Annotated in this window: 59 protein-coding genes (1 of these 59 cut by a window edge); 42 read left to right on the top strand and 17 right to left on the bottom strand. The window is 67.7% G+C overall.

Annotated features, from left to right (window positions below):
• Positions 1-1,441, bottom strand: partial view of a type IV pilus assembly protein FimV gene (locus ACO2TI_RS10665; protein ID WP_423284174.1) — the 5' portion only. The gene continues 521 nt to the left of window position 1, outside the view; only the first 1,441 of its 1,962 coding nucleotides appear in the window; it begins with the start codon at positions 1,439-1,441; its stop codon lies beyond the left edge, outside the window.
• A gap of 163 nt (positions 1,442-1,604) precedes the next feature.
• On the opposite strand from ACO2TI_RS10665, the gene ACO2TI_RS10660 reads away from it, so the two are divergent.
• Both ACO2TI_RS10660 and ACO2TI_RS10655 read left to right on the top strand, forming a co-directional pair.
• Positions 1,605-2,384: an oxepin-CoA hydrolase, alternative type gene (locus ACO2TI_RS10660; RefSeq protein ID WP_423284172.1), complete on the top strand. Its 780-nt coding sequence runs from the start codon at positions 1,605-1,607 to the stop codon at positions 2,382-2,384.
• A gap of 32 nt (positions 2,385-2,416) precedes the next feature.
• A complete protein-coding gene (locus tag ACO2TI_RS10655; protein WP_423284170.1) occupies positions 2,417-3,130 on the top strand; it encodes a histidine phosphatase family protein in 714 nt (237 codons plus the stop codon).
• Here the strand turns inward: ACO2TI_RS10655 and ACO2TI_RS10650 are convergent.
• Positions 3,118-3,894 (bottom strand): class II aldolase/adducin family protein, encoded by a 777-nt coding sequence (locus ACO2TI_RS10650; protein ID WP_423284168.1) that lies wholly within the window; start codon positions 3,892-3,894, stop codon positions 3,118-3,120. The genes ACO2TI_RS10655 and ACO2TI_RS10650 overlap by 13 nt on opposite strands.
• 113 nt (positions 3,895-4,007) lie before the next feature.
• On the opposite strand from ACO2TI_RS10650, the gene ACO2TI_RS10645 reads away from it, so the two are divergent.
• The 3 genes from ACO2TI_RS10645 to ACO2TI_RS10635 are packed head-to-tail and all read left to right on the top strand — an operon-like array spanning position 4,008 to position 7,117.
• A complete protein-coding gene (locus ACO2TI_RS10645) occupies positions 4,008-4,712 on the top strand; it encodes a Crp/Fnr family transcriptional regulator (protein ID WP_423284166.1) in 705 nt (234 codons plus the stop codon).
• 47 nt (positions 4,713-4,759) lie between these two features.
• Entirely contained in the window at positions 4,760-5,860 is a 1,101-nt protein-coding gene (locus ACO2TI_RS10640) for a phosphotransferase (RefSeq protein WP_423284165.1), read from the top strand.
• A 15-nt stretch (positions 5,861-5,875) separates the two neighbouring features.
• Positions 5,876-7,117 (top strand): acyl-CoA dehydrogenase family protein, encoded by a 1,242-nt coding sequence (locus ACO2TI_RS10635; protein ID WP_423284163.1) that lies wholly within the window; start codon positions 5,876-5,878, stop codon positions 7,115-7,117.
• A gap of 61 nt (positions 7,118-7,178) precedes the next feature.
• Here ACO2TI_RS10635 and ACO2TI_RS10630 read toward each other — a convergent pair whose 3' ends face one another.
• Positions 7,179-7,931 (bottom strand): hypothetical protein, encoded by a 753-nt coding sequence (locus ACO2TI_RS10630; protein WP_423284162.1) that lies wholly within the window; start codon positions 7,929-7,931, stop codon positions 7,179-7,181.
• An 85-nt stretch (positions 7,932-8,016) separates the two neighbouring features.
• Between ACO2TI_RS10630 and ACO2TI_RS10625 the strand changes: the two genes are divergently transcribed.
• The 3 genes from ACO2TI_RS10625 (at position 8,017) to ACO2TI_RS10615 (ending at position 11,244) form a co-directional block, all read left to right on the top strand.
• Entirely contained in the window at positions 8,017-8,709 is a 693-nt protein-coding gene (locus ACO2TI_RS10625; protein ID WP_423284161.1) for a glutathione binding-like protein, read from the top strand.
• Between the two features lie 191 nt (positions 8,710-8,900).
• A complete protein-coding gene (locus ACO2TI_RS10620) occupies positions 8,901-9,851 on the top strand; it encodes a helix-turn-helix domain-containing protein (protein WP_423284159.1) in 951 nt (316 codons plus the stop codon).
• A gap of 343 nt (positions 9,852-10,194) precedes the next feature.
• Positions 10,195-11,244 (top strand): helix-turn-helix domain-containing protein, encoded by a 1,050-nt coding sequence (locus ACO2TI_RS10615; RefSeq protein WP_423284158.1) that lies wholly within the window; start codon positions 10,195-10,197, stop codon positions 11,242-11,244.
• Positions 11,245-11,358: 114 nt separating this feature from the next.
• Here the strand turns inward: ACO2TI_RS10615 and ACO2TI_RS10610 are convergent, their stop codons facing one another.
• From ACO2TI_RS10610 to ACO2TI_RS10575, 8 genes are all read right to left on the bottom strand, one after another.
• A complete protein-coding gene (locus tag ACO2TI_RS10610) occupies positions 11,359-12,258 on the bottom strand; it encodes a heme o synthase (protein WP_423284156.1) in 900 nt (299 codons plus the stop codon).
• A gap of 10 nt (positions 12,259-12,268) precedes the next feature.
• Positions 12,269-12,580: a cytochrome C oxidase subunit IV family protein gene (locus ACO2TI_RS10605; protein WP_423284154.1), complete on the bottom strand. Its 312-nt coding sequence runs from the start codon at positions 12,578-12,580 to the stop codon at positions 12,269-12,271.
• 8 nt (positions 12,581-12,588) lie between these two features.
• On the bottom strand, positions 12,589-13,290 hold the full coding sequence (locus tag ACO2TI_RS10600; RefSeq protein ID WP_423284153.1) for a heme-copper oxidase subunit III family protein: 702 nt from the start codon (positions 13,288-13,290) through the stop codon (positions 12,589-12,591).
• A 23-nt stretch (positions 13,291-13,313) separates the two neighbouring features.
• Positions 13,314-13,961 carry a cytochrome c oxidase subunit 3 gene (locus ACO2TI_RS10595; RefSeq protein WP_423284152.1) on the bottom strand — a complete coding sequence of 216 codons (648 nt, stop codon included), beginning with the start codon at positions 13,959-13,961 and terminating at the stop codon, positions 13,314-13,316.
• A gap of 37 nt (positions 13,962-13,998) precedes the next feature.
• The gene (gene ctaD, locus ACO2TI_RS10590; protein ID WP_423284151.1) at positions 13,999-15,762 is read right to left on the bottom strand and encodes a cytochrome c oxidase subunit I; all 1,764 of its coding nucleotides are present in this window, start codon (positions 15,760-15,762) and stop codon (positions 13,999-14,001) included.
• 91 nt (positions 15,763-15,853) lie between these two features.
• Complete coding sequence (locus tag ACO2TI_RS10585; protein WP_423284150.1) at positions 15,854-16,975, bottom strand: c-type cytochrome; 1,122 nt, start codon at positions 16,973-16,975, stop codon at positions 15,854-15,856.
• Positions 16,976-17,092: 117 nt separating this feature from the next.
• Positions 17,093-17,602, bottom strand: coding sequence for a hypothetical protein (locus ACO2TI_RS10580; protein ID WP_423284149.1), 510 nt, complete (start codon positions 17,600-17,602; stop codon positions 17,093-17,095).
• A 63-nt stretch (positions 17,603-17,665) separates the two neighbouring features.
• The gene (locus ACO2TI_RS10575) at positions 17,666-18,202 is read right to left on the bottom strand and encodes a DUF1269 domain-containing protein (protein ID WP_423284148.1); all 537 of its coding nucleotides are present in this window, start codon (positions 18,200-18,202) and stop codon (positions 17,666-17,668) included.
• A 227-nt stretch (positions 18,203-18,429) separates the two neighbouring features.
• Between ACO2TI_RS10575 and ACO2TI_RS10570 the strand changes: the two genes are divergently transcribed.
• The gene (locus ACO2TI_RS10570; protein WP_423284146.1) at positions 18,430-19,329 is read left to right on the top strand and encodes a recombination-associated protein RdgC; all 900 of its coding nucleotides are present in this window, start codon (positions 18,430-18,432) and stop codon (positions 19,327-19,329) included.
• Positions 19,330-19,369: 40 nt separating this feature from the next.
• Here ACO2TI_RS10570 and ACO2TI_RS10565 read toward each other — a convergent pair whose 3' ends face one another.
• Positions 19,370-19,750: a hypothetical protein gene (locus tag ACO2TI_RS10565; RefSeq protein ID WP_423284145.1), complete on the bottom strand. Its 381-nt coding sequence runs from the start codon at positions 19,748-19,750 to the stop codon at positions 19,370-19,372.
• A complete protein-coding gene (locus tag ACO2TI_RS10560) occupies positions 19,747-20,748 on the bottom strand; it encodes a LysR substrate-binding domain-containing protein (protein ID WP_423284144.1) in 1,002 nt (333 codons plus the stop codon). The genes ACO2TI_RS10565 and ACO2TI_RS10560 overlap by 4 nt, the downstream gene beginning before the upstream one ends.
• Positions 20,749-20,885: 137 nt before the next feature.
• On the opposite strand from ACO2TI_RS10560, the gene ACO2TI_RS10555 reads away from it, so the two are divergent.
• The 4 genes from ACO2TI_RS10555 (at position 20,886) to ACO2TI_RS10540 (ending at position 27,705) form a co-directional block, all read left to right on the top strand.
• Positions 20,886-21,707, top strand: a complete 822-nt coding sequence (locus ACO2TI_RS10555; RefSeq protein WP_423284142.1) for an alpha/beta hydrolase — start codon at positions 20,886-20,888, stop codon at positions 21,705-21,707.
• A 4-nt stretch (positions 21,708-21,711) separates the two neighbouring features.
• Positions 21,712-22,971, top strand: a complete 1,260-nt coding sequence (locus tag ACO2TI_RS10550; RefSeq protein WP_423284140.1) for an efflux RND transporter periplasmic adaptor subunit — start codon at positions 21,712-21,714, stop codon at positions 22,969-22,971.
• A gap of 76 nt (positions 22,972-23,047) precedes the next feature.
• Complete coding sequence (locus ACO2TI_RS10545) at positions 23,048-26,278, top strand: efflux RND transporter permease subunit (protein ID WP_423284138.1); 3,231 nt, start codon at positions 23,048-23,050, stop codon at positions 26,276-26,278.
• A 23-nt stretch (positions 26,279-26,301) separates the two neighbouring features.
• Positions 26,302-27,705: an efflux transporter outer membrane subunit gene (locus ACO2TI_RS10540; protein ID WP_423284136.1), complete on the top strand. Its 1,404-nt coding sequence runs from the start codon at positions 26,302-26,304 to the stop codon at positions 27,703-27,705.
• A gap of 387 nt (positions 27,706-28,092) precedes the next feature.
• Here ACO2TI_RS10540 and ACO2TI_RS10535 read toward each other — a convergent pair whose 3' ends face one another.
• A complete protein-coding gene (locus ACO2TI_RS10535; RefSeq protein WP_423284134.1) occupies positions 28,093-29,229 on the bottom strand; it encodes a YeeE/YedE family protein in 1,137 nt (378 codons plus the stop codon).
• A 156-nt stretch (positions 29,230-29,385) separates the two neighbouring features.
• Between ACO2TI_RS10535 and soxC the strand changes: the two genes are divergently transcribed.
• From soxC to ACO2TI_RS10455, 16 genes are all read left to right on the top strand, one after another.
• The gene (gene soxC, locus ACO2TI_RS10530) at positions 29,386-30,759 is read left to right on the top strand and encodes a sulfite dehydrogenase (protein WP_423284132.1); all 1,374 of its coding nucleotides are present in this window, start codon (positions 29,386-29,388) and stop codon (positions 30,757-30,759) included.
• Positions 30,743-31,816: a c-type cytochrome gene (locus ACO2TI_RS10525; RefSeq protein WP_423284131.1), complete on the top strand. Its 1,074-nt coding sequence runs from the start codon at positions 30,743-30,745 to the stop codon at positions 31,814-31,816. The genes soxC and ACO2TI_RS10525 overlap by 17 nt, the downstream gene beginning before the upstream one ends.
• A gap of 65 nt (positions 31,817-31,881) precedes the next feature.
• Positions 31,882-32,349 carry a thiosulfate oxidation carrier protein SoxY gene (soxY, locus tag ACO2TI_RS10520; RefSeq protein ID WP_423284130.1) on the top strand — a complete coding sequence of 156 codons (468 nt, stop codon included), beginning with the start codon at positions 31,882-31,884 and terminating at the stop codon, positions 32,347-32,349.
• Between the two features lie 43 nt (positions 32,350-32,392).
• A complete protein-coding gene (soxZ, locus tag ACO2TI_RS10515) occupies positions 32,393-32,704 on the top strand; it encodes a thiosulfate oxidation carrier complex protein SoxZ (RefSeq protein WP_423284129.1) in 312 nt (103 codons plus the stop codon).
• Positions 32,705-32,766: 62 nt separating this feature from the next.
• Entirely contained in the window at positions 32,767-33,594 is an 828-nt protein-coding gene (gene soxA / locus ACO2TI_RS10510; RefSeq protein WP_423284127.1) for a sulfur oxidation c-type cytochrome SoxA, read from the top strand.
• A gap of 16 nt (positions 33,595-33,610) precedes the next feature.
• Complete coding sequence (soxX, locus tag ACO2TI_RS10505) at positions 33,611-34,252, top strand: sulfur oxidation c-type cytochrome SoxX (RefSeq protein WP_423284126.1); 642 nt, start codon at positions 33,611-33,613, stop codon at positions 34,250-34,252.
• Between the two features lie 112 nt (positions 34,253-34,364).
• A complete protein-coding gene (gene soxB, locus ACO2TI_RS10500; RefSeq protein WP_423284124.1) occupies positions 34,365-36,104 on the top strand; it encodes a thiosulfohydrolase SoxB in 1,740 nt (579 codons plus the stop codon).
• 28 nt (positions 36,105-36,132) lie between these two features.
• Positions 36,133-36,546 carry a DsrE family protein gene (locus tag ACO2TI_RS10495; RefSeq protein ID WP_423284123.1) on the top strand — a complete coding sequence of 138 codons (414 nt, stop codon included), beginning with the start codon at positions 36,133-36,135 and terminating at the stop codon, positions 36,544-36,546.
• 5 nt (positions 36,547-36,551) lie between these two features.
• The gene (locus ACO2TI_RS10490; RefSeq protein WP_423284121.1) at positions 36,552-37,049 is read left to right on the top strand and encodes a GlcG/HbpS family heme-binding protein; all 498 of its coding nucleotides are present in this window, start codon (positions 36,552-36,554) and stop codon (positions 37,047-37,049) included.
• 4 nt (positions 37,050-37,053) lie between these two features.
• Entirely contained in the window at positions 37,054-38,004 is a 951-nt protein-coding gene (locus ACO2TI_RS10485; RefSeq protein ID WP_423284120.1) for an MBL fold metallo-hydrolase, read from the top strand.
• On the top strand, positions 37,997-38,506 hold the full coding sequence (locus ACO2TI_RS10480; protein ID WP_423284119.1) for a TlpA disulfide reductase family protein: 510 nt from the start codon (positions 37,997-37,999) through the stop codon (positions 38,504-38,506). Before ACO2TI_RS10485 ends, ACO2TI_RS10480 begins: the two co-directional genes overlap by 8 nt.
• A 28-nt stretch (positions 38,507-38,534) precedes the next feature.
• Positions 38,535-38,882 (top strand): hypothetical protein, encoded by a 348-nt coding sequence (locus ACO2TI_RS10475; protein ID WP_423284117.1) that lies wholly within the window; start codon positions 38,535-38,537, stop codon positions 38,880-38,882.
• Between the two features lie 117 nt (positions 38,883-38,999).
• Positions 39,000-39,359 (top strand): ArsR/SmtB family transcription factor, encoded by a 360-nt coding sequence (locus ACO2TI_RS10470; RefSeq protein WP_423284116.1) that lies wholly within the window; start codon positions 39,000-39,002, stop codon positions 39,357-39,359.
• Positions 39,360-39,449: 90 nt separating this feature from the next.
• Positions 39,450-39,767 (top strand): hypothetical protein, encoded by a 318-nt coding sequence (locus ACO2TI_RS10465; protein ID WP_423284114.1) that lies wholly within the window; start codon positions 39,450-39,452, stop codon positions 39,765-39,767.
• A 71-nt stretch (positions 39,768-39,838) separates the two neighbouring features.
• Positions 39,839-41,224, top strand: a complete 1,386-nt coding sequence (locus ACO2TI_RS10460) for an FAD-containing oxidoreductase (protein ID WP_423284112.1) — start codon at positions 39,839-39,841, stop codon at positions 41,222-41,224.
• A 232-nt stretch (positions 41,225-41,456) separates the two neighbouring features.
• Positions 41,457-42,941 (top strand): DUF6538 domain-containing protein, encoded by a 1,485-nt coding sequence (locus ACO2TI_RS10455; protein ID WP_423284111.1) that lies wholly within the window; start codon positions 41,457-41,459, stop codon positions 42,939-42,941.
• Here ACO2TI_RS10455 and ACO2TI_RS10450 read toward each other — a convergent pair.
• Positions 42,915-44,168, bottom strand: coding sequence for an FRG domain-containing protein (locus tag ACO2TI_RS10450; RefSeq protein WP_423284109.1), 1,254 nt, complete (start codon positions 44,166-44,168; stop codon positions 42,915-42,917). The two genes, ACO2TI_RS10455 and ACO2TI_RS10450, sit on opposite strands and share 27 nt — an antisense overlap.
• A 302-nt stretch (positions 44,169-44,470) precedes the next feature.
• On the opposite strand from ACO2TI_RS10450, the gene ACO2TI_RS10445 reads away from it, so the two are divergent.
• From ACO2TI_RS10445 to ACO2TI_RS10420, 6 genes are all read left to right on the top strand, one after another.
• Positions 44,471-44,785 carry a hypothetical protein gene (locus ACO2TI_RS10445; protein WP_423284107.1) on the top strand — a complete coding sequence of 105 codons (315 nt, stop codon included), beginning with the start codon at positions 44,471-44,473 and terminating at the stop codon, positions 44,783-44,785.
• 84 nt (positions 44,786-44,869) lie between these two features.
• Entirely contained in the window at positions 44,870-45,829 is a 960-nt protein-coding gene (locus ACO2TI_RS10440; RefSeq protein ID WP_423284105.1) for a putative phage abortive infection protein, read from the top strand.
• Positions 45,830-46,027: 198 nt separating this feature from the next.
• Positions 46,028-47,199 (top strand): IS3 family transposase gene (locus tag ACO2TI_RS10435; RefSeq protein ID WP_336966179.1). Its coding sequence is split into 2 segments (ribosomal slippage): positions 46,028-46,283 and positions 46,283-47,199, totalling 1,173 coding nucleotides; the frame shifts between segments, so codons are not numbered across the junction.
• 100 nt (positions 47,200-47,299) lie between these two features.
• Positions 47,300-47,521 (top strand): hypothetical protein, encoded by a 222-nt coding sequence (locus ACO2TI_RS10430; protein ID WP_423284103.1) that lies wholly within the window; start codon positions 47,300-47,302, stop codon positions 47,519-47,521.
• A 92-nt stretch (positions 47,522-47,613) separates the two neighbouring features.
• Positions 47,614-47,907 carry a hypothetical protein gene (locus ACO2TI_RS10425; RefSeq protein WP_423284101.1) on the top strand — a complete coding sequence of 98 codons (294 nt, stop codon included), beginning with the start codon at positions 47,614-47,616 and terminating at the stop codon, positions 47,905-47,907.
• 82 nt (positions 47,908-47,989) lie between these two features.
• On the top strand, positions 47,990-48,481 hold the full coding sequence (locus ACO2TI_RS10420; protein ID WP_423284099.1) for a BRO-N domain-containing protein: 492 nt from the start codon (positions 47,990-47,992) through the stop codon (positions 48,479-48,481).
• 166 nt (positions 48,482-48,647) lie between these two features.
• Here the strand turns inward: ACO2TI_RS10420 and ACO2TI_RS10415 are convergent, their stop codons facing one another.
• Positions 48,648-49,262 (bottom strand): recombinase family protein, encoded by a 615-nt coding sequence (locus ACO2TI_RS10415; RefSeq protein WP_423284097.1) that lies wholly within the window; start codon positions 49,260-49,262, stop codon positions 48,648-48,650.
• A gap of 402 nt (positions 49,263-49,664) precedes the next feature.
• Here ACO2TI_RS10415 and ACO2TI_RS10410 point away from each other — a divergent pair, with 402 nt between their 5' ends.
• The 7 genes from ACO2TI_RS10410 to ACO2TI_RS10380 all read left to right on the top strand — a co-directional run bounded on the left by ACO2TI_RS10410 (position 49,665) and on the right by ACO2TI_RS10380 (position 54,482).
• Positions 49,665-50,156, top strand: a complete 492-nt coding sequence (locus tag ACO2TI_RS10410; RefSeq protein ID WP_423284095.1) for a hypothetical protein — start codon at positions 49,665-49,667, stop codon at positions 50,154-50,156.
• Positions 50,153-50,530: a hypothetical protein gene (locus ACO2TI_RS10405; protein WP_423284093.1), complete on the top strand. Its 378-nt coding sequence runs from the start codon at positions 50,153-50,155 to the stop codon at positions 50,528-50,530. The genes ACO2TI_RS10410 and ACO2TI_RS10405 overlap by 4 nt, the downstream gene beginning before the upstream one ends.
• Positions 50,527-51,006, top strand: coding sequence for a hypothetical protein (locus tag ACO2TI_RS10400; RefSeq protein WP_423284092.1), 480 nt, complete (start codon positions 50,527-50,529; stop codon positions 51,004-51,006). Before ACO2TI_RS10405 ends, ACO2TI_RS10400 begins: the two co-directional genes overlap by 4 nt.
• A 649-nt stretch (positions 51,007-51,655) precedes the next feature.
• Positions 51,656-52,123, top strand: coding sequence for a hypothetical protein (locus ACO2TI_RS10395; RefSeq protein ID WP_423284090.1), 468 nt, complete (start codon positions 51,656-51,658; stop codon positions 52,121-52,123).
• 172 nt (positions 52,124-52,295) lie between these two features.
• Complete coding sequence (locus tag ACO2TI_RS10390) at positions 52,296-53,267, top strand: hypothetical protein (RefSeq protein ID WP_423284089.1); 972 nt, start codon at positions 52,296-52,298, stop codon at positions 53,265-53,267.
• Entirely contained in the window at positions 53,264-53,491 is a 228-nt protein-coding gene (locus ACO2TI_RS10385; protein WP_423284088.1) for a hypothetical protein, read from the top strand. Before ACO2TI_RS10390 ends, ACO2TI_RS10385 begins: the two co-directional genes overlap by 4 nt.
• A gap of 397 nt (positions 53,492-53,888) precedes the next feature.
• Positions 53,889-54,482, top strand: coding sequence for a hypothetical protein (locus tag ACO2TI_RS10380; RefSeq protein ID WP_423284087.1), 594 nt, complete (start codon positions 53,889-53,891; stop codon positions 54,480-54,482).
• 51 nt (positions 54,483-54,533) lie between these two features.
• On the opposite strand, the gene ACO2TI_RS10375 is transcribed toward ACO2TI_RS10380, so the two are convergent.
• Positions 54,534-54,973, bottom strand: a 440-nt coding sequence (locus ACO2TI_RS10375; protein WP_423284085.1) for a hypothetical protein, incomplete at its 5' end; no start/stop codon positions are given.

The following is a 54,973-nucleotide window of genomic DNA, read 5'->3' as shown; positions in this document are numbered from 1 at the left end:
GCTCGCCGCGCTTCTTGTAGATCTCGAGCAGCTTGAGATAGGGCAGCGGGCTCGTGCCGGCCGTGCTGCGCAGATGACCCATCAGCAGGTCGATCGCCGCTTCTTCCTGGCCCAGCACCATGAAGAACTCGGCCTGCTGCTCAAGATCGATGAGCTCCTCGGCCGAGACCTCGCGCTTGGCGGGCTGGGCCTGCAGCCCCGCCGGGCCCTTGAGGACGGACGTGCCGAGCGGGTCGAAGGCACCGGGCATCGACGACGGCGCGCCCAGCGGCGCTGGGGAGCTCATGAACGCGCCGGCTTGGGTGCTCGGTCGGTCGTTCGGCGCGAAGGCGATGGCCTCCTCGGTGTCGACATCGGCCGCCGTGCCGCTGTCGCGCGCCGAGGCGGACACGAGCCACTCGTGCTGCTGGCGCTCCTGCTCGCGCTGGCGCCACATCCAGACCAGCGCGGCAAGCAGCAGCAGGCCCAAGGCACCGAGGCCATAGACCAGAGGATTCGAATAGCGTGACGTCTCGGCGTTCTGCAACCGCGCCTGCAGGCCCTTGACGTTCTGCTGGGCCTGGTCGGTCTCGCTGCGCAGTTTGGCCAGTGCGGCCTCGAGCTGCTCGACCCGCTCGCGCGCGCTGGCCGCGGCTTCCGCGGCGCTGGCGGCACGCGCCGCCTCGGCAACGCGTTCGGCTTCGGCCGCGCTGGCGGCAGCGGCCGCCTGGGCCGCGGCCTGAGCGTCGACGCGCGCACCCCGCTCGAGCGGCGTGAGGCGCAGGCGCGCCGTGTTGGCGGTCTGGCCACGCGATGGCCGCGGCGCCGTGCCGGCCTGCGGCGCGCGGGCGGCACCGGTGCTGGCCGTCGACTCGGCGCGGCGCGGCGCGCGCGTGCTGCGCCGCGGCGCAGGAGCACCCTCGGTGACCTCGCCGGCCGACGTGGCATCGGCAGCGCGCGGTGGCGCAGGCTGCCGAGCCGGCGCAGGCGCCGGCTCAGCGGGAGCGACTTCGGGCGCAGGCGCAAGCGCCGGCGCCTGCGCAGTGATCAAGGGCGGGTCGGCCAGCAGCGTGAAGCTGCGCGACACCTTGCCGAAGCAGCCCACGGTGACGTCGACGGTCACGATGGGCTCGTCGACACGCGTGTTGGTCCTGATGCGCAGCACGCGGTCGGACGCGCCCGGCAGCGCGCGGTCGAGGCTCACATTGACGACGCCGGGCTGTTGCCGGTTGTCGGCGAAGTGCACGTCGGCGCTGACGCACTCGCTGGTGAGATCCTCGTTCCCGTCGAGCCTCACGGGGATCGCGAGTTCGAGCGGCTGGCCGAGCGTGGCGGTGGTGGGCAACCTGCCGAAGCCGAGGGCCTGGGCGCTGCCGCTGCTGCCGACAAGAAGCGTCGCGCCGAGTGCCAGCGAGACTGCCTTGCCCTTCCTCACCTTGCGCTTGCCGGTCGAACGGTTCATGCGTCGTTGTTTCTAGCCTGCGTCTAGGCTGCGGGGCACTCTAGCATGAAGCATGTCGACACAAATCGCTTGAGCAAGGGGCTGCGCCGCGTTCTGGCGCGCGATAGCCGTGCAATGTTGTGCTGAAGGCACAATCTTCCGTCGTCTTCGAAACATCCATGCCATGACCGCCGAACTGCGCACCGAACGCCATGACGCCACGCTCGTGCTCACGCTGAGCGACCCGTCGGCGCGCAATGCGCTGTCGCCGCAGGTCTCGGTGGCCGCGGTCGAGGCGCTCAACGTCGCCGAGACCGACCCGCAGGTGCGCGCCGTGGTCATCACAGGCGACGGCGCGCATTTCAGCGCCGGCGGCAACCTGAACCGGCTGGCGCGCAATCGCGAGCTCGAACGCGAGGTGCAGGCCGCAAGCATCGATGCGCTGCATCAGTTCATCGAGGCGCTGCGCGCGTTTCCCAAGCCCGTTGTCGCCGCCGTCGAGGGCGCGGCGGCGGGCGCCGGCTTCTCGATCGTGCTGGCCTGCGACCTCGTGATCGCCGCCGAGAACGCGCGCTTCTCGATGGCCTACGGGCGCGTCGGACTGTCGCCCGACGGAGGTGGCAGCTGGCATCTCGCGAACGCACTGCCCCGTCCGCTGGCGCTGCGCTGCCTGTGGCTCGGGGAGCCGCTCTCCGCGCGCGAGCTGCAGGCGCACGGCCTTGTCAATGACGTGACAGACGCCGGCCGGGCGCTGCCGCAAGCTCTGGCCATCGCCGAACGCCTTGCGCGTTGCGCGCCGAACGCAGTGGCCAGCGCCAAGGAGCTGGTCAACCAGGCGCGCGGCAGCGCGCTCGGCGACCATCTGGCAGCCGAACGCAGCCACTTCGTCGCCAACCTCTTCCACGCCAATGCCGGCGAAGGGCTGCAGGCCTTCTTCGAAAAGCGCGAACCGCGCTTTCGCTGAAGCCGCTGCGGTCCGGCGACCGGCCGCATGACATGAAGCCACCACGCCGCCGCCGGCTGTACCTGATGCGTCACGGCTCGGTCGACTACTTCCGCGCCGACGGCACGCCGGTGCCGCCCGAGACGGTACCGCTCAATGCCGATGGCGAGCAACAGGCCGATGCCGCCGGCGCGCTGTTCGCGCAGGCCGGCGTGCGCTTCGACCGCGTGGTCGTCAGCGGCCTGCCGCGGACCGTGCAGACCGCGCAGCGCGTGCTCGCGGCCAGTGCGCAAGCGCAGCCTCTGACGCACGACGACGCGTTGCAGGAGATCCGCGGCGGACGGCTTGCCGACATTGCGCCCGAGCAGCTCGAGCAGGCCTTCGTCGGCGCGTTTCGCGGCGGCGCGCAGATCGAGACGCAGCGCTTCCTCAACGGCGAGTCGATCGGCGAGCTTCTCGACCGCGCCTTGCCCGCCTTCGAGCGCTGGCGCGGCGACGCCCAGTGGCAGTGCCTGCTGATGGTGCTGCACGGCGGCGTGAACCGAGCGCTGCTGTCGACGCTCATGGCCGGCCAGCGCGCGTTCTTCGGCGCGATCGAGCAGCAGCCGGCATGCATCAACGTGATCGATCTCGGCGACGACGGCCATGCCGTGATCCGCGCGATCAATCTCGCGCCGACGCAATGGCTGCACGAGCGCGAGCGCTACACGACGATGGAGAAGCTGTTCGGGCAGTACCGCCGCATTGCCGAGGCTCAGGAGCGGTAGCTCGGGTCGATCCGGTCGAGACGTCGCAGCAGACCCGGCCAGGCGAGCGCTCCCGCGCCTGCACCGCGCGTCACCGCCTTTGCCTGCTGCTGGGACGTGGCGATGATCGATGCGTCGATCGGAATCAGCTCGCCGCCGCCCGACTGGGCGCGCACCTGGATCGTGCAGCAGGCCTCGAACAGGTACATCGACAGGAAGGCATCCGCGACCGTCGGTCCCACGGTCAGCAGGCCGTGGTTGCGCAGCATCAGCCAGGTCTTGTCGCCGAGGTCGGCCACCAGGCGCGGCTTCTCGTCGTCGCGCAGCGCGACACCCTCGTAGTCGTGATAGGCCAGGCTGCCCAGCACAAAGATCGACTGCTGAGAAATCGGCAGCAGCCCACCCTTCTGGGCCGATACCGCCACGCCGTTGAGCGTGTGCGTGTGCAGCACGCAGGCCGCGTCGTGGCGCACCGAGTGCACCGCGCTGTGAATCGTAAAGCCCGCGGGGTTGACGGGGAACGGCGAGTCGTCGAGCTTGTTGCCGGCAAGGTCGATCTTGACCAATGACGAGGCGGTGATCTCGTCGAACATCAGTCCATACGGATTGATGAGGAACTGATCCTGCGTACCAGGCACGCGCGCCGTGATGTGCGTGAAGACGAGGTCGTCCCACTTGAACAGCGCCACCAGCCGGTAGGCCGCAGCGAGGTCGACGCGCACGCGCCATTCTTCGGCGCTGACCTCGCCGTGGCGCGATGGAATGTGCAGATCGGCGGCATCCACTTCGACGCTCCTTTTCGCGGGAAGACACGCAGCAGACCACGCACGCGGCGCGTGGACAATAGGGTTCGCACGCAGGGCGAAAGCGCCTTGCGATGTCGCGTCAGGGACAAGCCATGAACAGCCCCGTGCTTACCATCGAAGAGCAGCAAAACATCGAATCGGGCCCTTGGTTCAGCAAGCTCTCGCCGGCGCTTCGCAGCGCGATCCTGGCTCGCTCCCTGGTGCGGCGACTCGCCGACGGCACGCCATTGGCCTCGCGCGGTTCCACGCCGCTCGAATGGTGCGGCGTCGCCAAGGGCGCCGTGCGCGTGAGCTCGGTGTCGCTGTCGGGCAAGCAGATCACGCTCACCTACGTCGAGCCCGGCACCTGGTTCGGCGACATCTCGCTGTTCGACGGCCTGCCGCACACGCACGATGCCGATGCGCACGGCGACACGACGTTGCTCGTGGTGCGCAAGCCCGATTTCAAGGAGCTGCTCGCCCAGCACGTCGAGCTCTACGAGGCGCTGCTGCGCCTGAACTGCCGGCGCCTGCGCCTGATGTTCGATCTCGTGGAGGACCTCAACACCAAGCCGCTGTCCGCGCGGCTGGCCAAGCAGATCCTGCTGCTCGCGCGCAGCTACGGCATCGCCCAGGGCGAGGAGATCCGCATTGGCCTGGCGCTGGCGCAGGAGGACCTCGCGCAGATGCTAGGCGCTTCCCGCCAGCGCGTGAACCAGGAACTGAAGGGCTTCGAGCGCGAGGGCGCCGTGCGCGTCGAGCCGACGCGGCTCGTGGTGCTGTCGCGCGAGAAGCTGCTCGCGATCTCTGAGAAATAGCGAAGCGGTCGCCGCCCCGGGCTGCCGCGAGGAGACGAGAAGACCTCATGGACGCCTACACCGGAACCCGCCCCGTCGCCGACTCGCACGCCTTCGACGTGGGCGCGCTCGAAGCCTTTCTGCGCGAGCGGCTCGACGGCTTCAAGGGCCCGCTCACCGTCGAGCAGTTCAAGGGCGGGCAATCAAACCCGACTTACAAGCTCATCACGCCGTCGCGCGCTTATGTGATGCGCGCCAAGCCCGGCCCCACCGCCAAGCTGCTGCAAAGCGCGCACGCGATCGACCGCGAGTACCGCGTGATGGACGCGCTGGCCGCAAGCGACGTGCCGGTCGCGAGGATGCACCTGCTGTGCGAGGACGAGTCGGTCATCGGTCGCGCCTTCTACGTGATGGACTTCGTCGAAGGCCGCGTGCTGTGGAACCAGGCGTTGCCCGACCACACGAACGCCGAGCGCGCGGCGATCTACGACGAGATGAACCGCGTGATCGCCGCGCTGCATCAGGTGGACTTCGCCGCGCGCGGCTTGGCCGACTACGGCAAGCCCGGCAACTACTTCGAGCGCCAGATCGGCCGCTGGACAAAGCAGTACCAGGCATCCACGGTGGCGGGCGCCGAGCCGGCGCCGATCGACGCGATGGAGCGGCTGATCGAATGGCTGCCGGCGCACATTCCCGCCGGTGCGCGCGACGAGTCGCAGGTCTCGATCGTCCACGGCGACTACCGGCTGGACAACCTCATCTTCCACCCCCGCGAGCCGCGCGTGCTCGCTGTGCTCGACTGGGAGCTCTCGACGCTGGGCCATCCGCTGGCCGACTTCAGCTACCACTGCATGAGCTGGCACATTCCGCCGGGCGCGTTCCGCGGCATCGGGGGGCTCGACGTCGCCTCGCTAGGCATTCCGAGCGAGGCCGAGTACATCCGCCGCTACTGCGCGCGCACCGGCCGCGATGCCGCCAGCCTTGACGCCTTGGTGACGGACTGGAACTTCTACATGGCCTACAACCTGTTCCGCATCGCCGGCATCCTGCAAGGCATCGCGAAGCGCGTCGTCGACGGCACCGCGTCGAGCGCGCAAGCGAAGCAGGCCGCTGCCGGCGCTCGGCCGCTGGCCGAACTGGGTTGGAGCTTCGCGCAACGCGCGCGCTGAACGAGGAGAGGCATGATGGACTTCGAATACTCGCCGCGGACCAAGGAACTGCAGGCGCGCCTGCAGTCCTTCATGGACCGCCACATCTATCCGGCCGAGGCGCGCTACGCCGCCGAGATCGAGGCCAACACGCGGGCCGGCAAGCGCTGGACGCCGCTGCAGACAATCGAGGAGCTCAAGCCCAAGGCGCGCGCCGAGGGCCTGTGGAACCTGTTCCTGCCCGCCAGCGCCGACGGCGCGCGCAACACCTCCGGCGATTACGGTGCGGGCCTGAGCAACCTCGAGTACGCGCCGCTGGCAGAGATCATGGGCCGCGTGCTGTGGTCGAGCGAAGTGTTCAACTGCTCGGCGCCGGATACCGGCAACATGGAGACCATCGTTCGCTACGGCAGCGCCGAGCACAAGAAGCGCTGGCTCGAGCCGCTGCTGCGCGGCGAGATCCGCAGCGCCTTCGCGATGACCGAGCCTGCGGTCGCGTCTTCGGACGCGACCAACATCGAGTCGAGCATCCGGCGCGACGGCGACGACTACGTGATCAACGGCCGCAAGTGGTGGATCTCGGGCGCGGGCGATCCGCGCTGCGCGGTCTACATCTTCATGGGCAAGACCGACCCGGACGCGCCCAAGCACTCGCAGCAGTCGATGATCCTGGTGCCCGCCGACGCGCCGGGCATCAAGGTCGTGCGACCCCTTCAGGTGTTCGGCTACGACGACGCGCCGCACGGCCACTGCGAGATCACGTTCGACAACGTGCGCGTGCCGGCGAGCAACATCCTGCTCGGCGAGGGCCGCGGCTTCGAGATCGCCCAGGGCCGACTCGGCCCGGGCCGCATCCATCACTGCATGCGGCTGATCGGCCTGGCCGAGCGCGCGCTCGAGTTGATGTGCAGGCGCGCGTCGTCGCGCACCGCGTTCGGCCGCACAGTCGCCGAACAAGGCGTTACGCGCGAGCGCATCGCCGAGGCGCGCTGCAAGATCGACATGGCGCGCCTGCTCACGCTCAAGGCCGCCTGGATGATGGACGTGGCCGGCAACAAGACCGCCAAGGCCGAGATCGCGATGATCAAGGTCGTGGCGCCGAGCATGGCTTGCCAGGTGATCGACTGGGCCATGCAGGTGCACGGCGGCGGCGGCATGTGCGAGGACTTCCCCCTCGCCTACTCCTATGCGATGGCGCGCACGCTGCGTTTCGCGGACGGCCCCGACGAGGTCCATCGCAACGCGATCGCGAAGATGGAGCTCGGCAAGTACGCCTGAGCGCCCGAAACGACGAAGCGCCCGCGAAGGGCGCTTCGTTTGCACGACGGCCGTCGGCGGCTCAGTGCTGCCGGTCGTCGAGATCGTCCGGCAGGTCTTCGTAGGCGGTCTGCCAAGCCGTCGACATGGTGGTCGACCAGCCCTGCTGCTGCGCATTGACCTCGGCCGCAACCGCCAACGCCCGCTCGGCCGCGACCTCATAGAGCTTCAGCAGCGCCTCAAGCTGTTCGGCGCTCGGCTGCAGTGACTCGACGCGCAGGTAGAGGCGTCCACGCAGCGTCATCAGTACGAAGGGATCGTCGGCCTGCAGCCAGTCGCGAGCGGCCTCGGCGAGCCGGGCAGCCAGCTCGCCCTCCAGCCAGCCGTTGACCGGTGCCGCGGCCGAACCCACGGCGCTGAAGCGATGCCTCAGTGGCTTGAGCGCAGGCACCTGGGTCTTCTGGAACATCGCGAGCCAGCGCATCTCCTCGGGCATGCCGGAATCGAGGCGGGTCTGCATGCCTTCCGTGAACATCGCATAGGCGGCCTGCTCGAGCTCCTCGGCCAGACCACGCGAGATCACGAGCATCTGCAGACCCTGAGGCAGACCCAGCTCCATGCGCAGCCGCAGCTCGCGGTCGAGGATGTAGCTGCGCTGCGGCGCACCCCACTCGAGCCGCCAGGGATGGCGATGCATGTCGCCTTCGATCACGAGGCCTTCGCCTTCACGCACGCGCTTGACTTCATAGTCGTGCTGGCGCGCCCATTGAACGAGACCGCGGCCGTCAGGCCCTCCCGGCTCGCGTGCGAACCAACGCTTGAACGATTCGAGCATGTGCGATGGAGATCGACTAGAGTCGTGCGCAACGCCAGACCGGCCTTGACCGGCGGATACCCCGCGCAATGCAGAGGTGGCAGCAATGATCGAAGTGTATTCCTGGGCCACGCCGAACGGGCACAAGGTCCACATCATGTTGGAGGAATGCGGGCTGGCCTACCGCGTGATCCCGATCGACATCGGCGCCGGCGATCAGTTCGAGCACGCCTTCCTGGCCATCAGCCCGAACAACAAGATCCCGGCCATCGTCGACCCCGAGGGGCCGGACGGACAACCGATCTCGCTGTTCGAGTCCGGCGCGATCCTGCTCTATCTGGCAGGCAAGACGGGCAAGCTCCTGCCTTCCGACGTGCGCGGCAAGTACGAGGTGCTGCAGTGGCTGATGTTTCAGGTAGGCAGCATTGGCCCGATGCTCGGCCAGAACCACCACTTCCGCATCTACGCGCCCGAGAAGCTGCCCTATGCGATCGACCGCTATACCAACGAAGCGCGGCGGCTGTATGGCGTGATGAACACCCAACTCGCCAAGCACCGGTACATCGCCGGCCATGAATACAGCATTGCCGACATCGCGATCTTCCCGTGGCTGCGCTCCTGGAAGAACCAGGGCATCGACTGGGCCGACTACCCGCATCTGAAGGGGTGGTTCGACGAGTTATCCAGTCGCCCGGCCGTGACCAGAGGCGTCGCCGTGCTGGCCGATCGCCGCAAGCCGCTCGTGGACGATCGAGCGCGCGAAGTCCTGTTCGGTGCGGAGCAGTACCGCAAGCATTGATCGGGGGCACCCGCGACGCGGAAACAGGGGGGATCCGCCGGCGCTCAGGCAGAGACTCCGGCTGGCACAGGGGGCCTGGGCGGATTACATTGCGCGGGGCGGCCGGGCCGGGCCTGGCTTGGCTCATTCGGCGCCAACTTCCCTGCGCACGGCGGACACTGCGGACAACCGCGTTCGAACGGTCATCGATCATGAGCGGTAGCAAAAGCACCCATACGGGCCGGCAAGCGGCGACACCGACGGCGCCGTGGATCCACGGCATCGGCCACGGCCATACCCCGACCACTGATTCGTCCCAGTTCGCGCAGGGCGATATCGAGCATCGCTCGCTGCCCGGGCTGGACGTCTTTGTCGTTCGATCGCGAACCGACGTCGTTCAGGATCATCAGCCTTCGTCCTTGGAGACGTCGAAGCCCTCGTTTCTCGTGAGCCTTCAGGTCGAAGGCCACGCGACGGTGCGGCAAGACGAACGCGAGGCCCTGCTCGGCCCCGGCGATTTCGCCCTCTGCGACAGCAGTCGGCCGTACCGCCTGTCGCTCGAGGCGGGCAGCGAACAGATCGTACTGCGGCTTCCCGCGAACGCATTGCTGAGCGCGGTGCGCGAACTGGGACGCTGGACCGCCACCAGAGTGCCCAGCGAACACATCGAAGGCCTGCTGATGGTCGAGATGATCCGCACACTTTGGCGGGACTACGAGACTCTCGAACCCGCGACGCGCTTGGCCGTCTCCAACGGCGTGGTCAACCTGGTGATCGCCGGCTTGCACACCCTCGCGCCCGCCGATGCGGCCGCCGCGTCCGATGCGTCATTCGCCCATCTGGAGCGCATCAAGCGCCTGGTCGATGCGCAGCTCAGCGATCCCGACCTGACGGTCGGATCGATCGCGCGGCAGCTCGGCTTGTCGTCCGGGCATCTGCATCGGGTATTCAAATCCGAAGCGGTGCCGCTGGCACATTACATCTGGCTGCGCCGACTCGAAGCTTGCAGCCGCGACCTCCTCGATCCGCGGCTGTCGTCGCGTTCGATCGGCGAGATCGCCTATCGACGCGGGTTCAAGGACGCCGCGCATTTCAGCCGCTCTTTCAAGGACCGCTTCGGCATCTCGCCGCGCGAATGGCGCGGCACCTACGGCGAACGCTGACACGACGCCACGGAGCCGGCGCCTAGGCAGGTGCTGCTGCGACGCAGCACAGGCACCACTGCGCGCGTCAGGCTTGTCTCCAGAGCGCTCCACACTTGCTCAATCGTCGCCATGACGAAGGTGTGACGCACATTGTTCGCCCGAAGACATTCGCCAAGCACGGGCGGGCCGAGACTTTCCAGAACCCAGCGACCACGTACATCGGCGAACGGTCTCGTTCGCCAAGTCGCCGGGCAGACGGGGAGTATTCGTCAAGATGAGCAGTCGCCTCTCAGCAGCACCCTTGACCCAAGTCGATGCCGCCGTTGTCCTGGCATCGCACAGGCAGCACCCAGTCCCGCCATTGAGCCACGGTGTCGAACATCGTCGTCACGTGCTCGACGCACCGTTCGCGGCGCCCCCCAAGCCGCTGTTCGACGGGGCAAACCTTGCAGCCACGCATCACCACGCCAGTACCGAGGAAGTCGCGCCGGACCAACGGTTCGCCTACTGGCTCAACATGATCTGCAACACCTTCGTCGATCTCGAGTACGAGCCTCAGGCCGCGACAGCCTTCCACGGCGAGATCACGTCGCTGCGTCTGGGCTCCCTGACGGTTGGCAACATCCGCTCGAACGCAGCGCGCGTGCGCCGTACGCCCGATCGCATCCGGCGCGAGCCCGAGGCTTACTACCTAGTGCAGATCCAGCGCCAGGGCACGGGGATCGTCTGCCAGGACGGGCGTTCAGCCGTCCTCAAGCCCGGAGACTTCGCGCTGCACGACAGCACGCGCCCTTTCGAGCTGATCTTCGACGACCAGAGCCACGACGTCACCACCTTGCGCCTGCCCTGCTCCGCGCTCGACATCCATGTTTCCAACATCCACGAGCTGACCGCAACCGCGGTCAGCGGTTCGGTAGCCGCCGGCCACCTTCTGGCCTCGATGGTGACCATGCTGGCGCGGGACTTCTCTCGCCTGCCGACGCCGGCCGCGCAAAGCCTGTCCGAAGCGATCACCAGCCTCGTAGCGGCCGGTTTGCGAAGCCTGCCGGTCGCCAACCTCAAGCGGCCCACCAACCTGCAGGCCTATCACGTCGGACGCGTACACGCCTACGTCAACGAGCACCTGCGCGATCCCGACCTGTCGGTCGCTGCCATCGCGCGTGCACTGGACATGTCGGCGGACCACCTCTCCAGGATCTTCAAGCACGAGCCGATGCCGCTGTCCAGGCTGATCTGGCAGTCGCGGCTTGCCGCCTGCACGAAGGATTTGCACGACCCGAAGCTTCGCCACCGCAGCATCAGCGAGATCGCTTTCGCCTGGGGTTTCAACGATGCCGCGCACTTCAGTCGAGCCTTCAAGGAACGCCACGGCATGTCGCCCCGGCAGTGGCGCGCCGGCCAGCCCGTCTGACGCGGCCACTGCCTCGCCGACGGGCAATCCAAGCCGGCACAAGCACTGGCGCGGCTTCGGCGGCATCGTCCACGGCCGATGCACAGGTTTGCCCACAGGCGCTGTTGATATCTCTCAGACCATGTAGCGGTCGAGCAGCAACGCCGAGAAGAGGCCACCGAGGTAGGCGATCGAGAAGCGGAAGGTCGGCATCGCGTGGGCCTCGTCGCGCTGCAGCAAGTACGCCAATCGAATGAAGCGCAGGCCCAGCACCAGCGCGGCGACGAGATAGAGCCAGCCGCTCATGCCGATCGCAAACGGCAACAGCGTCACGCCGACCAGCAGGAGCGTATAGAGCAGGATGCATCGCGCAGTGAATGCGACGCCATGGGTCACCGGCAGCATCGGCACTGAAGCCCTGGCGTAGTCCTCACGTCGGTGGATCGCCAGCGACCAGAAGTGCGGCGGCGTCCACACGAAGACGATCAGGAAAAGCAGCAACGCCTGCGGGTCGACCTGGCCGGTCACGGCGACCCAGCCCAGCAGCGGCGGAGCGGCGCCGGCAGCGCCTCCGATCACGATGTTCTGCGGCGTCGCGTGCTTGAGAAAGAGGCTGTAGACCACGGCATAGCCGAGCAGCGAGGCCATGGTGAGCGCCGCGCACAACAGGTTGGCCACGCTCAGCAGCAGCCACAGGCCGACCATCAGAAGGCCGCATGCAAACGCAGCCACCTGCCACACCGACAACGCACCGCGCGGCAAGGGGCGCGCGCGGGTACGCGCCATCAGTGCGTCGATGCGCCTGTCGACCAGGTGATTCACTGCCGCGGCACTGCCGGCCACGAGCGCGATGCCGGTCGGCGCGAGGATCAAAAGAGGCCATGGCAGCGGCCCGCGGCGCGACAGCAGCATGCCCACCACCACCGTGATCAGCATCAATGCCACGACCCGCGGCTTGGCCAGCGCCACGTACTCGCGCCACGCCGGACGCGCCCTCGTGGCGAATGTCAACGGCGACTCGGCGGCGCGGGCCACGGGTCGCGCCTCAGCGGAAGAACGCCAGCCGCGTCAGGAACGTGTGGTCCGCCTCGGCCCACATCAGGCCCACCAGGACCATCAGCGCCAACGGCGGCAACAGGATCGCGTAGATCAAGGCCAGCCGTTCCCAGGCCATATGCATGAAGACGGCCACGATCAGGCCGGCCTTGAGCATCATGAAGATCAGGATCAGGCTCCAGCGCAACAGGCCTTGGAGGTGGAAGTAGTCCACCATGTAGGACATCGCGCTGAGAACGAAGAGCAGCCCCCAGATCTTGAGGTAGAGGCCGATCGGATGCTGCTGGCCGGTGTCGGACATGGCTCACCTCACCACAGGTAGAACAACGCGAAGATGAACACCCACACGAGGTCGACGAAGTGCCAGTACAGGCCGGCAATCTCGACGATCTGGTAGTTGCCGCTGCGTTCGTAGCGCCCCGCCCTCACGCGTTGCGCGACGATCAGCAGGTAGATCACCCCGGCCGACACGTGCAGGCCGTGAAATCCGGTGATCATGAAGAAGCTCGAGCCGAACTGCGCCGCGCCCATCGGATTGCTCCACGGGCGCACGCCCTCGGCGATGAGCTTGCTCCACTCGAAGGCCTGCATGCCGACAAAGGTGGCGCCCAGCACGGCCGTGGCCAGCATCAGCGCAGCGCAGCGCGAACGGTCGCGCCGGTAGGCAAAGTTGACCGCCATCGCCATCGTGCCGCTGCTGGTGATCAGCACGAAGGTCATGATCGCGATCAGCAGCAACGGCACGCTCGCACCCCCGACGTGCAGCGCGAACACCTCGCTCGGGTTCGGCCACGGCACCGTGGTCGAGGTACGCACCGTCATGTAGCCGGTCAAGAAGCTGCCGAACACGAAGGTGTCGCTCAGCAGGAAGATCCACATCATCGCCTTGCCCCAGGGCACGGCGAAGGCGGCGCGATCCCCCGCCCAGTCAGAGACGACGCCCTGCCAGCCCTCGCGCTGCGACGTCGCCTTGGGCGCATGTTCCGAGCGGGCCATCGGGACGCTGCTCATGATGTGTCCTTTCCTTCGGGCTTTCAGCTCACGCCGCAGATCGCACGCGCCAGCTCGGGCGTCATGCCGCCGATCAGCGCAAGCAGGGCCAGCCAGACGATCAGCAGGAAGTGCCAGTAGCGCGCGAGCAGCCGCACCCGCGTCGCGCTCGTGCGCTCGTCCCAGGCGCGCAGCACGCGTGTCCAGGCGAGCAGCCCGCCGGCCACGTGCAGGCCGTGCATCGCGGTGAGCAGGAAGAAGAAGCTCGCGGCGACCTGCCCGCGCGGCAGCACCATGCGATCAGCCAGCGACAGCCAGGCCCAGGCCTGCACCGCCAGAAAGCCCAACGCCAGCACGCCGCCCAGCCGCACCGCATCGCGCGCCGCGCCGTGGTCACCGCCTGGCACGCGCGACGATGCCCACGCCAGCGCGCCGCTGGCGCCCATCAGCAACGCGCTGCTCAGCCACAGCTGCCACGGCAAGACGACCGGCACCCAGTCGTTCGAAGCCGCGCGCATCACGTACGCGGCCGTGAACAACGAGAACAGCGAGGTCGCGACACCGAAGAAGACCCACAGCGCGATGCCGCTGGGTGACGTGCCGGCACCATGCCGCCAGGCCGCGCTCGACGGCTGCTCGGGCAGCTCGCCGCCACGGTCGGCGGCGGTACGAAGCGTGGTGGTCGCGCTCATTGGGCATCCTCCGTCTTGTGCACAGCGGCCAGGCGGTTCATGCGACGGCCCCTTCGGGCCGATGCCCGACGCGATCCTCCGCCCCGCCCGCCTCGGCCGGCGCGTTCTGCGCGATGAAGTCCTCTGGCGCGCCCGGAACGCTGTAGGCATAGGCCCAGCGGTGCACGACCGGCAGCGCCGGCCCCCAGTTGCCGTGCACCGGCGGAGTCTGCGGCGTGAACCACTCGAGCGACGCGGCCCGCCATGGATTGGATCCCGCCTGCCTGCCGCGCACCGCGCTCCACACCAGATTGAAGATGAACACCAGCTGGACCGCGCCGACGATCAGTGCGACCACGGTGATGAACTCGTTGAGCTGGTGCGCCGACGCCGGGAACGACTGGTAGCCCTCGTAGTTGTAGTAGCGCCTGGGCATGCCCAGCACGCCGAGGTAGTGCATCGGGAAGTAGATCGCGTAGGTGCCGAGGAAGGTGACCCAGAAATGGAACCGGCCCAGGCGGTCGTCGAGCATGCGCCCGGTGATCTTGGGGAACCAGTGGTAGATCGCGCCGAACACCACCAGCAGCGGCGCCACGCCCATCACCATGTGGAAGTGCGCGACAACGAAATAGGTGTTCGACAGCGGAATGTCCACGCTGACATTGCCCAGGAACAGACCCGTCAGCCCACCGATGATGAAGGTGCAGATGAACGCCAGCGCGAACAGCATCGGCACCGAGAGATGGATATCGCCGCGCCACAGCGTCAGCAGCCAGTTGTAGACCTTGATCGCGGTCGGCACCGCGATGATCAGCGTGCTGGTCGCGAAGAAGAAGCCGAAATACGGGTTCATGCCGCTGACGAACATGTGGTGCGCCCACACGACGAAGCTCAAGCCCCCGATCGCGACGATGGCCCACACCATCTGCCGGTAGCCGAAGATGCACTTGCGAGCGTGCACGCTGATCAGGTCCGACACGATGCCGAACGCCGGCAGCGCGACGATGTAGACCTCGGGGTGGCCGAAGAACCAGAACAGGTGCTGGAACAGCAGCGGGCTGCCGCCGCGGTAGTCGCTCACCTGGCCCATCGACACCAGGGCAGGCATGAAGAAGCTCGTGCCCAGTGTCTTGTCGAGCAGCATCATCACGCCGCTGACGAACAGCGCCGGAAACGCCAGCAGCGCGAGGATGGTGGCGACGAAGATGCCCCACACGGTGAGCGGCATGCGAAGCAGCGTCATGCCCTCGCAGCGCGCCTGCAGCACGGTCGTGACGTAGTTGAGGCCGCCCATCGTCGCCGCGACGATGAAGATCACCAGCGACACGAGCATCAGGATGATGCCCCAGTCATGACCGGGCGTCCCTGGCAGCACCGCTTGCGGTGGATACAACGTCCAGCCCGCGCCGGTGGGCCCTCCCGGCACGAAGAAGCTCGCAAGCAGCACGATCACCGACAGCAGGTAGACCCAGAAGCTCAGCATGTTGAGGAAGGGGAACACCATGTCGCGTGCCCCGACCATCAACGGGATCAGGTAGTTGCCGAAGCCGCCGAGGAACAGCGCGGTCAGCAGGTAGATCACCATGATCATCCCGTGCATGGTGACGAACTGGTAGTAGTGCTGCGGGTCGATGAACTCGAAGCGGCCCGGATATCCCAGCTGCAGACGCATCAGATTCGACAGCACCAGGCCGACCACGCCGACCGCGATCGCTGTGCCTGCGTACTGGATCGCGATCACCTTGTGATCCTGGCTCCAGACGTACTTGGTCCAAAAGCTCTGCGGGCCATGATCGTCGTGACCTGCGTTGGCGTAGCTCATTGGAGATCCTCCGTGCTGCGCACTGCGGAATTCGCCTTGGGAGCGGCCCTGCGGCTCATGGATGTGTGCCTCGTGTTGCGGCGCTTGCTGCCTACTGCGCCTTCATGTAGCCGATCAGCGCCGCCATCTCGTCGTCGCTCAGCTCGCTGGGCGGCATCACCGGCGCAAAGCCCTTGACCACCTGCGCGCTCGGCGTGCGCACCGAACTCTTCAGGTACTCATCGTCGACCTTGACCTGGCTGCCGTCGGCCATCGTCTCGGTCTTGCCGAACAAGCCTTTCCAGGTCGGACCGACGCCCGCGCTGCCGTCGACGCTGTGGCATGCGGTGCAGCCCTTGGCCTGCGCGATGGCGCGGCCGCGATCGGCCAGCGAAGCTTCGCCGCCCGCCGTCGGCGCTGCCGGTGCGGCACTCTTCGCGGCCGCGAGCGCGGCACCGAACGACGGCTGCGCGGCCACCCAGCCGCGATAAGCCGCGTCGTCCTCGACCACCACATAGCCGCGCATGGCCGCGTGCCCGACGCCGCACAGCTGCGCGCACATCGCCTCGTAGCGTCCGACGGTCGTGGGCGTGAACCAGAAGGTCGTGACCATGCCCGGCACGATGTTCATGCGGGCGCGAAACGGCGGGACGTAGTAGTCGTGCAGCACGTCGTGCGCGCGCAGCAGCATCTTCACCGGCTTGTCGACCGGCAGATGCAGCTCGTTGCCGAGCACCAGGACATCGTCGCTGCCCTTGGCGTCGGCCGGGTCGATGCCGAAGGGGTTCGCGGCCGCGACGAACCGTGCGTCGGTGCCGCCCAACGCGCCGTCGGGCCCCGGCAGGCGATAGCGCCATTGCCATTGCTGCCCCAGCACTTCGACCACCATGGCGTCGGCGGGCGGCTTGACGTACTCGGCATAGACGTAGAGGCCCGGCGCCAGCAGCGCCGCGATGCCCACCGATGTCCAGACCGTCAGCCGCCGCTCGAGCCGCGGGTTCTCCGGCTCGTACGCCGCGCGCCGGCCGTCGTTGCGATGGCGATAGCGCACGATCGCCAGCACGACGAACAGGTTGAGCACGATGAAGAACAGGCCCGTGATCACGAGCGTGATCGTCAGCGTGTGGTCCATCTGGGCCCAGTTGGACGCCAGCTTCGGCGCCCACCACGGGCTGACGAAATGGAACACCACCGAGGCGATGACGATCACGATCAGGGCGACGGCCATGACCATGTCCGACCTCCATCGCGCGCCGCGCTGGGGCACGCTTGAACCATGCGAGCCACCGGGCCCGCCCTCCACCCGCCGCCAGGACTTCGGCGGCCTCCAAGCGGCGCTAGGGCCGCCGCGCTACGGCGAGCCGAGCCGCCGTTCGAGGAACCGATACAACCAGGCGGCGACCATGCCGAACAGCACGTGGTTGATGGCCATCGGCCAGCCGCGGATCTCGGCGAACCACGTGAACACGCGCGTCATCCCGTAGAAGTTGATCAGGTACAGCGCCAGCCCGAAGACGGCGCCGGTCACGAGCACGAGGCCGGTGCTCGAATCGAGGCGGAAGCCCGCGATCACGAAGCCCAGCGCAATGCCGAACAGCACGCCAAGCGCATAGTGGGTGACCAGCGCCACCAGCACCACATCGAGCGCGAAGCCGTTCGACTGCAACGGCCCCGGTCCCATCACGATCGCGGCGATCATGCGCGCCGCATGCCAGCTGTCGCTGCCGCCGACCAGCGCCGGCCACAGCAGCTCGATCACCATCAGCACCGCGCCGGCCGCGAGGCCGGCCACGCCCGCGGCGACCCAGTCGGGATCGCGGTGCACCCACTGGTGGGACTGCAAGCGCATGTGCATGTCCATCTTCATCTCCTGGATGGCGATCAAAACGAAACGCGGCGGCCGAGGCCGCCGCGCCGCCTGGCATCAGGGAAACGCAGGGATGTTGGGCTCCTCGCCTTCGAAGCGCGCCTCCGGATGCGAGGCCGCGAGCAGCGCCTCGATCTCCTCGACGCGCGAACGCGGCACGTCGACCATGAGCAGGATCTGACCCTGCTCGAGCGCGCCCTGGAAGCGCCGCAGCCGATAGCTCGGGGTCGAGATGCCGATCATGCTCGAGGCCCAGGCGCCGATCGCGCCGCCGAACAGCGACAGCACCGCTGCGACGCCCCACTGCCTGGCGTCGACCGCACTGGCCGTGCCGTCGCCGAACACCGGGAAGAACAGCGCCACCGCGGTGCCGACCACGCCGCCGGCGACGCCGCCGATCACCAGACCGGCCTGCGCCGCGCGCAGCACGTCGGAGGTCTGCAGCACGTTGGCCGGGTGCAGCCCGGCGTTGTCGCTGCCCTCGGGGGTGACGAAGTGAATGTGCTGCTCGGCGATCCGCGCGAGCAGCAGATCACTCATCGTCCGTCTGGCACTCGCCAGATCGGGCAGCAGCCAATAGATGCGTCTGCGCATTTGCTTCCTCCTTCATCACGGTAGTGACCCTGGAGTGGACGACGCGTCTCTTATACGCCTGCCATGCATGCGTGAAAACCGCGTGAACGCGGATACCCATGAGCGCAGTGATGCAAAGGCGCCCGGACGTTGTCGCACAGGTACCCACGGTCCAACCGTAGACAATCGCCGCCTTCCGCGCCGTGGGGCGATGCCCTGCAGCCACATTCCCTGTTGCCGAGAGTGCCTTGTTCAAGAACCTGACCGTCTATCGCATCGGGCCGACCTGGTCGGCCACCGTCGATCAAGTGCAAGCGAGCCTGGAGGCCTCGCGATTCGTCGAATGCGGCGCCACCGAGCCGATGTCGGCCGGCTGGGTCCCGCCGCGCGGCGAAGGACATCACGCGCTGGCGGAAAGCGTCGGCGGCCAGTGGCTGCTCAAGCTGATGATCGAGCAGCGCGTGCTGCCCGGCGCGGTCGTCAAGCGCCGCACCACCGAGCGCGCACAGGCGATCGAGCAGGAAACCGGCCGCAAGCCCGGGCGCAAGCAGACCAAGGAGATCAAGGAGCAGGTCGTGCTCGAACTGCTGCCGCTGGCCTTCACCAAGCAGGTGGCGGTCAACGTCTGGATCGACCCGCCGCAGCGCCTCCTGATGATCGACGCCGGCAGCCCGGCGCGCGCGGGCCAGGTGATCACGAAGCTCGTGAAGGCGCTCGACGGCTTCTCGGTCGCGCCACTGCAGACCGCGCAGTCGCCGGCCGCGGTGATGTCGGACTGGCTGGCCAGCGGCGATCCGCCGGCGGCCTTCAGCGTCGACCGCGACTGCGAGCTCAAGGCCCCCGACGAGTCCAAGGCCGTCGTGCGCTATGCGCGCCACCCGCTCGACCCCGAGGAAGTGCGCCGGCATCTGGTGGCCGGCAAGCAGCCCACGCGCCTGGCGCTCACCTGGCAGGGCCGCGTGTCCTTCGTGCTGACCGACGCGCTGCAGATCAAGAAGCTCGACTTCCTCGAAGGCGTGGTCGAGGGCGCGCGCGCCGAACACAAGGATGAAGCCTTCGACGCCGATGCCGCGATCGGCACCGGCGAGCTTCGCCGCCTGATCCCCGAGCTGGTCGACGCGCTGGGCGGCGAACTCGAGATGGCCTGACAGGCGTCAGCCGCCGCCGCGGTGGGCGTGGCGGCTCGACTCAGCCCTCCTCGGCTTCGATCACCAGCGCCACGCGCTGCGCGCCGCCGCCGACCTCGGTCGTCGCGACGATCCGCAGCGGCCGCCCGGCCGGCACGTCGCGCCGAAAGTGAACGTCGAGCGAGTCGCTCGCGCCGGGATTGGCTGTGTCGATGCGCCGCGACCACTCCTGCGCACCGTCCACCGACACGCGCATCGCGTGCCATGCGCCTTGCGTGTCGTCGCGCGTGCGCACGATGAAGCGGCAGTCGATCTCGAAGCGCCGCTCGCGCTTGAGGTCGGCCGGGATGTCGAGCACGGCGACATCGCCGCCGTCGACGCGCGCGGACCAGTGCTCGCGAGGCGCAGCCTCGTCTTCGCGGACGCGGTGCCGACGCATCATGCCGGCACCGCCGAGGAGGTTGTCACCGCCGCCGCCGCGGCCACGGGCTCGGCCGGCTGGGCGCGTTGTCCGCGCGGCAGGCTGCTCTTGCAGCACATCAGGTCGTCGCGCGCGAACAGCTCGGCCACCCAGTCCACGAACACGCGCAGCTTGGCGCTGAGGTGGCGATTGGGCGGATAGACCACGTGGATCGGCACCGGGTCGGAGCACCAGTCGGCCAGCACCGGCTCGAGTTCGCCGTTGCTGATGTGCTCCTGGAACATGAAGGTCGCCGACTGCACGATGCCCAGGCCGGCCACGCCGGCGGCCGTATAGGCGTTGGAGTCGTTGACCGACACGTGGTAGTGGCCCATGACCTCGATGCGCTCGCCGTCCTTGTTGAAATCCATCGGGATCGCGCGGCCGGTGCGCGCCGAGAAGTAGCCCACGACCTTGTGGCCTTCCTCGAGCTCGCTGGGGTGCTTGGGCACGCCGTGTCGCTTGAGGTAGCCGGGGCTGGCCGCCGCGATCATGTGGAACTCGGCAATGCGCCGCGCCACCAGCGACTGGTCGGTCAGCACGCCGCCGCGGATCACGCAGTCGACGTTCTCGCTGATCAGGTCCACCGGCCGGTCGCTGACGCCGAGGTCGATCTGGATGTCGGGGTAACGCACGTGGAAGTCGGGCAAGGCGGGGACCAGCACCAGCCGGCCCACCGAAGCCGGCACGTCGATGCGCAGCCGCCCGCGCGGATTGGCCTTGGCGTGCGACATGCCGGCCTCGAGCTCTTCGATGTCGGTCAGCACGCGCAGCGCGCGCTCGTAGTAGGCCGCGCCGTCCGAGGTGACCGTCACGCGCCGCGTCGTGCGGTTGAGCAGCTTGGTCTGCAGGTGCGTCTCCAGCGTCTGGATCAGCCGCGTCACGGTGGGCTTGGGCAGCTCCATCGAATCGGCTGCCTTGGTGAAGTTGCCCGCCTCGACGACGCGCACGAAGGCCTGCATGGCGGTGAACTTGTCCATCGACTCACTCCTCGGATCAGGCGGCGGATTATTGCCACCATGAAACAAAGCATGAGCGGCATGGCTATTTATTGAACGCCGCTCGATCCCTATTGTTCGCTGCCTCGAACCACCGCCTTTGCGGTGGAGATGCAGCGATGAAGCCCACCCCCCTCGACGTCACCGACCGACCGCACCGCCTGCGCCTGTACGGCCAGCGCCCGCAAGGCGCGTCGGCGCCGCTCGTGCTGCACTTCCACGGCGGCCACTTCGACGCCGGGAACCTGGACAGCGGCCGCGTCGTCGCGCAGATGCTGGCCGACGCCGGCGCGCTGGTCGCGTCGATTGATTACCCGCTCGCGCCCGAGCACCCCTTCCCGGCCGCCGCCGAGGCCGGCTACGAGGCACTCGCGTGGCTGCAGCGCCAGCGCAGCAAACTTGCCGGCGCCGGATCGACGCTGTGGGTCGCCGGCGAGGAAGCCGGCGGCAACCTCGCTGCCGCCGTCGCGATGATGGCGCGCGACCGCCGCGAGCCGCCGCTGGCCGGCCAGATCCTGCTGTCGCCGATGCTCGACCCCTGCCTGGCGACCGCGTCGCTGCGCAAGGCCGAGGCCGGCAAGGTCGGCTGCCGCTGGGCCGACGGCTGGCACCACTACTTCGCCGGCCGCGTGCTCGACGGCGACCACCCCTATGCCGCGCCGGCGCGCGCATCGCGCCTGGCCGACCTGCCGCCCACGCTGCTGGTCACGGCACACGACGACCCGCTGCGCGACGAGACGCGCCACTACGCGAAGCGCCTGCGCGCGGCCGGCGTCGCGGTGCAGGAAGTGACGCTCGCCGGCCCGACGGGTTGGCCCTGCTCCTTCATGGACCCGGCCTGCGGCAGCGCCGCCTGGACCGCCGAACTCAACGAACCGTTGCGCCGCCTGCTGGCGACGACGCCGACACCGACCCCTTCGATTCATGCAGCAAGGAAGTAGAGCCATGACGCCCGATACGCAACACCAACAGCAATCGCTCCCGCTTCGCGCCCGTCGCCGCCTGTGGGCCGCGGGCTCGGCCCTCACCGCACTGGCCGCCGTGCTCGCAGCCTTCTTCGGCCTGCATGGCAACGATGCCGAGGCCAATACCGCTGCGGCGCCGCAAGCCACGCCGGTCTCGGTGGCCGTCGTGCAGTCGGCCGACGTGGCGGCATGGGACGAGTTCTCCGGCCGGCTCGAAGCGGTCGACCGCGTCGACGTGCGCTCGCGCGTGGCCGGCGCGGTGCAGTCGGTGCACTTTCGAGAAGGCGCACTGGTCAAGTCCGGCGACCTGCTGGTGACGATCGACCCGGCGCCCTATGCCGCCGAGGTGGAGCGCGCCGAGGCGCAGGTCGTCGCCGCGCAGGCGCGCGTGGCCTACACGGCCAGCGAGCGTGACCGCGCACAGCGCCTGTGGGACGAGCGCGCGATCGCGCAGCGCGAGCTCGACGAGCGCCTGAACGCGGCGCGCGAGGCCGACGCCAACCTGCGCGCCGCCCAGGCGGCGCTGCAGTCGGCCAGGCTCAACCTCGGCTACACCCAGGTGCGCGCGCCGGTGTCGGGCCGCGTCGGCAAGATCGAGGTCACGGTCGGCAACCTGGTCGCCGCAGGCCCGGGCGCGCCGGTGCTGACGACCCTGGTGTCGGTGAACCCGATCTATGCCAGCTTCGATGCCGACGAGCAGGTCGTCGCGCGTGCGCTCGCCGATCTGAAGGCGCTCGACAAGGGCGGCGCGAGCACGCGTGCGCAGATCGAGCGCATCCCGGTGCAGATGGGCACGGCCGCGATGAACGACACGCCGCTGACCGGCAAGCTTCAACTGGTCGACAACCAGGTCGACGCCAAGAGCGGCACGATCCGCGTGCGCGCCGTGTTCGACAACGCCGACGGCTCGCTGATGCCCGGCCAGTTCGCGCGGCTGCGCATGGGCCAGCCCAAGACGGCGCAGGCGCTGCTCGTCAACGAGCGCGCGGTCGGCACCGACCAGAGCAAGAAGTTCGTGCTCGTGGTCGGCGACGACAACAAGGCCGTCTATCGCGAGGTCACCCTCGGCGCGTCGGTCAATGGCCTGCGCATCGTGAACACGGGCCTCAAGGCCAACGAGCGCATCGTCGTCAACGGACTGCAGCGCGTGCGCCCCGGCGCGCTGGTCGAGCCCAAGCCGGTCGCGATGGACGCCAAGCCCGAGATGCAGGCGCGCGGCGCCGCCGGCACGGCGTCGTGATCGCGCTGATCCGCGCTTCTTCACCCCGTCCACCCCGTTCGATCCCCCGTATCCCCGCTCAGAGGGAGGGAAACCCATGAACCTGTCGAAGTTCTTCATCGACCGGCCGATCTTCGCGGGCGTGCTGTCGCTCCTGATGTTCCTGGCCGGCCTCATTGCCCTGCGCTTCCTGCCGATCTCGGAATACCCGGAAGTCGTGCCGCCTTCGGTGGTGGTGCGCGCGCAGTACCCCGGCGCCAACCCGAAGGTGATCGCCGAGACCGTGGCGACGCCGCTCGAAGAGAGCATCAACGGCGTCGAAGGCATGCTCTACATGGGCAGCCAGGCCACGACCGACGGCCTGATGACGCTGACCGTCACCTTCAAGCTCGGCACCGACCCGGACAAGGCGCAGCAGCTGGTGCAAAACCGCGTCTCGCAGGCCGAGCCGCGCCTGCCCGAGGAGGTGCGCCGCCTGGGCATCACGACGGTCAAGAGCTCGCCCGACCTGACGATGGTCGTGCACCTGCTGTCGCCCAACGACCGCTACGACATGACCTACCTGCGCAACTACGCGGTGCTCAATGTCAAGGACCGGCTCGCGCGCATCGAAGGCGTGGGCCAGGTGCAGCTGTTCGGCTCGGGCGACTACTCGATGCGCGTCTGGCTCGACCCGCAGAAGGTCGCCGAGCGCGGCCTGTCGGCCGGTGACGTCGTGCGTGCGATCCGCGAACAGAACATCCAGGCGGCCGCCGGCGTGGTCGGCGCCTCGCCCGGCCTGCCCGGCATCGACCTGCAGCTGTCGGTCAACGCGCAAGGCCGCCTGAGGAACGAGGAAGAGTTCGGCGACATCATCGTCAAGACCGGCGCCAACGGCGAGGTCACGCGCCTGCGCGACCTCGGCCGCATCGAACTGGGCGCGTCGGAGTACGCGCTGCGCTCGCTGCTGGACAACAAGCAGGCGGTCGCGGTGCCGGTGTTCCAGGCGCCGGGCTCGAACGCGATCCAGATCTCGGACAACGTGCGCAAGACGATGGCCGAGCTGAAGAAGAACATGCCCGAAGGCGTGGACTACGAGATCGTCTACGACCCGACGCAGTTCGTGCGCGCGTCGATCGAGTCGGTGGTGCACACGCTGCTCGAAGCGGTGGCGCTGGTCGTGCTGGTCGTGATCCTCTTCCTGCAGACCTGGCGCGCGTCGATCATCCCGCTGCTGGCCGTGCCGGTGTCGGTGATCGGCACCTTTGCGGTGATGCATTTGTTCGGCTTCTCGATCAACGCGCTGAGCCTGTTCGGCCTGGTGCTGGCGATCGGCATCGTCGTCGACGACGCGATCGTCGTGGTGGAGAACGTCGAGCGCAACATCGAGGCGGGCCTGTCGCCACGCGATGCCACGTACCGCGCAATGCGCGAGGTGTCCGGCCCCATCATCGCGATCGCCCTGGTGCTGATCGCCGTGTTCGTGCCGCTGGCCTTCATCAGCGGCCTCACGGGCCAGTTCTACCGCCAGTTCGCCTTGACGATCGCGATCTCGACCGTGATCTCGGCGATCAACTCGCTGACGCTGTCGCCCGCGCTCGCCGCGCTGCTGCTCAAGGGCCACGACGCACCGAAGGACTGGCTCACGCGCGGCATGGATCGCGTGCTCGGCCGCTTCTTCGCCGGCTTCAACCGCGTCTTCAAGCGCAGCGCCGACGGCTACAGCGGCGGCGTCACGCGCGCGATCTCGCGCAAGACCGTGATGATCGGCCTGTACGTCGTGCTGCTCGCGGTGACCGGCGGCCTGTTCAAGGCCGTGCCGGGCGGCTTCGTGCCGGCGCAGGACAAGCAGTACCTGATCGGCTTCGCGCAGCTGCCCGACGGCGCGACGCTTGACCGCACCGAGGACGTGATCCGTCGCATGGGCGAGATCACGCTGAAGCAGCCTGGCGTCGAGCACGCGGTCTCGTTCCCGGGCCTGTCGATCAACGGCTTCACCAACAGCTCGAACTCCGGCATCGTGTTCGCGACGCTGGCGCCTTTCGACCAGCGCAAGGACCCGAGCCTCTCGGGCGCCGCGATCGCGCAGCAGCTGAACCAGAAGTACGCGGCGATCGAGGACGCCTTCATCGTGATGTTCCCGCCCCCGCCGGTGCAGGGCCTGGGCACGACCGGCGGCTTCAAGCTGCAGCTCGAGGACCGCGGCGGCCTCGGCTACGAGCAGATGGACCAGGCGGTCAAGGCCTTCATGGCCCGCGCCTACCAGACCCCGGAACTTGCCGGCATGTTCTCGAGCTGGCAGGTCAACGTGCCGCAGCTGTATGCCGACATCGATCGCACCAAGGCGCGCCAGCTCGGCGTCGCGGTGACCGACGTGTTCGACACGCTGCAGATCTACCTGGGTTCGCTGTACGTCAACGACTTCAACAAGTTCGGCCGCACCTACACCGTTCGCGTGCAGGCCGATGCGCCCTACCGCGCGCGTGCCGAAGACATCGGCCAGCTCAAGGTGCGCTCGGCCTCGGGCGAGATGGTGCCGCTGGCCGCGCTGATGAAGGTCGAGCACGCGGCCGGCCCGGAGCGCGCGATGCGCTACAACGGCTTCCTGTCGGCCGACATCAACGGCGGCCCGGCCCCAGGCTACAGCTCGGGCCAGGCGCAAGACGCCATCGAGCGCATCGCTGCCGAAACGCTGCCGCCGGGCATCGGCTACGAGTGGACCGAACTCACCTACCAGGAGATCCTGGCGGGCAACTCGGGCGTCTGGGTGTTCCCGCTCGCGATCCTGCTCGTGTTCCTGGTGCTTGCCGCGCAGTACGAGAGCCTGACGCTGCCGCTGTCGATCATCATGATCGTGCCGATGGGCCTGCTCGCCGCGATGACCGGCGTGTGGCTGGACCATGGCGACAACAACATCTTCACGCAGATCGGATTGATCGTGCTCGTGGGATTGAGCGCGAAGAACGCGATCCTGATCGTCGAGTTCGCGCGCGAGCTGGAGTTCGCGGGCCGCAGCCCCGTGCAGGCCGCGATCGAGGCCAGCCGCCTGCGCCTGCGACCGATCCTGATGACGTCGATGGCCTTCGTGATGGGCGTGCTGCCGCTGGTTCTGAGCACCGGTGCGGGCGCCGAGATGCGCCAAGCGATGGGCGTGGCGGTGTTCGCCGGGATGATCGGCGTGACGGCCTTCGGTCTGTTCCTGACGCCGGTGTTCTACGTGCTGCTGCGCAAGCTGACCGGCAACCGGCCGCTGAAGCTGCACGGCGAGGTGCCGCACCTGGAGGCCTTTGCGGGCAGCGGCGCGACCGCCGCCGCGCATCCGGCCGCACCGCGCTCGCAGCACGAATGAACAAGAACGAACGAGGAACCGACATGAGCAAGACGATGAAGTTCACGCTGCTGCCTTTGTTCGCCGCGCTGGTGATCGCCGGCTGCGCGACGCCGGCCGCGGTGGACCCGGCCGCCCTGCCCGCCACGCCGGCCGCCTTCAAGGAAGGCGACGGACGCTGGACCACCAGCGCGCCGGCCGAAGCGCAGCCGCGCGGCGAATGGTGGAAGGCCTTCGCCGACCCGACGCTCGATCAGCTGGTCGAGCGCGCCGCCGCCAACAACACCAGCATCGCGGTCGCGGCCGCGCGCCTGGCCCAAGCGCGCGCCGCGCTGCGCGCGACCGACGCGAACCGCACGCCGCAGGTCGGCGTGAGCGCCGGCGCGAGCCGCGGCGCCGAGGCCGGCGCAGGCGGCGTGCCGGCGACGCTGGTCAGCGTGGGCGCCAACCTGAGCTACGAGGTCGACCTGTTCGGCCGCCTGCGCGCGGCCAGCGACGCGGCCTCGCTCGACGCGCAGTCGCGCGAGGCGCTGCTGCAGAGCACGCGACTGCTGGTGCAGGCCGACGTCGCGCAGACCTACCTCGCGCTGCGCGCGATCGACGAAGAGCGCAGCCTGGTGCGCGACACCGTGCTCGCCTACCGCGACACGCTGCGCCTGACCGAGCGGCGCTTCGACGCCGGCGACGTGGCCGAACTCGACGTCGCGCGCGTGCGCACCCAGGTCGCGGCCACCGAATCCGAGGCGATCGCGCTCGATCGCCGCCGCGCCGAGCTCGAGCATGCGCTCGCGGTGCTGGTCGGCGAGCCGGCATCGAACTTCGGTCTCGGCGCGGGCGAATGGACCACCGCGCTGCCGGTGATTCCGGCCGGCGTGCCGAGCACGGTGCTGGCGCGGCGCCCCGACGTCTCCGCCGCGCAGCGCTCGATGCAGGCGGCGCAGGCGCGCGTCGGCGTCGCGCGCACCGCGTGGCTGCCAAGCCTGTCGCTCACCGCGGCGGGCGGCCATGCATCGCCGGAGCTGGGCGACCTGTTCAACTGGTCGGCACGCACCTGGGGCCTCGGCGCGCTGCTGTCGCTGCCGATCTTCGACGGCGGCCGGCGCGAGGCCGGCGTGCAAAGCGCCAATGCCGAGCTCGACGCGGCGGTCGCAAGCTATCGCGAGCAGGTGCTGGTGGCCTTCCGAGATGTCGAGGACCAGCTCTCGGCGCTGCGCCTGCTCGCCGAACAGTCCGACGCGCAGTCGCGCGCCGTGGCCTCGGCCGCGCGCGCGACGACGCTGTCGACCTCGCGCTACCGCAACGGCCTGGTGAGCCAGCTCGACCTGCTCGACGCGCAGCGCAGCGAGCTCGCTAACCGCCGCCAGGCACTGCAGGTCAAGGCCGCACAGTACCAGGCGACCGTGGGGCTGGTGCGTGCGCTGGGTGGCAGCTGGGAAGCGAAGAGCTGAGGATTCTGGGTTGCTTGGCTTGGGCGCGGGATGGCAAAGGCGCGGGCGCTCAGGCGGCTTCGCTTCGGTGCTTGCCCTCGCTGCGCGAGGGTGCCCTGCGTGCCCTGGCGCTTGCAAGCGCCAGGGCGTTCGCCAGGCACAGAACAGTCCTCAAGGACTGTTCTGTGTCCGGGCTCACTGCATCGGCTGCGCACAGGCGCTACGCCGCCTGAACGCCCGCGCCTTTGCAGGCAGCGTCGTGCTTGTTCGCAGAGAAACCCCGCACCAGCCCTCTTCGATACAGCACGGCGTCGACCGCCACGGCATGAGCCCCCGCCGGGGACCGCCTGCCGCGACCACGCGGCCCCGCATGAGCGGCTACGCGCAATCGCCGCGAATGCAGATCGGCTAAGCCGCCGCCAGCTTCGGCGCCACCCGTTGCGCGCGACGCATCTGCGCGCGCAGGGCCAGCAGTGCGCCACCGACGATGCCCGCCACCGCCAGCATCGCGCCGACCGACAGCAGTGCGAGTCCCGTCACGCCATTGCCCACCGAGCAACCCAGCGCCGTGACGCCGCCCACACCCATCAGCAGACCGCCGACCAGGTGGTCGCGCAGCTCGGCGGCGTTGGCAAAGGACTCGAGCTTGACCTCGCCGCGCAGCCGCGCCGAGACATGGCTGCCGATCAGCACGCCCAGCGCCATCGTCACGCCGAATGTGGCGACCGTGTTCTTGTCGGACCAGTAGGTCAACAGGTCCGCGGCGCTCGCCAGCGGCGCGGTGAAGCTCAGCGCCTCCGGGCGGCGCGAGGCGGTGCCCATCCAGGCGGCTTCGAGCGTCTCGGGGTGCTCGGGCAAGTAGCCGATCTGGCCGGTGAGCCACCAGGCGGCGGGCACCAGCAGGCCGATCGCGATGCTGGCGCCCCATTGCACCGGCTCCATCTGCGCGCGCTGTCGCCATAGCCAGATTGCCGCGACCACGACGAACAGCAGCACCGCCGCGCCGCGCAGCGTGCCGGTGCCCAGGCCGGACCAGCCCGCGAGGATGCTGCCGAGATCCTGCGGCCCGGCGAGCTGCACGCCCAAGGTGTCTACGGTCTTCGTGCGCGCCTCGGCAAACACGCCGCGCAGCGTCATCTGCGCGCCGAGCGCGGCAACCAGCAGCGTGACGATCGCACGCAGGTTGCCCGTGCCGGCCTTCACGAGGCTGCGCTGCGGGCACCCCGCCGCCAGCACCATGCCGTAGCCGAACATCAAGCCGCCCACGAGCGTCGAGGCCCACAGCAGCCGCGGCGATGCGGCAACGGCGCGTTCGGGCGCAAAGACCTGCGCGGCGATCAGCGCCTGAGTGCCGGCCAGTGCCACCGCGACCACCAGCACCCACGAGAGCATGCGGCCCTTGCCTCCGAACAGGTACCAGTCGGCGATCGCGCCACGGATGCAAAAACGCGAGGCCTGGCCGGCCGCGCCGAGCGCCAGGCCGAGCGCGAGGCCGCCCCAAACGACGGCCTGCGTCGCGGACTCGGGGCTCAGGGGAAGGTTCATGGTGCGCGGCGATGGAGTTCGATCGGAGGCGAAATTGTGCCTTCCGCGGCTGCGCCGGCCGCCATGCCTCGCCCCCGATTCGGTTTCGGTGCAAACCCTCAATATCCTTTCATTCGAACTTACTTATATTTCAGCGGCACCGACCAAGGACGCCGCATGCCCAGCGACACGCCACCTTCCGGGCGCCTGATCAAGGCGCCCGAGAACTTTCTCGACGCCGAAGGCGTCCGCACCGTCTTCCGCGAAGGCAAGCAAGGCCGGCGCGACTTCATCCGCCGCGCGTTCGCGGCCGCCGCCGCCGGCGCCGCCGCGCCCATGGCCACCGCGACCTCCAATCCCGTCTCGGGCGACGGCGACCCCAACATCCTCGAGCTGCCCGAGCACAGCCGCGGGCTCGGCCGCCCGGTCGTCTCCGACGGCTACGGCAAACCCTCGAAGTACGAGGCCAACGTGCAGCGCCGCAACAGCCCGGGCCTGACGCAGACCAGCCAGGCCTCGGTGTCGTTCGCGCCGCTGCAGTCGCTGTTCGGCATCGTCACGCCCAGCGGCCTGCACTTCGAGCGCCATCACCAGGGCTGGTGGGACATCGACCCCTCCAAGCACCGCCTGATGGTCAACGGCAGCGACGAGAAGATGCTCAAGCGGCCGATGGTCTTCACGCTCGACGAGCTGATGCGCCTGCCCTCGGTCTCGCGCTTTCACTTCATCGAGTGCGGCGCCAACACCGGCATGGAATGGGGCAACGTCGCGGTGCCGACCTGCCAGTACAGCCACGGCATGCTGTCTTGCAGCGAGTTCACCGGCGTGCCGCTCAAGACCTTGCTCGACCTGTGCGGCGCCGACTGGTCGCGCGGCAGGTTCGTGCTGGCCGAAGGCGCCGACGGCGCCTCGATGACGCGCACCATCCCGCGCTCGCTGATCGACAGCGGCGAGGTGCTCGTCGCCTACGGCCAGAACGGCGAGATGCTGCGCCCCGAGCAGGGCTACCCGCTGCGCCTGGTCGTGCCGGGCGTGCAGGGCGTGAGCTGGGTCAAGTACCTGCGCCGCATCGAGCTCGGCGACGCGCCCTACGGCACCAAGGACGAGACGCTGCACTACGTCGACCTGGTGCCCGGCGGCCTGCACCGGCAGTACACGTCGATCCAGGAGGTCAAGAGCGTGGTCACCACGCCCTCGGGCGGCCAGGTGCTGCTCGACCGCGGCTTCTACAACGTCTCGGGCCTGGCGTGGTCGGGCCGCGGACGCATCACCAAGGTCGACGTGTCGGTCGACGGCGGTCGCAACTGGCGCCCTGCCCGGCTGGAATCGCCGGTGATGTCGAAATGCCTCACGCGCTTCAACCTGGACTGGGTCTGGGACGGCAAGCCGGCGCTGGTGCAAAGCCGCGCGACCGACGAGACCGGCCACGTGCAGCCCACCTATGCACAGCTGCGCGCGGTGCGCGGCTCGCGCTCGATCTATCACAACAACGCGGTCCAGACCTGGCTCGTGCAAGAAGGCGGTGAGGTGAAGAATGTCCAGCTGGCCTAAGGCGCTCGTCGCGGCGGTGGCTGCCTTCGGCTGCGCATGGGCGGCGGCGCAAGGCGGCGGCTTTCCCGGCATCGGTCGCGCCGCCACACCCAAGGAGCTGGCGGCCTGGGACATCGACGTGCGGCCCGACTTCAAGGGCCTGCCGCCGGGATCGGGTTCGGTGGAGCGCGGCCAGGAGGTCTGGGAGGCCAAGTGCGCCTCGTGCCACGGCGTGTTCGGCGAATCGGGCGAGGTGTTCAACCCGCTGGTCGGCGGCACGACGAAGGCCGACGTCGAGCGCGGCCGCGTCGCGCGGCTGACCGACCCCGGCTATCCCGGCCGCACCTCGATGATGAAGCTGTCGCAGGTTTCCTCGCTGTGGGACTACATCCACCGCGCAATGCCCTGGAACAACCCCAAGTCGCTCAGCGCCGACGAGGTCTACGCGACCACCGCCTACCTGCTGCACCTGGGCGAGGTGCTGCCGGCGGATTTCGTGCTCAGCGACAGGAACATCGCCGAGGTGCAAAAGCGCCTGCCCAACCGCGACGGCATGACGACGAAGCACGGCCTGTGGCCGGGCAAGGAGCTGGGCGGCACCGGCAAGCCGGACGTGCAGGGTTCGTCGTGCATGAAGGACTGCAGCGCCGAGCCCAGGCTGGCGTCCTTCCTGCCCGATTTCGCGCGCGACGCGCACGGCAACCTGGCCGAGCAGAACCGTGCGGTCGGCGCCCAGCGCGGCGCCGACACGCGGCGCGCGGGCGATCCCCCCGCGCCTGCGCCGGCACCCGCGGCGACGAAGGCCGATACCACGGAGGCGGCGGCTTCGCTGGCGCTGCTGGGCAAGCACAATTGCACCGCCTGCCACGCCGTCGACGGCAAGCTGGTCGGGCCCGCGCTTCGTGACGTCGCGAAGAAGCACGCGGGCCGCCCCGATGCCGTCGACTACCTCGCCGGAAAGATCCGCTCCGGCGGCAGCGGCACCTGGGGCGCGATCCCGATGCCGGCGCAAACCCTGCCCGAGGCCGACGCGCGCGCCATCGCGCGCTGGCTGGCCGCGGGCGCCCCGCAACGCTAGGGATCGCCCCGAAGCCCGACCGACATCGAAGCATTAGCATCGACTGAACTAAGGAGACCCGTTCGATGAACACCCGTCGTGAAGTGCTCAAGCGCAGCACCGCCGTCGCCGGCCTGCTGGCTGCCGCGGGCTTGCTGCCCCAGCTGGCACGCGCCCAGGCGGCCGGCTACAACGCCGCCGCGTTCGAGACCAAGTCGATGGCCGACCTGATGAAGGCGCTCGGCGCCTCGGCGCCGACCGAAAGCAAGGAAGTGACGATCACCGGCCCCGACATCGCCGAGAACGGCGCCGTCGTGCCGCTGGGCGCGGCCACCACCGCCGCGGGCGCCAAGCGCCTGCTGATCCTGGTCGAGAAGAACCCGAACATCATGACCTCGATGTTCGAGCTGACCGACGCGGTCGAGCCCACGATCTCCACGCGCGTGAAGATGGGCCAGTCGTCGAACGTGTATGCCGTGGCGATGATGGGCGACGGGCGGGTCCTCTACGCCCAGAAGGAAGTCAAGGTGACCTTGGGCGGTTGCGGCGGCTGACCGTGCGCGTCCCGCCGTCTGAACAGATTTGATTGGAGCAAGCATGGCAGACCCGATGCGCATCCGCGCCCAAGCCTCCGGCGGCAACGCCGTCGTCCGCGTCCTGATGGCCCACGAGATGGAAACCGGCCAGCGCAAGGACTCCTCCGGCAAGACCATCCCCGCCTGGTACATCCAGCAGGTCACCGCCAAGCACAACGACAAGACCGTGATGACCGCGCAGTGGGGCCCGGCGGTCGCGAAGAACCCGTTCCTGCAGTTCACCGTCAAGGGTGCCAAGGCCGGCGACAAGATCGCGATCAGCTGGGTCGACAACCGCGGCGACACGCGCACCGACGAAGCCACCGTGTCCTGAGGACCTCGTCGCCCAGGCAGAGAACGACCAGATAACGACAACACCCCAGGAGACTCCCCCGCATGAAAGCTTCGATGGCAGGCGCGGCGCTCGCCGCGCTGGCGCTCGCCGCCGCAGGCGCCGCATGGTCTCAGGCCAACGGCAAGGAATCGGCCAAGAGCACGGCCGACGGTATCGCCGAGTACCGCAAGATGCTCGAGGACGGCAATCCCGCCGAGCTGTTCGAAGCCAAGGGCGAGGCCCTGTGGAAGCAAAAGCGCGGCCCGAAGAACGCCTCGCTCGAGCAGTGCGACCTCGGCAAGGGCCCCGGCGTGGTCAAGGGCGCCTTCGTCGAACTGCCGCGCTACTTCGCCGACACCAAGCGCGTGCAGGACATGGAGTCGCGCCTGTTGACCTGCATGGAGACGCTGCAGGGCCTGAACGCCGCCGAGATCGCAAAGACGCCGTTCGGCCGCGGCGAGCAGGCCAACATGGAGGCGCTGGCCGCCTACATCTCGGCCGAGTCGCGCGGCATGAAGATGAACCTGCCGCAGTCGCACCGCGAAGAGAAGGTGATGTACGAGCTCGGCAAGCGCGCCTTCTACTTCCGCGGCGGGCCGATGGACTTCTCCTGCGCCTCGTGCCACGGCGAGGCCGGCAAGCGCGTTCGCCTGCAGGACCTGCCCGACCTCACGCACAACCCGGGCAACGGCATCGGCTTCGCGGCCTGGCCGGCCTACCGCGTCTCCAGCGGCGAGCTGTGGACCATGCAGCGCCGCCTCAACGACTGCTTCCGCCAGCAGCGCTTCCCCTACCCCGGCTTCGGCTCCGACGTGACGACCGCGCTGGGCGTCTACATGGGCGTGAACGCCAAGGGCGCGGAGTCGATCGCGCCGTCGATCAAGCGCTGAGGCACGGAGGCCGACGATGAAGAAGACCACCCTCACCCTCGCGGCGATCGCGGTGCTGGCCGCCGGCTGCGCGGCGCTGTCGCCGATGCCCTCGTCGCAGGAACTCGATGGCGCGGCTCAGGCGATGATGAAAGCCTCGTTCCGCGAGCAAGGCATTGCCAAGCTCGACCGCATCGAGCAAGACCTCGGCCAGAAGGCCTGTTCCTCGCCGATCCCCCCGGCGCCGGCCGTCGCCAACCAGATCGAGACCGCTGCGCTCGCCAGCGTGAAGTGGCCCGCCGACGGCCGCTACCTCGGCGACTGGAAGGAAGGCGAGAAGCTGGCCCAGAACGGCCGCGGCATGACCTGGACCGACGCCGCCGGCAGCGCCAACGGCGGCAGCTGCTACAACTGCCATCAGATCGGCAAGGCCGAGCTGTCGTTCGGCACCATCGGGCCCAGCCTGTACCAATACGGCAAGCTGCGCGGCGTGGCCGACCCGGCCAACCCGGCGAGCGAGGCGATCGTCAAGTACACCTGGGCCAAGCTGTGGAACAGCAAGGCGTATTCGGCCTGCTCCAACATGCCGCGCTTCGGCCATGCCGGGCTGCTGACCGAGGACCAGATCCGCAATGTGATGGCCTTGCTGCTCGACCCGAAGTCGCCGGTCAACCAGTAGCCCGCCTGCCCCCGGCGCGAGCCCTCTCGTAGCGTTAACAGGCCCTAGCCCGCCCGAGCATCCGATGCGACGGCGGGTTTCTCGCCCTCAATATATAAGCAACCACTGAATCATGAGCAGCAGCGGCCACATCAGCAAGCGCGAGTTCCTGCAGGTTCTGTCCGCCGCGTCGGCCGCGGGCCTGGGCCTTTCGCGCCACGCCGAGGCCGATGCGGCCAGCGCCGCGCAGGGCCTGTACGACCTGCCGCGCTTCGGCAACGTCTCGCTGCTGCACATGACCGACTGCCATGCGCAGCTGCTGCCGCTGCGCTTTCGCGAGCCGAGCGTGAACCTCGGTGTCGGCGCGATGAGCGGCCAGCCGCCGCACCTCGTCGGCGAGGCGCTGCTCAGGCAAGCCGGCGTGCGGCCGGGCACGCCGCTCGCGCATGCCTACACCTTCCTCGACTTCGAGACCGCCTCGCGGCGCTACGGCCGGGTCGGCGGCTTCGCGCACCTCACCACCCTGGTCAAGCGGCTCAAGGCCTCGCGACCCGGCGCGCTGCTGCTCGACGGCGGCGACACCTGGCAGGGCTCGGCCACCTCGCTGTGGACGAAGGGCCAGGACATGGTCGACGCGTGCAAGCTGCTGGGCGTCGACGTGATGACCGGCCACTGGGAGTTCACCTATGGCCAGGAGCGCGTGCAGCAACTGGTCGACGGCGACCTCAAGGGCCGCATCGAGTTCGTCGCGCAGAACGTCAAGACCGCCGACTTCGGCGATCCGGTGTTCAAGCCCTATGTGATCCGGGAGGTCAACGGCGTGCCGGTCGCCATCGTCGGCCAGGCCTTCCCCTACACGCCGATCGCCAACCCGCGCTACATGGTGGCCGACTGGAGCTTCGGCATCCAGGACGACCGCCTGCAGCAGATGGTCGACGAGGCGCGTGCCAAGGGCGCGCAGGCGGTCGTCGTGCTGTCGCACAACGGCATGGACGTCGACCTCAAGATGGCCTCGCGCGTGCGCGGCATCGACGCCATCCTCGGCGGCCACACGCACGACGGCGTGCCGCAGCCGGTGATCGTGCGCAATGCCGGCGGGCAGACGCTCGTCACCAACGCCGGATCGAACGGCAAGTTCCTCGGCGTGCTCGACTTCGACGTGAAGGACGGCAAGGTCGCCGGCTATCGCTACAAGCTGCTGCCGGTGTTCGCCAACCAGCTGCCGGCCGATCCCGAGATGCAGGCGCTGATCGAGCGCATCCGCGCGCCCTACCAGGACAATCTCGCGGAAAAGCTCGCGGTGACCGACGGCCTGCTCTACCGCCGCGGCAACTTCAACGGCAGCTGGGACCAGCTGCTGTGCGACGCGCTGATCGAGGCGCAAGGCGCGCAGATCGCGTTCTCGCCGGGCTTTCGCTGGGGCACCAGCCTCTTGCCCGGCGACGTGATCACGCGCGAGCTGATGATGGACCAGCTCGCCACCACCTATTCCTACGCCACCGTCACCGAGATGACCGGCGAGACGATCAAGACCGTGCTCGAGGACGTGGCCGACAACCTCTTCAACCCCGACCCCTACTACCAGCAAGGCGGCGACATGGTGCGCGTGGGCGGCCTGAGCTACGCGATCGCGCCCGGCGAAGCCATGGGCAAGCGCATCCAGGACATGCGCCTGGGCGGCGTGCCGATCGAGGCCGGCAAGCGCTACAAGGTCGCCGGATGGGCACCGGTGGCCGAGGAGGCCAAGGCGGCCGGCAATCCGATGGTCTGGGACGTGGTCGAATCCTGGCTCAAGGCCAAGGGCCGCGTCACGCCGCGCCGGCTCAACACGCCGCGGCTGATCGGCGTCGCCGGCAACCCCGGCGTGGCCTGAACGTCGAAACACCCTCGAGGAGAACGCGATGACCTTGCGCCGCTGCTTTGCCGCCGCCTTGCTCTGCCTCGCCGCCGCCAGCGCCTGGGCGCAGGACAAGGTGGCCTATCACGTCAACGACGCCAAGACGCAGGCGCTGGGCACGCTGCGCAACATCCGCAACCACCTCGACACGGATCCGACGGCGCAGATCCTGGTCGTCACGCACGCCAACGGCGTCGACTTCCTGATGGAAGGCGCCAAGGATCCCAACGGCGGCGACTACGCGGCCATCGTTGCCGCGCTGGTCGCGCGCGGCGTGAAGTTCGAGGTCTGCGAGATCACGCTGAAGAACCGCAACCTCAAGCGCGAGCAGTTCATCCAGGAAGCCGAGTTCACGCCCTCGGGCGTGGTGCGCCTGACCAAGCTGCAGCTGCAAGGCTGGGCCTACCTGAAGCCCTGAACATCATGAAGCCCACCTGCCTTGCCGCGGCCGCCGTGGCGCTCGCCTGCGTCGGCGGCGCGCAGGCCGCCGACGCCACGTTCGCGACGCGCTCGCTGACGCCCGAGACGGCGCTCGCGGCCGCGCAGGCGGCGCTCGCCCACTGCCGCCAGGCCGGCTACCAGGTCGCCGTGGCGGTCAGCGACCGCGCCGGCCTGACCCAGGTGCTGCTGCGCGACCGCTTCGCCGGCGCGCACACGATCGACGCGGCCACGCGCAAGGCCTGGACGGCCGCGAGCTTTCGCATCGCGACCGCGGCGCTGGCGCGCGAAACCCAGGCCGGCAAGGAGATGAGCGGCCTGCGCAGCCTGCCGCAGGTAATGGCGGCCGGCGGCGGGCTGCCGATCGAGGCCGCCGGCTCGACGCTCGGCGCGATCGGCGTCTCGGGCGCACCCGGTGGCGAGGCCGACGATGCCTGTGCCGCCGCGGGCATCAAGGCCATTGCCGACGCGCTGGAGTTCTAGCGCCATGCGGCGCCGCTCGTTCGGCGTTCTCTGCGCGGCGATGTGCTGCGGCGTCGCGTCGGCTCAGCCGCTTGCGGGCGCCACGGTCGAGATGCGCGTCGAGCAGGTCGGCCCGCACAGCTACTTCGTGCAAGGCCAGAGCGCGCAAGGCTCGGCCGAGAACCAGAACTTCATCTCCAACGCCGGCTTCGTGGTCACCGAGGACTCGGTGGTCGTGATCGACGCGCTCGGCTCGCCGCCGCTGGCCGAAAGGCTGCTCGGCGAGATCCGCCGCATCACGCCCAAGCCGGTGAGCCATGTGCTGCTCACGCACTACCACGCCGACCACATCTACGGCCTGCAGGTCTTCAAGGCGGCGGGCGCGCAGATCATCGCGCAGCGTCACGGCCAGGATTACCTCGTCTCCGAGACCGCGCAGCGCCGCCTCGAGGCAAGTCGCCAGGACCTCTTTCCCTGGATCGACGAGCACACGCGCCTGGTTCCCGCCGACCGCTGGCTCGACGGCGACGCGGCACTTCGCATCGGCGGCACCGAGTTCCGCCTGCGCGCGGTCGGCCCGGCCCACACGCCCGAGGACATGGTGGTCCTCGTGCCCGGCGAGCGCGTGCTGTTCGCCGGCGACCTGGTGTTTCGCGGCCGCATCCCCTTCGTCGGCCAGGCCGACAGCCGGCACTGGATCGCGGCGCTCGATCAGCTGCTCGGCTTCGATGCGCGCGTGATGGTGCCCGGCCACGGCCCGGCCTCGCAGCAGCCGGTCGAGGACATCCGTCTCACGCGCGACTACCTGCAGCACCTGCGGCGTACGATGGGAGAAGCGGCGCGCAATCTCGAGCCGTTTGACGAAGCCTACGCCCGCACCGATTGGTCGCGCTTCGAGATGCTGCCGCTGTTTGCCGCCGCCAACCGCATGAACGCCTACAACACCTATTTGCTGATGGAGCACGAGCGTGACTGAGCCGCGCGGCATCCTCCCCAGACGCACTTTGCTGGCGCTGCTGGCCGCCGGCGCGCTGCGGCCGACGGGAGCCGCGACGCCGGCTCCGGCGATCCGCTGGCCCTCGATCGAGCTGCTCGACGGCCGCACGCTCGCCGCCGCCGACTGGGCCGACACCGGCGCCATCGTCGTGTTCTTCTCGACCACCTGCCCCTACTGCAAGCGCCACAACGTGCACGTGGAGAAGCTGCACCGTGCCGTCGGCGCGCGCCGGCTGCGCGTGCTGGGCATCTCGGTGGACCGCGACGCGGCCGGCGTGCGCCGCTACATGGCGGCCAACGACTACCATTTCCCCGTCGCGATGAACCAGGGCCGCCTGCGCGCGCTGTTCACGACGCGCGAGGTGGTGCCGATGACCTGCGTCGTCGACCGCGCGGGCCGGCTGCTGCAATGCCTGCCCGGCGAGATGTTCGAGGAAGACGTGATGGAGCTGGCCCAGCTGGCCGAGCGGCCACTGGCCTGAATCCAGGGCACAACACCGGAGGAAGCGCATGACCCGTACGCATCGATGCCTCGCTGCTGTTGCCGCGCTCGCTGTCGCCGTCACCGCGGCCGCCGCGACGCCGGTCCAGCCCGACGCCGGCCCCGAGCTCTTTCGCGGGGCCGACGTCGAACTCGGCGCCAAGCTGATCCGCGAGAACAAGTGCACCCAGTGCCACGCGCAGCGCGTGGGCGGCGACGGCTCCGCGATCTACCGGCCCGAAGGCCGCATCAACTCGCCAGCCAAGCTGCGCGGCATGGTCGAGTACTGCAGCACCGAGCTGAAGCTGAGCCTCTTCCCCGAGGAGGTGACCGCGATCGCCGCGGCGCTCAACCGCGACCACTATCACTTCAAGTGAGGCCTGTTAGGGCCTAGGACAGGACCGCCGCATTCGCTTCATGCGTGTTTGCGCATCTAGCGCTGCAGGCCGGCTTGCCGCTACGATGCAGCCGACGCCATCCCAGGGAGCCACACCGTGAGCAGCGACGCCGAATCGGACCGCGTCTTCGCGAGCGCGGCAGAGCTGTTCGCGATCCTCTCCACGCCGATCCGGCTCAAGCTGATCAGCGCGCTGTGCAACAGCGAGAAGAACGTCTCGCAGCTGCTGTCCGAGATCGACGCGACGCAGCCCAACATGTCGCAGCACCTGGCCACGCTGTACCGCGCCGGCATCCTTGGCAAGCGCCGCGAGGGCACCCAGATCTTCTACCGCCTGCAAAGCGAGCGCGCGGCGATGCTGTGCCGCGCCGTGTGCACGCAGATCGCGACCGAGATCGACGGCGACAGCGAGTTGCCCGCCTCCGAGCGCCTGCTGCCGGCCTTGCGCCCGAACTGAGGCTCAAAACATGGGCCGCCGCCGCGCTGCGCACGCGGCTTGCCCGCGGCCATCAGGCAGGTCTTTCGCACCTGCCTAGGAGCGATGGCCATGAACGGGACCCCCGACTCACCACGACCCGCGGCCAACGGCGCGCCGCCTCCCGTGGTCGATACACAATCCACGGCCGACAGCGGCTCGGTGCGCCCGCACGGCGAGGCCGCCAGCCCCGCGGCCGAATGGCTGGGCAGCCATGCCATGGTCACGACGCTCAGCGCGATCGGCGGGGCCGGGCTCGGCGCGATGATCGGCATCGCGGTAGGTCCGCTCGGCAGCCTGGCAGGCGCCGTCTTCGGTGCCTTGATCGGCATCGTGCTGGCCGCGGCGGTGGCCGGCCGCAGTCACGGCGGTGGACGCACCTCGCACTGAAGCCGCTTGGCGAGCCCGGCCGGGCACTTGGTGAAGGCACCGCAGTGGGCACCGCCATGGAGGAACGCGCCGTGACCGAATCCTTCGATGCCATCGTCATCGGCACCGGCCAGGCCGGCTCGCCGCTGGCCGAGCGCATGTCTGGCCAAGGCTTGCGCGTGGCCGTGATCGAGCGCGGACAGGTCGGCGGCACCTGCGTCAACACCGGCTGCATCCCGACCAAGGCCCTGGTGGCGAGCGCGCATGCCGCCTGGGTCGTGCGCCATGCCGAGCGCTGGGGCGTGCGGCCACCGGCCGATCCGGGCGTCGACCTGGCCGCGGTGATGGCGCGCAAGGACCGCATCGCCAGCAACGCGCGCCGCAATGTCGAGCAATGGCTGAGCGGCATGCGCAACGTCGAGCTGATCGCCGGCCACGCGCGCTTCGAGGATGCGCACACGGTGGCGGTAGGCCAGCGGCGGCTGCGCGCTGAGCGCATCTTCGTCAACGTCGGCGGGCGCCCCGCCACCGGCGGCATCGAGGGCCTGGACGGCGTGCCGTGGCTCAGCAACGCCTCGATCATGAAGCTCGACCGCCTGCCGCGGCACCTGGTGGTGGTCGGCGGCAGCTACATCGGACTCGAGTTCGCGCAGATGTTTCGCCGCTTCGGCTCCGACGTCACGGTGGTCCAGCGCGGCACGCAGCTCGTGCCGCGCGAGGATCGCGACGTCGCCGAGGCCCTGCAACGCATCCTCGAGGACGAGGGCGTCGAGGTGCGCACCGGCGCCGAATGCGTTCGCGCGGCGCCCGACGGCGACGGCATCGTCGTCGACGTCGACTGCCGGCAAGGCGCGCCGCGCGTGCGCGCAAGCCACCTGCTGGTGGCCACCGGCCGGCGCCCCAACACCGACGACCTCGGCCTCGAGCGCGCCGGCGTGCGCCTCGACGAGCGCGGCTACATCGCGGTGGACGACCAGCTGCGCAGCAGCGTCGAACACATCTGGGCCCTGGGCGACTGCAACGGCCGCGGCGCGTTCACCCACACCTCGTGGAACGACTTCGAGATCGTCGCGGCCAACCTGTTCGACGGCGCCCGGCGCAGCGTGGGCGAGCGCGTCGTGACCTACGCGCTCTACACCGATCCGCCGCTGGCGCGCATCGGCCTCACCGAGCGCGAGGTCCGCGAGCGCGGCCACGACGCGCTGATCGGCACGCGACCGATGTCGCGCGTGGGCCGGGCGATCGAGAAAGGCGAGGACGCCGGCTTCATCAAGATCCTCGTCGATGCGAAGTCGAAGGCCATCCTGGGCGTGGCCATCCTCGGCGTCGACGGCGACGAGGCGGTCCACTCGCTGCTCGACGTGCTGGTCGCCAAGCGCCCGTACACCGAGGTGATGAACGGCGTGCGCATCCACCCGACGGTCTGCGAGCTGCTGCCGACGGTGCTGCAGTCGCTGCGCCCGCTGCCGGCGTCCTAGCAGAGGCCGAAAGGAAAGCGTGTCTACGTGCCGCGCTTTGCCCAGCGCGGCCGCAGGCGGTTCGGGCACCCGGAAACGAAAAACGCCGACAAGCGGATCGCTTGTCGGCGTCTTTGTTATCTGGGGTGGCTGATGGGACTCGAATCAAGATGATCAATTGCCCCAACAACCGCGCCATTCCTAGAGATCAAGGCATAAACTGTACCCATCTCTGTACCCGTGCGTGCCCTTTATGCCCCTGGCAAAGAACCCCAAGCTCCAGTACCTCAAGCTGCGTGGCGGGACCTGGTATCTCAATCATCCGATCCCCAAGGACCTCCAGTCGGCGTACGTCACGAAGTCCGGGAAGCCGCAGACACACATCGTCCGCGCACTGAACACCGGGGATGAGCGCGAGGCATACCGCCGCAAGGTCACCCTCCTCCCTGCGGTCCTGGCCGAGTTCGATCTCAAGCGCCGTGAGCTGCGCGGCATGGTCCCCAAGGACCTGCAGGTCGCCATCGAGTTCCGCGAGAAGCTCCGCGACGCCAGCAACGCGGACGACTACGAGCTGGCCAGCACGATTGGCGACGTGATCTCGATGCACGCCGACACCATCTACGAGGCCGGTGGAGAAAACGCCGCGTCCCTGCGCAAGGCACGGAATTTTGTACGGATCGCCGAGGGGGCAGAAACACTTCTCGAAGCGTTCGATGACTGGATCGCCAAGAGCACCCTTCCGCCCCGGACTCAGGCGAAGTACCGCACCGCCCTGATGGAGTTCACCGGCTATGTCGGAGGGCACCCGCTCATCGCCGACATGAACCGGAAGAACGCCATTGGCTACGTGGACTGGCTCAACAGCGAGGCGCGCAGTCAGCGCACCAAGAAGGTCATTCCCCTGTCCTACAACACGAAGCGCGACCGCGTGATGGCGCTCAGTGCGTTCTGGAACAAGGGGCTCTCGACTCGGGGCAAGTCAGCCGAGCCGGTCAACCCGTGGTCCAAGCTGGAAGTCACCTTGAAGCCCACTTCAAAGGACATCCATTGGGACAGCACCGAGAACACCGGCCGACCCAAACGGCGCGACCACTTCGATGAAGCCGACCTCCTGGCGATCCTTGATGCCCCTGGGCCGGCGCAGCGCGGCAGCACCAAGTACACCAAGGCGACGCTGATGGAGGTGTTCAGTCTCGGCTTGTTGACTGGGGCACGCCCTGATGAGTTCTGCTCGCTGCTCCTTGGCGACGTGCGCAAGATCCCTGGGGGCTACTCGCTATCGCTCATGGGCGGCAAGAACGAAGAGAGTGACCGGCGCATCCCTGTGGTCCACCCGTTGGCAGTAGCCGTGTTGAAGCGCCGCATCGGCAAGCGGACGGATGCCAAGGCGCAACTGTTCGAAGAGTTCCGCCCCAAGCAAGGTCACGACAACATGGCTGAACTGGTGCTTCGAGCGCTCGGGAGGCACTTGGAACGCGCAGCTGACCTGCCTGCCGGTGCGGTGCCCTACTGCACGCGGCACACGCTGTCCTCCGTCATGGGCAACATCGATGACGTCAAGGACGCAGTGCTGCAGCGGTACATCGGCCAGAAGCCCGACAAGATGCTCGACAAGCACTATCGGTCCGTGTCTGACGAATCGCTGCTGAGCTTTGCAAAGAAGGTGAAGTACCCCGCGAAAGTTGAGCGACGGATGGCGGAGGAGCTTTGTCTAGTCGTCAGTCCCAACGGGCGCTGATGCTGAGTCAGATTCGTCGATGAGCTCCTTCGAGTTCGATATCTTCTGCTGCACCTCCGGCGCCGTCGAGGTCGCTGCATCGGTTGGCACACCCGCTCTCTTCACCTGAGGCCGCTTGAACGCCATCGCGTGGCGAATTCGTCGACTCACCCCGTCCAAACCGGGGAACATCGTGGCCGCAGTGATGCCCATATAGGCCAAGTCCTCAAGCGCATCCACGGCCGCGCTGGCTGGCACGTCTACCGCGTACAGAAATCGCGAGCTGTTCAGCCGCTCCATCGAAGCAATCCAGCTCTGCAAGTCGACGATGTTTGTGACGAGGAACCGACCTTGTTGAGCCTGGAGGCGCGGGTTGAGGCGCGTCGAAACATGCAAGGACGCCACGAACGGCTGCGGAGCATTGACCGTGACGATGGCGGGCGAGGTGCCCTCCACAAACTCCCGTGTGAGAGCAAACACGCGAACATCATCGTGCCCCGTCCGCACGGTTCGCTGATCGAATGCATCCGCAAAGGCAAAGAAGGCTGCTACATACGGGGACGCTGTCCAATCAAGCAAAGGGGTTGGCATCCCGTGGTGCTGCGCGAGGGCTAGCAGCGTACTGAAGTCATTTACGTCCGCTGGGTTCAACCGCACGCCCAACACACCCTCGGCCTCGCCGTGAAAGTCCACCAGTGTTTCGGCGCAGAACCTGACGAGACGCGCACGTCCTGCTCGATGAAGTGTGGTCTGCAGGCGAAACCGGCTGCTTCCGTGGCCCCTGAAGAGCTTGGCGTCGGCTTCTGGGCGAATGCGAGTGGCCCAGTCTTTGAAGTCGCCCCAATCGCGACAGCGATCGACCTGTAGACCATCGTCTAACTCCATCACGGAAAGCTGAACGCGCCCCTCTCCTTCACGGTCGAACCATCGACCTTCAAATCCCCCATTCACCCTAGTCAGTTCGATCCTGACCGCCCGTATCTCGGCGGCCTCCGCGTCGCTCAATTCAGGCAGAACCAAAGGGCCGTGTGGCGCCTGGCGCCAGACCTGCAAGGGCTTGAGTGTTATCGACGCGCCGTCGTCGACCTCGATATCTGTCAGCAAGGCGCCCGGAACATAGCCGTCCGGCGCGGCGCCGTCCCAGTGCCAATGAAACATGTACTCGTGCGGTCGGTCGCTGTCGACACACAGGACGACCTTGGCCACGTGGGACTTGATCTCGGCGGTTCCGAGGTACTGAATTGACATAGCGCCTCCCTAGCGGCGATTTTGAGTCGAGACCATCAACGGTCATCTATACTGTATGTTCATACAGTGTTCCTGCGGTGCCGCCATGACCCCCTCCGATCCAACCACCTGGGTCCGCCAGTGCGCGGATCGCCTGCAGCAGCAGTGGCCCCGAGTGCCCCGCGAGGACCTTGAAGACACCGCGATGGACCTCCTAGGCAAGCCCGAGCTGCGCCGCCTGGAGCCGGATCAAGCGGCCTCGCAGTGGCTCCACAAGGGCGTCCTGGCTGACTGACATGGTGTGGACCCCTCCAGCGGGTGCGATGCAGCCGCCCGAGCCGCCGTTTGAGAAGTGCCACTGCGGCGGCACCGTGCTGAAGCGCGTGAAGGTGGCCCGTCCCGATGGCTCGCTGTACAGCACCGAGTTCGGAGCGTGCTCGCAGTGCGGCGCGATGTTCCACAAGCCGCAGGCGTACCGAGAAGTGTCCGACAAGGGGACTCCTAGCGCGACTCAAGGGTTCGCGACCGCGTACATACAGCCGGCCGGCGAGAGCACTGTGACCGAGGAGCAGATGAGGGAGATTCGCGAGGCCGTGGAGAGGGTGAACAAGTCGAAGGGCAAGCGATCCTCGCGTTAAACGGGTCAGGTGGGCGACGAACCTCCCCCCATTGATGTCTATCGGATAGTCTCGCTGTCCGACGATAGCGACCGGGAGGCCGCCATGAACGACAAGTGCGCGCATGAGCCGATCAAAGCACCGTGGGCCCCTGCGGTAGTGCTACTCCTAGTCGTTCTCGCCTTGTGGGCCCTATGGGCCATGTGGGGCGTCCAGATGCTCCACATGCACCTCTCAAGCGCGCCGGATGGATCGGCCAGCCTCGCGGGACTTGGGCAGGTGGGCGACCTGTTTGGCGGCATCAACGCTGTGTTCGCGGCATCCGCGCTAGTCGGCGTGTTCTGGGCCGGCATGCTGCAACGGGCGACGCTGTTGGAGACGAAGCGTGCCCTGCAGGCCGAACAACGAGAGCTGCGTGAGGAGAGGCAGTTTCGGACACGCCAGCAATGGGAGGCAACGTTCTTCCAACTGTTAACCCTTGTGCGCGATGTCGCCGCAGGGGTGACCACGAAAGTCGGAGCCGACGAGCGCGTCGGCTTCAGGGCACTCAATTCAATGGCCCACACGCTCATGGATCGGGCGTTAGTCAAAAAGGACCCAACTCCAGAGGAGGCTCTCGAGATGGGTCTTTCCTGGTACGTAAAGCAAACGTACCGGAATCATCCCTCGGCGCTCGGAGTGTACTTTCGGACCCTCTATCACCTGTTCAAGCAAATCGAGGCGGCGCCCGACGAAGTCCTGCCTGAAGTCGAGAAGGTGCGTTTTGCCACAATTGCGCGAGCGCAGATTAGTGATGGGGCCGTGCTGCTATTGGCCTTCGGTGGGCTCACGAAAAGCGGCGCCGGCTTTCAAGCTCTGATCGAAAAGTACGGTCTGCTTGAGCACATGCTCGACAGGTATCAAGCGGCGTGGAAAGAGGGACTCTTGCTGGTCTATCAGCCGCATGCATTCCTTGGTAGCAGCGAGCGAGCACGGACTGCTAAGGTTGTTCATGCGCACCCACTCGCTAATTACATAAGCGCCAGCGATTTGGATCAGGTAGTCGCCACCGGCCAAGACTTCTGAGCGCGCGTCGGTTCGAGTTGTCGTCCTCGGACCGTTGCCGCATCGCAACCGTTCCTGAAATGGGACGAATAGATTGTGCGAGGCAGGCTGGAAGCCTATCACCGGCTTCCACCAGACGAGGATGCGCCGATGCGCTGACCTTGCCCCCGAGAACCGGATCCCTTGCTGAGTGGTTGAATTCAGACAAGGAGAGCGGATGTGAAGAAGGCGACGAGAGCGAAGTACACGCTGGAGTTCAAGCTCGAGGCGGTGCGGCTGGTCAAGGGCGGGCAGAGCATGGCGGCGACGGCGAAGATCCTGGGCATCGCCGAGCAGACGCTGCACAACTGGATCAGGGCCGACAAGGATGGTCGGCTGAGCGGAGCTGGCACCAAGCCGGTGAGCCCCGAGCAGATGGAGATCGCGCGGCTGCGAGCTGAACTGGCCCGTGTGAAGATGGAGCGCGACATCCTGGGAAAAGCGACGGCGTACTTCGCGAAGGAGCGGGGGTGAAGTACGCCTGGATCGAGCGGCACCGCAATCACTGGCCGGTGTCGCTGAGCTGCGAGGTGCTGGGCGTGAGCGCCAGCGGGTATCACGAGCACAAGCTTCGATCGGCCAAGCCGCGACGCCACATCGGCGACGACGCGCTGCTGGTGCACATCCGCGCTGTGCACGCCCAGACACGTGGCGAGTACGGCTGGCCGCGGGTATGGAGGGAACTGCTCGCAGGTGGCATCCGCGTGGGCAAGGAGCGAGTGCGCAAGTTGATGAAGCTGCACGGCATCAAGGCGCGAGGCAAACGCAAGTTCAAGGCGACCACCGACAGCAACCACAAGCTGCCGGTGGCCGAGAACCTGCTCGACCGCCAATTCACGCCAGCGGCACCTGACCGCGTGTGGACGAGCGACATCACCTACGTTGCGACCGATGAAGGATGGCTGTACCTGGTCGTGGTCATCGACCTGTTCAGCCGTCAGATTGTGGGCTGGTCGATGAAGCCACACATGAAGCGCGAGTTGGTCATCGATGCTCTGCGCATGGCCTGGTTCCGACGCCGGCCCGAGCCCGGGGTGATCTTCCACTCCGACCGCGGCAGCCAGTACTGCAGCGACGACTTCCAGCGGGCGCTGACCGAGTACGGCATGCGCAGCTCGATGAGCCGCAAGGGCAACTGTTGGGACAATGCGCCGACCGAGAGCCTGTGGGGCTCGCTGAAGGTCGGCAGGCTGCACGGGTGCCGGTTCGAGACCCGGCGCGCCGCGATGGACGAGATCGTCGACTGGCTGACGTTCTACAACCACCGACGACTTCACTCGTCGCTGGGCTACGTCAGCCCGATGCAGTTCGAACGGGCTTGGCTTGCCGCCCAGGCAAGGCAGGCCGCGTGATGGTCTCAGCTATGGGATCCGGAGAACGCGGGCAAGGTCACGCTGGCGCAGGCATCGCGACACCATGAGGGCTCCAACGAAACACCAAGGAGCCTCTCTCGTGCCTTCTCATCTGACCCGCTCGACCATCCTCTGCATGCGCACCGCGGCCCTTCTTGATGCAGCATTGCTGTGCCGCTGCTGGTCCGCCTTCATCGGCTACTCCAACGGGACCGCCGAGTGGTGGTACTTCGATGCGTGGCGCGATGCGGTCTCATGGAATCTGCGCATCGGCAACTTCGAGATGGTCATTGATCGACCGTACCGTCCGGAACTCGCATGAGGGCCGCGCCGGAGCTTCACGGGCCGCCCGACCCACGCAAGCGCAAGCAAGCGATGGCGGACCTAGCAAAGGCCACGATGGGGGTCCTCCGAATGGCCTTCCCGCAGCAGGACTATGGGGGCAGCTTCAAGCCCCTCGCGGGTCCTCCTGGCGAAGGCATCGCACTGACGTGGACCGGCGAGGCCCTCAGCGTCCGCGCATGCGGCTACGAGTTTCAGGCCGCGCTGCGGCTCACGGAGGCACAGGAGGCCGCGCTGCTGGATCGCCTGTTGACCCGGCGCAGGATCAAGGAGCTTGCCGCCGAGGCCCGCGAGTCGGTCACCGAGAGGGCATCTCAGGGGACCACGACGGGGCCTGATGAGTGCGCCGAGGATGCCTCTGGGTGAGCGTTGCCCCCGAGAATCCCGTGGTTAAGGCGACCTCCGCGCCATCGACAAGGACGGCCATCCTTGGTTCGCAGCCGCCGACGTGTGCCGCGCGCTCGACTTCCGCGACGCCTTCAACGCGACCCGTGGCCTGGACGACGACGAGCGCGGGATGCTCAAAGCCTCGGAATGTGAGGGTTTGCCGAACCGGGGCCTCGTCATCGTCAACGAGTCCGGCCTTTACTCGCTGATCCTCCGCAGCCGCAAGCCCGAGGCCCAGGCGTTCCGCAAGTGGGTCACCAGCGAGGTCCTGTCGAACCTCCGCAAGCATGGCGTTGCGACCACCCGCACGGTGGCCGCTGCCGTGGTCTCCGGGGAGATGACGCCGGCCGAGCTGATGGCCCGCGCTGTCCTGGCCGCGAACGAGACCATTTCCACAAGATTTTTCCGAGGCCTTTCCGATAAGCGCGGGGCCGCAAGTTCCCCCCCGGTACCCCCTCGATCCCAGCAAGGGGCACAAAGCGGATGCACTCGGGCAGCAAGGGCATCGAGAGGACCGCTAGGTGTGGGACCAAGCGAGCATGTAGGCCGCTAGCGGAGAGCGGGCGGGTGGGCCGTACCGGGCGCATCGGCGGCAGTGCGGGGCACTCGCTTGACCCTGCCTCCAGGTGACAGCGCAGACTTGACGGCGTTGCTCGCTGGGCCCAAAACGCGCGATGCGGGATGAGCCCACTCTAAACCCCCACCCCCGCAAGAACCGCTCACCCAGCGGCCACCACTCGCTGCACGACCGAGACGCCGCAGCCGACCGTCTTGGCAATCCTGACGATTCCCATAGCCCCCGCGCGCAGCTCGCGAATGCGCTGCTCGGTGGCCTCATCGACGGTCGGACGGCCGATGGCACGGCCGCTCTTGGTTCCCTTCGCCTTGGCCCGTGCGAGTCCCGCCGTGACCCGCTCTCGGATCATCTCGCGCTCGAACTCAGCGAACACGCCCATCATCTGGAAGAGAGCCTTGCCGGCCGGGGTCGCAGTGTTGATGCCCTGCTGATGCAGGTACAGGTCTACGCCCGTCGAGTGCAGTTCCTGCAGTAGCGCGATGAGGTCAATCAAGGAGCGCCCGAGGCGATCCACGGACCACGCGGCCACCACATCGAAGTCCTTGCGAGCGATGCCCTTGAGCATGGCGTCGAGTTGGGGGCGGTCCTTGCGACCCTTGGCACCGCTGATGCCTCGGTCGGTGAACTCGGCGGCAACCTCCCAACCCAGCCGCTGGGCGGCCTCGCGGAGTTCGCGCAGTTGGTTCTCGGTGGATTGACGGTCGGTCGATACGCGGGCGTAAAGCGCAACGCGGCGCGGCTTGGTCGGCTTGCTCATGCCGACATCGTGCCAGCACGCCATACGGAAAGCAACTGGTTGACGTATGGGCGTCTCGCGCACTTGCTCCCCTGGGCAACTGGTGCCGAACTCGGGCCATGGTTTCCGTATGCCCGTGCTCACCCAAATCGCTCGCCATTTCAAGCACTTGGGGAACTGGAGCACCGGTGGTCGTGCGCCAAACCCTGACCCTAGAAGAAGAACACATGGGCAACTGTCCGTGCCTAAGCCGTGACCCCTGCCAGGACATCGGCCGGCTCCTGCGTCTAAACCCACCCCTCTGCAGAACACCGCTCGATCCACCTCTCGCGCCACCTCAAGGCCGCGACACGCCCCACCTCACGGGCCACGTCGCGGCCCCCCCTTTCAACTTCAGCCGGCCGCATTCGCGGTCCTTGCACCATGCTCGCAAAGCAGAACCGCTCCGCGCCCTATACGCGCTCGACCGTGGCCCTTCGCGGCACCGTCGCTCAGACCGAAGTCAAGCTCGACCACCCGTCGCGCCTCGCCATCGCATACGCCCGCGCATGGCTCAACACCGGCCCCGGCGGCATGGCAGTCGATCCGCTCTCCAGCGGTGTCGTGCGCCGCGCCTTGGTCGTCTACATGGGCCATCTCAGTCGCGCCGACCTCGACCCGAAGCAAGAGGCCCGAGCCGTGCGTTCTTGCTGCTCCAGTTTCCCGCCCGATGAGGACACCCAGGAAGCCGCCTGGAAGCGCCTCCAAGCTCACAACGAGGGCGCATCGCTACCGCCCTGGCTTGATGTCCTCCGAGGGCCCCAATGGGCTCAACAGTGGAAGGACTTCGAGGCGCGCCATGAGGTCCTCATCGAACAGGTTCTGAGCGCGCGGCGTCCCCGGCGCAAAGGCTCTACGACCACCACCAACGAATGATCATCAACGACAACCCCGCCGCGTCTCCCTACGACTTGGCACAGGAGCTGAACGACCTCCTCGTGGGCGAACTCACGCGCCGCGTTCAGGCCAGCGATGCACCCGCCGAGGTCCTTGGCGTGGCCCGAGCGCTGCTCAAACAGAACGGGGTCCTCGCAGAAAGCCCGGAGCAGGTAAAGGCGCTGCGGGACCTTCACGACCTCCTGACCGGTGCCCTCCACGCTGCCGTTTCCTCGGGGACCCCTACGGCCTCGATGCTGGCCGAGGTGCGGCACTTCCTGCGCGACCAGGGTGTGGGTAAGGACCTCAGCGCCAGCATCGACCACGCAGCGGCCCTCCAAGCCCTCGACTCCATCGATCTTCCATTTCAATGACCATCACCGTGACGACCACACCAACCCGACCCACCTCGACCGCTTCCGGCTGGCATCCGACCAACCCGGTGTCCGAGCGCGAGACCCTCGACATGGCGACTGCCCGGCAGATTGCCCTTCGGACACGCCTGCGCCATCACTACTGGCTCACCGAATGCCGCCCCTTCGATGACAGTACCGTCGCCCTGATGCGCCGCAAGATGACCCTCATCGACGCTCGCGATGCGATGGACGACGAAGAGGTGGTCGATCTGCTGACCGCGCACTACGGGTTCACAAGGAGCGCCGAAGGTTGGCGCATTGCCGACCTGGACTGCGCACGCGATGCGCTGGTCTCCTCCATCGACGGCACCCGCAAGCGTGCTCAAGCTGCTGGCGTTGCCAGCGCGAAGAAGCGGGCGCAGCAAGCGCCGCAGCAACGGGTAGACGCTTCAACCGAGGCAGCGCTATCCGGCACCGATCCGGCGGACTTCTGAACAGGACCCAACGGAAATGAACAACCGTTGAGTTCTGTTGGTCCCCGTTGCAACTTGACCAACAAGATAAGAGAAGAAGAGAGAAGAGAAGAAGAACAGTAGAAGGCGACCTTCCTTAGGCGGCTCCGCCGCTGCTGACCACCCCCTGTTGTCCATGTCCCTCAAGGAGCAGCGGCAGAACTTCAGTCCAACCGGCGGTCCCCGTGATATCTCACGGTCATCACTGAGGCACCTGAAGGTAGCCCTCGGTAGACCGCTACTTGGATGGTCGATGCCGAAGGCGCTGTGGTCATCCTTCTTCGTGTCTCCTCCTTCCCGTTGGTCATCCTTCCCCGCAAGGGACCCGGTCGGGCCCCAGTAATGGCACAGCCAATGCCAATTCACCATCTGCCCTTCAACACAGGAGGTTCCATCCTCATCCATGGCTTCCCAAGCTCTCCTTGCCGCCCGTGCCGCCAATGCGCTGCGCCAGTGCGGCGCCCCAAACTGCCCCGAGACGCGCTACAGACTCAGCCGCTGGTGCAAGGACTGCACCCGCACGGACCTCCGCTACGGGGACCCGCGAGCGCGACCCCTGAAGCGCACCTTGTGGTCCTCCGAAAGATCACAGGTCGGGGCCCTCCTGGCGGCCAACGCTGCCCATCCCGGAGTGCGCAGCATCGTTGCCTACCTGGACCAGTGGTCAACCGAGGCTTGCGCCGATGAAAAGGCCTTCCGAGGCGCCAACGAGATTGCTCGGCTGAAGCGCCACGGCATCAAGCCGCTGGAGCTGCTGACCGAGGCGTGCGCCTTCTGGCTATGGCTCCAGAGGCATCCGCAGGTCCTTCCCAGCGACCGAGCGGAAGATTTCGCCTTGAGTCGCGCCCTGTTCGGCATGGCCCCTCGGCCGCGCCGACAGACTCGTGGTCCTGGCGGAGTCTGGCCGGTCAACAAGAAGCTGGCCGCGTCTTGCTCCTACGCCCCCAGGGCACGGCCGACAGCGATGGCCTACGTTGGTCAGCACCTTCGCAGGACCCTCGCTCCGTTCTTCGCAAACGTGGTCAGCAGCATCGAGCTGCAGGCCGAACAACAAGCGGCCCGAGAGGCCGCGATGCGGGCCCCCTTCAAGGTCCTCTGAGCCCTCGCAAAGGGCCGCCAGTTAGCTACCCACCTCGCGCCCGCAATGGGCCGCCATAGGCGCCGATAGGTGCCTTCCTGGGCCTCCGCTTGGAGTGCCCTTCCACCTCTCCATTCGCAACCTGCCGCAGGGCCATCACGGGCCACTGTGGCGCTACTGCATTGACTCAACCATGACCACACGCATTCAGATCATTCCCGAACAGTTCGCCGCCGAGGCGGCAGCGCAATCCCAGGGCACCATCGGCGTCGACACCTCCGCACAGCAAGACGCCGCGAGTCGAGTTCTCACGGGCGCCGTCAGCCTCACTGCGGGTGGCGATGCCGTCCAGCACGGGGCGACTCGCTACATCCATTCCAGCGAAGGGCGCGAAGGTGGCAGCGTCCTCGCCACGCTGTCCCGCGCCGGCACTTCCCAGACCGTCGAACTCGTCCCCGGAGTCCCCGGCAGTCGGACCACCGTGGCACTCGCGCTGCGCGAGGGTGTCCTTGTCCGTGACTCAGCGGGCAACCTGCAAGACGCCAAGACGGCAGCGGGCCAGCAGCACACACTGGAGACCAAGGCCGAAGAGCACCTCTTGGCCAACGAGAGGCAGCAGCAAGACCAGCAACAAGGATTCGGCACGGATGCGTGGAGCGCCGAGGATGACCAACTGTGGGCGCAGGACATCGACCCTTTGCCTCAGCAGTCGTACGACAGCGCTGTGGCGTCGGCCATCGGGTCCATCGTTCACGGGAGCGTGGGGCTCGACCAGACCGCGCAGGCCCTCGCACGTAGTGCCGGCATCGACCCTGAGATGGCGACCGACTACGTGCAACAAGGCGTCGCCATGTATGAGCGCACGGTGGCCCGAGCGGTGTCCCAACTGGGTATCGAAGGCGAGCGCCTAGAGCAGTTCTACGAGCACGTTCGCGGCCAGCCTGAGAAGCTCCAAGATGCCATTCAGCGCATGGTCCACATGCGCGACATGAGCGCCTGGAAGGACCTCGCTGTGACCTTCAAGGTGCGCAACCCGGGGGACCTCACTGCCTACCACTCGGTAGGTTTCGAGACCCACGTCGATCGAGACACTGGTGAGGTCATGTTGCGCCGGGGTACGGGGCGCTGGATCGCGGCATCGGAGCTTGTGAAGAGCGCCCGATGATCTGCACCCTCGAACTCAATGGCACGCCTGTGGCAATCGACCTCGGCAAGCGTGGCGTGGCGGCCATGACCGCCGATGTCACGTTCATGGTCGAGGACGTTCAGTACTGCGCGAACTATCGGCACTTGATCCACGGGCGGCACGTTGGCCCAAAGAGCCGCGTCGTTCGCGCGCGGGCGTTGAACCTCTCGCAGCATGGACAAGCCGAGGTGCGACCTCTGTGACCGTCTACCGGCTGACCCCGCTGCAAGGGGCGCCGGTTCTGCGCACCGCAGGGAGTATCGAGCGGGCCACCGAGCGTGGCCTTCTTGAGCTCCCTGCGGGGCTCAGGTCGGTGGAGTCGCTCTTGTAGCCGGAGCATCATCGAACTTGATGTTGCGCGGTATGCGGCCCGACCCGAGACTACTTGGCAGGGAAACTTTTGGGGCTCCTATGGACCGAGACCATGCCGTTGTGATGCTGCTGTTGGCTGGCGTGGGGCTGCTCTATCTGGCTTACCTTGGAGCGAAAGAAGTCGTGGACCGGTGGGCCACCCGGGGGGCTGCAAGCGCTCTGTTAGCCGTCGGGGGCGTTCTACTTGCCGGCGCACTAGGTATTGGAGCCACCTGGGGTGTCCCAAAGATGGTTCGATACGTCAAGGAGGTGCAGGACCACTCGACGACTGTCGCTGTTCATCCCGTTGATCGACTCCTCGACTCCATGACGAAAGGAAGCGCTGCCATAGTCGCACCAATGAGTGCAAATCAGTACGAGGACTTCCCCGTGGCGCTTGCCGTTTCAGGTTCGGCCCTCGGGCCCCTGCTCGCGGACATACAGGCGACCGCAGGTCCAGATTCGCACGTCGTGGGAATAGCCGGCGTGCGGCTCTCCCCGCGGATGCGAGCTGAACTAATTGGTGGCGACTTCGAGATTCAGGGCGAATCCTTGCAGGAACAGGCCGTTGCGACGCGCGGCAACACGACTTGGCAATGGACGGTGCGCTCTGCGTGGCCCGGTGAGAGAACTCTGCGGGTGCGCCTCCACGCGCTCGTCCTGGTTCAAGGCCAGGAAACACCGAGGTCCTTCAATGTGGCAGAGCATCGGCTAACAGTTCGAATCGACGCCACTGAATGGGCGATACGCAACTGGCAGTGGGTTGCTTCGGCGCTGGCCCTGCCACTCCTCGCCTTCGTATACCAGACGCTTTGGAAGCGGAACGGCATTCGGACACCGTAGTCTTCGCTAAGGCTGGAGCACAGGTGCCAAAGCGCGTCGAAGATCGGTGATCTACTGGATCTCGCGCTTCCTAAGTTCGGCTATCCGCTCCTCGATGCGGCTGACACGCTCATCCTTGTTGGCCCTGAGTCGTGATGCCGCCGTTTGCAGGTGCATGACCGCACGGTCAATGTCCCCTTTGTCTGCCGCCCTATCGGCGAGCATCGTCAACTCAACCACCGTGATTCGCTCCTTCTCGCCCGCGATCCCCGCAGGGCTATTGGCGACGCCGATAGCGATGAGCACGAGCATGAACGCGGCAAAACCAAAGCCTGCGACTCCATAGAACTCAGAGCGCCGCTGCCGATCTGGCGACGCCCCCGCAGCGACTAGGTGTGAAGCTTCAATAGGTTGTATCGGGTGTTCATCCGGATGGGGTTTGAGAGACTGGAAGTCGCCAAACCTCAATCCAACCCAAAGAGCCGACCCGGATGAACACCCATAAGCATGCC

The organism is Caldimonas sp. KR1-144 (genome assembly GCF_049446155.1).
Classification (GTDB): Bacteria; Pseudomonadota; Gammaproteobacteria; order Burkholderiales; family Burkholderiaceae_C; genus Rivibacter.
Note: the sequence above shows the minus strand (reverse complement) of the source record. Positions and strands in the feature narration are given on the sequence as shown.

What these genes read in the sequence shown, in the direction of transcription:
- ACO2TI_RS10555 (WP_423284142.1), top strand. Translation starts at nt 20,886, where the DNA reads ATGAAGCCCACCCCCCTCGACGTCACCGACCGACCGCACCGCCTGCGC.
- ACO2TI_RS10630 (WP_423284162.1), bottom strand. Translation starts at nt 7,931, where the DNA reads ATGCTCGAATCGTTCAAGCGTTGGTTCGCACGCGAGCCGGGAGGGCCT.
- soxZ (WP_423284129.1), top strand. Translation starts at nt 32,393, where the DNA reads ATGGCAGACCCGATGCGCATCCGCGCCCAAGCCTCCGGCGGCAACGCC.
- ACO2TI_RS10495 (WP_423284123.1), top strand. Translation starts at nt 36,133, where the DNA reads ATGACCTTGCGCCGCTGCTTTGCCGCCGCCTTGCTCTGCCTCGCCGCC.
- ACO2TI_RS10425 (WP_423284101.1), top strand. Translation starts at nt 47,614, where the DNA reads ATGGCCTTCCCGCAGCAGGACTATGGGGGCAGCTTCAAGCCCCTCGCG.
- ACO2TI_RS10585 (WP_423284150.1), bottom strand. Translation starts at nt 16,975, where the DNA reads ATGGTCATGGCCGTCGCCCTGATCGTGATCGTCATCGCCTCGGTGGTG.
- ACO2TI_RS10465 (WP_423284114.1), top strand. Translation starts at nt 39,450, where the DNA reads ATGAACGGGACCCCCGACTCACCACGACCCGCGGCCAACGGCGCGCCG.
- ACO2TI_RS10645 (WP_423284166.1), top strand. Translation starts at nt 4,008, where the DNA reads ATGAACAGCCCCGTGCTTACCATCGAAGAGCAGCAAAACATCGAATCG.
- ACO2TI_RS10380 (WP_423284087.1), top strand. Translation starts at nt 53,889, where the DNA reads ATGGTTCGATACGTCAAGGAGGTGCAGGACCACTCGACGACTGTCGCT.
- ACO2TI_RS10385 (WP_423284088.1), top strand. Translation starts at nt 53,264, where the DNA reads ATGATCTGCACCCTCGAACTCAATGGCACGCCTGTGGCAATCGACCTC.
- ACO2TI_RS10445 (WP_423284107.1), top strand. Translation starts at nt 44,471, where the DNA reads ATGCAGCCGCCCGAGCCGCCGTTTGAGAAGTGCCACTGCGGCGGCACC.
- ACO2TI_RS10620 (WP_423284159.1), top strand. Translation starts at nt 8,901, where the DNA reads ATGAGCGGTAGCAAAAGCACCCATACGGGCCGGCAAGCGGCGACACCG.
- ACO2TI_RS10405 (WP_423284093.1), top strand. Translation starts at nt 50,153, where the DNA reads ATGATCATCAACGACAACCCCGCCGCGTCTCCCTACGACTTGGCACAG.
- ACO2TI_RS10450 (WP_423284109.1), bottom strand. Translation starts at nt 44,168, where the DNA reads ATGTCAATTCAGTACCTCGGAACCGCCGAGATCAAGTCCCACGTGGCC.
- ACO2TI_RS10625 (WP_423284161.1), top strand. Translation starts at nt 8,017, where the DNA reads ATGATCGAAGTGTATTCCTGGGCCACGCCGAACGGGCACAAGGTCCAC.
- ACO2TI_RS10600 (WP_423284153.1), bottom strand. Translation starts at nt 13,290, where the DNA reads ATGAGCAGCGTCCCGATGGCCCGCTCGGAACATGCGCCCAAGGCGACG.
- ACO2TI_RS10640 (WP_423284165.1), top strand. Translation starts at nt 4,760, where the DNA reads ATGGACGCCTACACCGGAACCCGCCCCGTCGCCGACTCGCACGCCTTC.
- soxX (WP_423284126.1), top strand. Translation starts at nt 33,611, where the DNA reads ATGAAGAAGACCACCCTCACCCTCGCGGCGATCGCGGTGCTGGCCGCC.
- ACO2TI_RS10655 (WP_423284170.1), top strand. Translation starts at nt 2,417, where the DNA reads ATGAAGCCACCACGCCGCCGCCGGCTGTACCTGATGCGTCACGGCTCG.
- ACO2TI_RS10490 (WP_423284121.1), top strand. Translation starts at nt 36,552, where the DNA reads ATGAAGCCCACCTGCCTTGCCGCGGCCGCCGTGGCGCTCGCCTGCGTC.
- ACO2TI_RS10540 (WP_423284136.1), top strand. Translation starts at nt 26,302, where the DNA reads ATGAGCAAGACGATGAAGTTCACGCTGCTGCCTTTGTTCGCCGCGCTG.
- soxC (WP_423284132.1), top strand. Translation starts at nt 29,386, where the DNA reads ATGCCCAGCGACACGCCACCTTCCGGGCGCCTGATCAAGGCGCCCGAG.
- ACO2TI_RS10605 (WP_423284154.1), bottom strand. Translation starts at nt 12,580, where the DNA reads ATGTCCGACACCGGCCAGCAGCATCCGATCGGCCTCTACCTCAAGATC.
- ACO2TI_RS10415 (WP_423284097.1), bottom strand. Translation starts at nt 49,262, where the DNA reads ATGAGCAAGCCGACCAAGCCGCGCCGCGTTGCGCTTTACGCCCGCGTA.
- ACO2TI_RS10525 (WP_423284131.1), top strand. Translation starts at nt 30,743, where the DNA reads ATGTCCAGCTGGCCTAAGGCGCTCGTCGCGGCGGTGGCTGCCTTCGGC.
- ACO2TI_RS10560 (WP_423284144.1), bottom strand. Translation starts at nt 20,748, where the DNA reads ATGGACAAGTTCACCGCCATGCAGGCCTTCGTGCGCGTCGTCGAGGCG.
- ACO2TI_RS10635 (WP_423284163.1), top strand. Translation starts at nt 5,876, where the DNA reads ATGGACTTCGAATACTCGCCGCGGACCAAGGAACTGCAGGCGCGCCTG.
- ACO2TI_RS10475 (WP_423284117.1), top strand. Translation starts at nt 38,535, where the DNA reads ATGACCCGTACGCATCGATGCCTCGCTGCTGTTGCCGCGCTCGCTGTC.
- ACO2TI_RS10410 (WP_423284095.1), top strand. Translation starts at nt 49,665, where the DNA reads ATGCTCGCAAAGCAGAACCGCTCCGCGCCCTATACGCGCTCGACCGTG.
- soxA (WP_423284127.1), top strand. Translation starts at nt 32,767, where the DNA reads ATGAAAGCTTCGATGGCAGGCGCGGCGCTCGCCGCGCTGGCGCTCGCC.
- ACO2TI_RS10580 (WP_423284149.1), bottom strand. Translation starts at nt 17,602, where the DNA reads ATGGACATGCACATGCGCTTGCAGTCCCACCAGTGGGTGCACCGCGAT.
- ACO2TI_RS10535 (WP_423284134.1), bottom strand. Translation starts at nt 29,229, where the DNA reads ATGAACCTTCCCCTGAGCCCCGAGTCCGCGACGCAGGCCGTCGTTTGG.
- ACO2TI_RS10550 (WP_423284140.1), top strand. Translation starts at nt 21,712, where the DNA reads ATGACGCCCGATACGCAACACCAACAGCAATCGCTCCCGCTTCGCGCC.
- ACO2TI_RS10595 (WP_423284152.1), bottom strand. Translation starts at nt 13,961, where the DNA reads ATGAGCGCGACCACCACGCTTCGTACCGCCGCCGACCGTGGCGGCGAG.
- ACO2TI_RS10485 (WP_423284120.1), top strand. Translation starts at nt 37,054, where the DNA reads ATGCGGCGCCGCTCGTTCGGCGTTCTCTGCGCGGCGATGTGCTGCGGC.
- ACO2TI_RS10660 (WP_423284172.1), top strand. Translation starts at nt 1,605, where the DNA reads ATGACCGCCGAACTGCGCACCGAACGCCATGACGCCACGCTCGTGCTC.
- ACO2TI_RS10455 (WP_423284111.1), top strand. Translation starts at nt 41,457, where the DNA reads ATGCCCCTGGCAAAGAACCCCAAGCTCCAGTACCTCAAGCTGCGTGGC.
- soxY (WP_423284130.1), top strand. Translation starts at nt 31,882, where the DNA reads ATGAACACCCGTCGTGAAGTGCTCAAGCGCAGCACCGCCGTCGCCGGC.
- ACO2TI_RS10390 (WP_423284089.1), top strand. Translation starts at nt 52,296, where the DNA reads ATGACCACACGCATTCAGATCATTCCCGAACAGTTCGCCGCCGAGGCG.
- ACO2TI_RS10575 (WP_423284148.1), bottom strand. Translation starts at nt 18,202, where the DNA reads ATGCGCAGACGCATCTATTGGCTGCTGCCCGATCTGGCGAGTGCCAGA.
- ACO2TI_RS10545 (WP_423284138.1), top strand. Translation starts at nt 23,048, where the DNA reads ATGAACCTGTCGAAGTTCTTCATCGACCGGCCGATCTTCGCGGGCGTG.
- ACO2TI_RS10400 (WP_423284092.1), top strand. Translation starts at nt 50,527, where the DNA reads ATGACCATCACCGTGACGACCACACCAACCCGACCCACCTCGACCGCT.
- ACO2TI_RS10440 (WP_423284105.1), top strand. Translation starts at nt 44,870, where the DNA reads ATGAACGACAAGTGCGCGCATGAGCCGATCAAAGCACCGTGGGCCCCT.
- ACO2TI_RS10565 (WP_423284145.1), bottom strand. Translation starts at nt 19,750, where the DNA reads ATGATGCGTCGGCACCGCGTCCGCGAAGACGAGGCTGCGCCTCGCGAG.
- ctaD (WP_423284151.1), bottom strand. Translation starts at nt 15,762, where the DNA reads ATGAGCTACGCCAACGCAGGTCACGACGATCATGGCCCGCAGAGCTTT.
- soxB (WP_423284124.1), top strand. Translation starts at nt 34,365, where the DNA reads ATGAGCAGCAGCGGCCACATCAGCAAGCGCGAGTTCCTGCAGGTTCTG.